Origin of the sequence: Leisingera sp. M527 (assembly GCF_025141525.1) — a bacterium.
Taxonomy (GTDB): Bacteria; Pseudomonadota; Alphaproteobacteria; order Rhodobacterales; family Rhodobacteraceae; genus Leisingera.
Window position 1 is genome coordinate 827,501 of record NZ_CP081037.1, and the last position, 57,362, is coordinate 884,862.

51 protein-coding genes, 1 tRNA gene, 2 rRNA genes and 3 pseudogenes (2 of these 57 running past the window's edge) are annotated in these 57,362 nt (G+C 57.1%); 34 read left to right on the top strand and 23 right to left on the bottom strand.

All coding sequences use genetic code 11. From position 1 onward, the window contains the following. The 3 genes from K3555_RS04200 to K3555_RS04210 all read left to right on the top strand — a co-directional run. Positions 1–1,436, top strand: a 23S ribosomal RNA gene (locus K3555_RS04200); it begins 1,408 nt to the left of the window's first position. Between the two features lie 212 nt (positions 1,437–1,648). Continuing rightward, positions 1,649–1,763, top strand: a 5S ribosomal RNA gene (gene rrf, locus K3555_RS04205). Between the two features lie 46 nt (positions 1,764–1,809). Next, positions 1,810–1,886, top strand: a tRNA-Met gene (locus K3555_RS04210). Here K3555_RS04210 and K3555_RS04215 read toward each other — a convergent pair. The 6 genes and pseudogenes from K3555_RS04215 to K3555_RS04240 all read right to left on the bottom strand — a co-directional run bounded on the left by K3555_RS04215 (position 1,843) and on the right by K3555_RS04240 (position 7,641). After that, the gene (locus K3555_RS04215; protein ID WP_260008482.1) at positions 1,843–2,637 is read right to left on the bottom strand and encodes a zinc ribbon domain-containing protein; all 795 of its coding nucleotides are present in this window, start codon (positions 2,635–2,637) and stop codon (positions 1,843–1,845) included. The two genes, K3555_RS04210 and K3555_RS04215, sit on opposite strands and share 44 nt — an antisense overlap. A gap of 183 nt (positions 2,638–2,820) precedes the next feature. Next, positions 2,821–3,066 (bottom strand): recombinase family protein, encoded by a 246-nt coding sequence (locus tag K3555_RS04220; RefSeq protein ID WP_260007496.1) that lies wholly within the window; start codon positions 3,064–3,066, stop codon positions 2,821–2,823. Positions 3,067–3,112: 46 nt separating this feature from the next. After that, positions 3,113–4,406 (bottom strand): annotated as a pseudogene (locus K3555_RS04225) (IS3 family transposase). A 288-nt stretch (positions 4,407–4,694) separates the two neighbouring features. Next, positions 4,695–5,735: an IS110 family transposase gene (locus K3555_RS04230; RefSeq protein WP_260007497.1), complete on the bottom strand. Its 1,041-nt coding sequence runs from the start codon at positions 5,733–5,735 to the stop codon at positions 4,695–4,697. 246 nt (positions 5,736–5,981) lie between these two features. Next, positions 5,982–7,091, bottom strand: coding sequence for an IS110 family transposase (locus K3555_RS04235; RefSeq protein ID WP_260007498.1), 1,110 nt, complete (start codon positions 7,089–7,091; stop codon positions 5,982–5,984). A gap of 109 nt (positions 7,092–7,200) precedes the next feature. Beyond that, positions 7,201–7,641, bottom strand: coding sequence for a hypothetical protein (locus K3555_RS04240; RefSeq protein ID WP_260007499.1), 441 nt, complete (start codon positions 7,639–7,641; stop codon positions 7,201–7,203). 136 nt (positions 7,642–7,777) lie between these two features. On the opposite strand from K3555_RS04240, the gene K3555_RS04245 reads away from it, so the two are divergent. Then, positions 7,778–8,845 carry an AraC family transcriptional regulator gene (locus K3555_RS04245; protein ID WP_260007500.1) on the top strand — a complete coding sequence of 356 codons (1,068 nt, stop codon included), beginning with the start codon at positions 7,778–7,780 and terminating at the stop codon, positions 8,843–8,845. 78 nt (positions 8,846–8,923) lie between these two features. Here K3555_RS04245 and K3555_RS04250 read toward each other — a convergent pair whose 3' ends face one another. Continuing rightward, on the bottom strand, positions 8,924–9,730 hold the full coding sequence (locus K3555_RS04250; RefSeq protein WP_260007501.1) for an alpha/beta fold hydrolase: 807 nt from the start codon (positions 9,728–9,730) through the stop codon (positions 8,924–8,926). 14 nt (positions 9,731–9,744) lie between these two features. Continuing rightward, the gene (locus K3555_RS04255; protein ID WP_260007502.1) at positions 9,745–11,367 is read right to left on the bottom strand and encodes an FAD-dependent oxidoreductase; all 1,623 of its coding nucleotides are present in this window, start codon (positions 11,365–11,367) and stop codon (positions 9,745–9,747) included. A 475-nt stretch (positions 11,368–11,842) separates the two neighbouring features. Here K3555_RS04255 and K3555_RS04260 point away from each other — a divergent pair, with 475 nt between their 5' ends. The 5 genes from K3555_RS04260 to K3555_RS04280 all read left to right on the top strand — a co-directional run bounded on the left by K3555_RS04260 (position 11,843) and on the right by K3555_RS04280 (position 16,514). Next, positions 11,843–12,709, top strand: coding sequence for a fumarylacetoacetate hydrolase family protein (locus tag K3555_RS04260; protein ID WP_260007503.1), 867 nt, complete (start codon positions 11,843–11,845; stop codon positions 12,707–12,709). Positions 12,710–12,888: 179 nt separating this feature from the next. Continuing rightward, on the top strand, positions 12,889–13,839 hold the full coding sequence (locus K3555_RS04265) for an AraC family transcriptional regulator (RefSeq protein ID WP_260007504.1): 951 nt from the start codon (positions 12,889–12,891) through the stop codon (positions 13,837–13,839). A gap of 115 nt (positions 13,840–13,954) precedes the next feature. Continuing rightward, on the top strand, positions 13,955–14,773 hold the full coding sequence (locus K3555_RS04270) for a luciferase family protein (RefSeq protein WP_260007505.1): 819 nt from the start codon (positions 13,955–13,957) through the stop codon (positions 14,771–14,773). Between the two features lie 4 nt (positions 14,774–14,777). Continuing rightward, a complete protein-coding gene (locus tag K3555_RS04275; protein ID WP_102873770.1) occupies positions 14,778–15,830 on the top strand; it encodes an SMP-30/gluconolactonase/LRE family protein in 1,053 nt (350 codons plus the stop codon). A 111-nt stretch (positions 15,831–15,941) separates the two neighbouring features. After that, on the top strand, positions 15,942–16,514 hold the full coding sequence (locus K3555_RS04280) for a cytochrome b (protein WP_260007506.1): 573 nt from the start codon (positions 15,942–15,944) through the stop codon (positions 16,512–16,514). Between the two features lie 19 nt (positions 16,515–16,533). Here the strand turns inward: K3555_RS04280 and K3555_RS04285 are convergent, their stop codons facing one another. Next, positions 16,534–17,382 carry a LytTR family DNA-binding domain-containing protein gene (locus K3555_RS04285; RefSeq protein ID WP_260007507.1) on the bottom strand — a complete coding sequence of 283 codons (849 nt, stop codon included), beginning with the start codon at positions 17,380–17,382 and terminating at the stop codon, positions 16,534–16,536. Between the two features lie 257 nt (positions 17,383–17,639). Between K3555_RS04285 and K3555_RS04290 the strand changes: the two genes are divergently transcribed. The 10 genes and pseudogenes from K3555_RS04290 (at position 17,640) to K3555_RS24950 (ending at position 28,990) form a co-directional block, all read left to right on the top strand. After that, entirely contained in the window at positions 17,640–18,425 is a 786-nt protein-coding gene (locus tag K3555_RS04290) for a MipA/OmpV family protein (protein WP_260007508.1), read from the top strand. Positions 18,426–18,467: 42 nt separating this feature from the next. After that, positions 18,468–19,688 (top strand): fumarylacetoacetate hydrolase family protein, encoded by a 1,221-nt coding sequence (locus K3555_RS04295; protein WP_260007509.1) that lies wholly within the window; start codon positions 18,468–18,470, stop codon positions 19,686–19,688. 132 nt (positions 19,689–19,820) lie between these two features. Continuing rightward, on the top strand, positions 19,821–20,432 hold the full coding sequence (locus tag K3555_RS04300; protein WP_260007510.1) for a TetR/AcrR family transcriptional regulator: 612 nt from the start codon (positions 19,821–19,823) through the stop codon (positions 20,430–20,432). 105 nt (positions 20,433–20,537) lie between these two features. Beyond that, positions 20,538–21,404, top strand: a complete 867-nt coding sequence (locus K3555_RS04305; RefSeq protein WP_102883841.1) for a bile acid:sodium symporter family protein — start codon at positions 20,538–20,540, stop codon at positions 21,402–21,404. An 81-nt stretch (positions 21,405–21,485) separates the two neighbouring features. Then, positions 21,486–23,561, top strand: a complete 2,076-nt coding sequence (locus K3555_RS04310) for an NADPH-dependent 2,4-dienoyl-CoA reductase (protein WP_260007511.1) — start codon at positions 21,486–21,488, stop codon at positions 23,559–23,561. 34 nt (positions 23,562–23,595) lie between these two features. Further along, positions 23,596–25,113: an NAD(P)/FAD-dependent oxidoreductase gene (locus K3555_RS04315; RefSeq protein WP_260007512.1), complete on the top strand. Its 1,518-nt coding sequence runs from the start codon at positions 23,596–23,598 to the stop codon at positions 25,111–25,113. Between the two features lie 3 nt (positions 25,114–25,116). Next, positions 25,117–26,280: a 2Fe-2S iron-sulfur cluster-binding protein gene (locus K3555_RS04320; protein WP_260007513.1), complete on the top strand. Its 1,164-nt coding sequence runs from the start codon at positions 25,117–25,119 to the stop codon at positions 26,278–26,280. A 31-nt stretch (positions 26,281–26,311) separates the two neighbouring features. Continuing rightward, positions 26,312–28,045: an AMP-binding protein gene (locus K3555_RS04325; protein WP_260007514.1), complete on the top strand. Its 1,734-nt coding sequence runs from the start codon at positions 26,312–26,314 to the stop codon at positions 28,043–28,045. 97 nt (positions 28,046–28,142) lie between these two features. After that, positions 28,143–28,251: pseudogene (locus tag K3555_RS04330) on the top strand (transposase); the annotation flags it as partial. Between the two features lie 565 nt (positions 28,252–28,816). Next, positions 28,817–28,990, top strand: a complete 174-nt coding sequence (locus K3555_RS24950; protein ID WP_409201690.1) for a hypothetical protein — start codon at positions 28,817–28,819, stop codon at positions 28,988–28,990. On the opposite strand, the pseudogene K3555_RS04340 reads toward K3555_RS24950, so the two are convergent. After that, positions 28,941–29,156 (bottom strand): annotated as a pseudogene (locus K3555_RS04340) (transposase domain-containing protein); the annotation flags it as partial. The gene K3555_RS24950 and the pseudogene K3555_RS04340 overlap by 50 nt on opposite strands. Before the next feature lie 303 nt (positions 29,157–29,459). Between K3555_RS04340 and K3555_RS04345 the strand changes: the two are divergent. The 4 genes from K3555_RS04345 (at position 29,460) to tnpC (K3555_RS04360) (ending at position 32,602) form a co-directional block, all read left to right on the top strand. Next, on the top strand, positions 29,460–29,627 hold the full coding sequence (locus K3555_RS04345; RefSeq protein ID WP_260007515.1) for a hypothetical protein: 168 nt from the start codon (positions 29,460–29,462) through the stop codon (positions 29,625–29,627). Between the two features lie 553 nt (positions 29,628–30,180). Next, on the top strand, positions 30,181–30,618 hold the full coding sequence (gene tnpA, locus K3555_RS04350; protein WP_260005214.1) for an IS66-like element accessory protein TnpA: 438 nt from the start codon (positions 30,181–30,183) through the stop codon (positions 30,616–30,618). Beyond that, a complete protein-coding gene (tnpB, locus tag K3555_RS04355; protein ID WP_260005213.1) occupies positions 30,615–30,968 on the top strand; it encodes an IS66 family insertion sequence element accessory protein TnpB in 354 nt (117 codons plus the stop codon). Before tnpA ends, tnpB (K3555_RS04355) begins: the two co-directional genes overlap by 4 nt. A gap of 68 nt (positions 30,969–31,036) precedes the next feature. Next, entirely contained in the window at positions 31,037–32,602 is a 1,566-nt protein-coding gene (gene tnpC, locus K3555_RS04360) for an IS66 family transposase (RefSeq protein ID WP_260005211.1), read from the top strand. Here tnpC (K3555_RS04360) and K3555_RS04365 read toward each other — a convergent pair. Both K3555_RS04365 and K3555_RS04370 read right to left on the bottom strand, forming a co-directional pair. After that, positions 32,585–32,851: a transposase gene (locus tag K3555_RS04365; RefSeq protein ID WP_260007516.1), complete on the bottom strand. Its 267-nt coding sequence runs from the start codon at positions 32,849–32,851 to the stop codon at positions 32,585–32,587. The genes tnpC (K3555_RS04360) and K3555_RS04365 overlap by 18 nt on opposite strands. Positions 32,852–32,944: 93 nt before the next feature. Then, complete coding sequence (locus K3555_RS04370; protein ID WP_102859033.1) at positions 32,945–33,865, bottom strand: LysR substrate-binding domain-containing protein; 921 nt, start codon at positions 33,863–33,865, stop codon at positions 32,945–32,947. Positions 33,866–34,165: 300 nt separating this feature from the next. Here K3555_RS04370 and K3555_RS04375 point away from each other — a divergent pair, with 300 nt between their 5' ends. The 5 genes from K3555_RS04375 to K3555_RS04395 all read left to right on the top strand — a co-directional run bounded on the left by K3555_RS04375 (position 34,166) and on the right by K3555_RS04395 (position 39,637). Then, positions 34,166–35,209, top strand: a complete 1,044-nt coding sequence (locus K3555_RS04375) for an amino acid ABC transporter substrate-binding protein (protein ID WP_260007517.1) — start codon at positions 34,166–34,168, stop codon at positions 35,207–35,209. A gap of 18 nt (positions 35,210–35,227) precedes the next feature. Then, positions 35,228–36,433 (top strand): amino acid ABC transporter permease, encoded by a 1,206-nt coding sequence (locus tag K3555_RS04380; RefSeq protein ID WP_260007518.1) that lies wholly within the window; start codon positions 35,228–35,230, stop codon positions 36,431–36,433. 34 nt (positions 36,434–36,467) lie between these two features. Continuing rightward, the gene (locus tag K3555_RS04385) at positions 36,468–37,808 is read left to right on the top strand and encodes an amino acid ABC transporter permease (RefSeq protein ID WP_260007519.1); all 1,341 of its coding nucleotides are present in this window, start codon (positions 36,468–36,470) and stop codon (positions 37,806–37,808) included. Between the two features lie 85 nt (positions 37,809–37,893). Continuing rightward, positions 37,894–38,613, top strand: a complete 720-nt coding sequence (locus K3555_RS04390; RefSeq protein WP_260008484.1) for an amino acid ABC transporter ATP-binding protein — start codon at positions 37,894–37,896, stop codon at positions 38,611–38,613. 67 nt (positions 38,614–38,680) lie between these two features. Further along, complete coding sequence (locus K3555_RS04395; protein WP_260007520.1) at positions 38,681–39,637, top strand: hypothetical protein; 957 nt, start codon at positions 38,681–38,683, stop codon at positions 39,635–39,637. A 439-nt stretch (positions 39,638–40,076) separates the two neighbouring features. On the opposite strand, the gene K3555_RS04400 is transcribed toward K3555_RS04395, so the two are convergent. Genes K3555_RS04400 through K3555_RS04415 form a run of 4 tightly spaced genes read right to left on the bottom strand, consistent with a single transcriptional unit; the run spans position 40,077 to position 44,785 of the window. Further along, complete coding sequence (locus K3555_RS04400) at positions 40,077–41,507, bottom strand: ABC transporter ATP-binding protein (protein WP_260007521.1); 1,431 nt, start codon at positions 41,505–41,507, stop codon at positions 40,077–40,079. Beyond that, positions 41,500–42,315, bottom strand: coding sequence for an ABC transporter permease (locus K3555_RS04405; protein WP_260007522.1), 816 nt, complete (start codon positions 42,313–42,315; stop codon positions 41,500–41,502). The genes K3555_RS04400 and K3555_RS04405 overlap by 8 nt, the downstream gene beginning before the upstream one ends. Beyond that, on the bottom strand, positions 42,312–43,253 hold the full coding sequence (locus K3555_RS04410) for an ABC transporter permease (protein ID WP_260007524.1): 942 nt from the start codon (positions 43,251–43,253) through the stop codon (positions 42,312–42,314). Before K3555_RS04410 ends, K3555_RS04405 begins: the two co-directional genes overlap by 4 nt. A gap of 8 nt (positions 43,254–43,261) precedes the next feature. After that, positions 43,262–44,785, bottom strand: a complete 1,524-nt coding sequence (locus K3555_RS04415; protein WP_260007525.1) for an ABC transporter substrate-binding protein — start codon at positions 44,783–44,785, stop codon at positions 43,262–43,264. A gap of 531 nt (positions 44,786–45,316) precedes the next feature. Here K3555_RS04415 and K3555_RS04420 point away from each other — a divergent pair. After that, positions 45,317–46,342, top strand: coding sequence for a low specificity L-threonine aldolase (locus K3555_RS04420; RefSeq protein WP_260007526.1), 1,026 nt, complete (start codon positions 45,317–45,319; stop codon positions 46,340–46,342). A 225-nt stretch (positions 46,343–46,567) separates the two neighbouring features. Here K3555_RS04420 and K3555_RS04425 read toward each other — a convergent pair whose 3' ends face one another. Then, a complete protein-coding gene (locus tag K3555_RS04425; protein WP_260008579.1) occupies positions 46,568–46,747 on the bottom strand; it encodes a hypothetical protein in 180 nt (59 codons plus the stop codon). A 421-nt stretch (positions 46,748–47,168) separates the two neighbouring features. Between K3555_RS04425 and K3555_RS04430 the strand changes: the two genes are divergently transcribed. From K3555_RS04430 to K3555_RS04445, 4 genes are all read left to right on the top strand, one after another. After that, a complete protein-coding gene (locus K3555_RS04430) occupies positions 47,169–48,254 on the top strand; it encodes a low specificity L-threonine aldolase (RefSeq protein WP_260007528.1) in 1,086 nt (361 codons plus the stop codon). 57 nt (positions 48,255–48,311) lie between these two features. Beyond that, positions 48,312–49,331, top strand: coding sequence for a low specificity L-threonine aldolase (locus tag K3555_RS04435; protein WP_260007529.1), 1,020 nt, complete (start codon positions 48,312–48,314; stop codon positions 49,329–49,331). Between the two features lie 82 nt (positions 49,332–49,413). Then, positions 49,414–50,220, top strand: a complete 807-nt coding sequence (gene proC, locus K3555_RS04440; RefSeq protein WP_260007531.1) for a pyrroline-5-carboxylate reductase — start codon at positions 49,414–49,416, stop codon at positions 50,218–50,220. 413 nt (positions 50,221–50,633) lie between these two features. Next, positions 50,634–51,929, top strand: a complete 1,296-nt coding sequence (locus K3555_RS04445; protein WP_260007532.1) for a D-serine ammonia-lyase — start codon at positions 50,634–50,636, stop codon at positions 51,927–51,929. Positions 51,930–52,267: 338 nt separating this feature from the next. On the opposite strand, the gene K3555_RS04450 is transcribed toward K3555_RS04445, so the two are convergent. Continuing rightward, entirely contained in the window at positions 52,268–52,717 is a 450-nt protein-coding gene (locus tag K3555_RS04450; RefSeq protein WP_260007533.1) for a MarR family winged helix-turn-helix transcriptional regulator, read from the bottom strand. Between the two features lie 122 nt (positions 52,718–52,839). On the opposite strand from K3555_RS04450, the gene K3555_RS04455 reads away from it, so the two are divergent. Further along, the gene (locus tag K3555_RS04455; RefSeq protein WP_260007534.1) at positions 52,840–53,793 is read left to right on the top strand and encodes a catalase; all 954 of its coding nucleotides are present in this window, start codon (positions 52,840–52,842) and stop codon (positions 53,791–53,793) included. Between the two features lie 389 nt (positions 53,794–54,182). Here the strand turns inward: K3555_RS04455 and K3555_RS04460 are convergent, their stop codons facing one another. From K3555_RS04460 to K3555_RS04480, 5 genes are all read right to left on the bottom strand, one after another. After that, a complete protein-coding gene (locus tag K3555_RS04460; protein WP_259987154.1) occupies positions 54,183–54,479 on the bottom strand; it encodes a hypothetical protein in 297 nt (98 codons plus the stop codon). Further along, positions 54,479–56,116 (bottom strand): IS66 family transposase, encoded by a 1,638-nt coding sequence (tnpC, locus tag K3555_RS04465; protein ID WP_260008485.1) that lies wholly within the window; start codon positions 56,114–56,116, stop codon positions 54,479–54,481. The genes K3555_RS04460 and tnpC (K3555_RS04465) overlap by 1 nt, the downstream gene beginning before the upstream one ends. Before the next feature lie 62 nt (positions 56,117–56,178). Then, positions 56,179–56,526, bottom strand: coding sequence for an IS66 family insertion sequence element accessory protein TnpB (gene tnpB, locus K3555_RS04470; protein WP_260006239.1), 348 nt, complete (start codon positions 56,524–56,526; stop codon positions 56,179–56,181). Next, positions 56,523–56,834 (bottom strand): transposase, encoded by a 312-nt coding sequence (locus K3555_RS04475; protein WP_260006240.1) that lies wholly within the window; start codon positions 56,832–56,834, stop codon positions 56,523–56,525. The genes tnpB (K3555_RS04470) and K3555_RS04475 overlap by 4 nt, the downstream gene beginning before the upstream one ends. 451 nt (positions 56,835–57,285) lie before the next feature. Further along, a protein-coding gene (locus K3555_RS04480) for a MarR family winged helix-turn-helix transcriptional regulator (RefSeq protein WP_260007536.1) crosses the window boundary here: on the bottom strand, positions 57,286–57,362 show its end. Its footprint extends 379 nt past the window's final position; 77 of the gene's 456 nt are visible here — the last part of the coding sequence; the start codon falls outside the window, past its right edge; it ends in the stop codon at positions 57,286–57,288.

Below are 57,362 nucleotides of genomic sequence, written 5' to 3' on the forward strand. Positions count from 1 at the left end.
TAAAGCTAATCTGAGCAGGGTAAGCCGGCCCCTAAGCCGAGGCCGAAAGGCGTAGGCGATGGGAACCACGTTAATATTCGTGGGCCAGGAGGATGTGACGGATTGTGAAGGTAGTTCATCCTTATCGGATTGAATGGGCTGCTGATCAGTCCCTGGAAATAGCCCTCCATCAGACCGTACCCTAAACCGACACAGGTGGACAGGTAGAGAATACCAAGGCGCTTGAGAGAACGATGTTGAAGGAACTCGGCAAAATACCTCCGTAAGTTCGCGAGAAGGAGGCCCGGGTCCTACGCAAGTGGAATCCGGGGGCACAAACCAGGGGGTGGCGACTGTTTATTAAAAACACAGGGCTCTGCGAAGTCGCAAGACGACGTATAGGGTCTGACGCCTGCCCGGTGCCTGAAGGTTAAAAGGAGGGGTGAGAGCTCCGAATTGAAGCCCAGGTAAACGGCGGCCGTAACTATAACGGTCCTAAGGTAGCGAAATTCCTTGTCGGGTAAGTTCCGACCTGCACGAATGGCGTAACGACTTCCCCGCTGTCTCCAACATCGACTCAGCGAAATTGAATTGCCTGTCAAGATGCAGGCTTCCCGCGGTTAGACGGAAAGACCCCGTGCACCTTTACTACAGCTTCGCACTGGTATCAGGATTGTGATGTGCAGGATAGGTGGTAGGCATCGAAACCGTGACGCAAGTCGCGGTGGAGCCTCCCTTGAGATACCACCCTTCGCACTCTTGATATCTAACCGCGGTCCGTTATCCGGATCCGGGACCCTGCGTGGCGGGTAGTTTGACTGGGGCGGTCGCCTCCTAAAGAGTAACGGAGGCGCGCGAAGGTTGGCTCAGAGCGGTCGGAAATCGCTCGTTGAGTGCAATGGCAGAAGCCAGCCTGACTGCGAGACTGACAAGTCGAGCAGAGACGAAAGTCGGCCATAGTGATCCGGTGGTCCCGAGTGGAAGGGCCATCGCTCAACGGATAAAAGGTACGCCGGGGATAACAGGCTGATACTGCCCAAGAGTCCATATCGACGGCAGTGTTTGGCACCTCGATGTCGGCTCATCTCATCCTGGGGCTGGAGCAGGTCCCAAGGGTACGGCTGTTCGCCGTTTAAAGAGGTACGTGAGCTGGGTTTAGAACGTCGTGAGACAGTTCGGTCCCTATCTGCCGTGGGTGTAGGATACTTGAGAGGAGTTGCCCCTAGTACGAGAGGACCGGGGTGAACGAACCACTGGTGGACCTGTTGTTGCGCCAGCAGCAGTGCAGGGTAGCTATGTTCGGACAGGATAACCGCTGAAGGCATCTAAGCGGGAAGCCCCCCTCAAAACAAGGTATCCCTGAGGGCCGTGGAAGACCACCACGCCGATAGGCCGGAGATGTAAGTGCAGCAATGCATTCAGTTGACCGGTACTAATCGCCCGATAGGCTTGATTTGATCCAGTAACAGACAGTGTTACGGAAAAACCAAACAAGCAAACACATCCCATAATACAAACGCTTGGACAACGTTGATTGCAGCCGAACGCATTTGGCAATGTCCCCGTGACATAACTCAGGTGCGGTCTCTCGCGCATTTACTTCGTAAATACGCTGCCGACCGCCACACGAGAAAAATCCAAATGCCTTCGGTATTTGGATTTTTCTCGGTTTGGTGGCTACAGCACAAGTGAAACACCCGGTCCCTTCCCGAACCCGGAAGTTAAGCACTGTCGCGCCGATGGTACTTGGGCTCAAGCCCTGGGAGAGTAGGTCACCGCCAAACCTAGTAAAATCCAAATATCTCTCAATACGGTCTCAAAAAAACCTGACGCGGGATGGAGCAGCCAGGTAGCTCGTCAGGCTCATAACCTGAAGGTCGCAGGTTCAAATCCTGCTCCCGCAACCAATGTTTCCGACCAAGCCTCCGCAAACAGCGGGGGCTTTTCCGATTCAAGGCCCCCCAAAGCCATGATCCCCGCCAATTCCCCAACAAGTTCAAGCTGATGGCCGCCCGGCGCAGCACTGTCGGGAACCATCCGCACCTCCGAAATCAGCGCCCGCAGCGACGCTGTCGCCTCCCGCCGCACCTCTGGCGCATTCAGGGACCCAGCCAGATCTTCGATCAGATCCCGGTACCGCGCCGACAGGCTTGGATGCAGCCGCAGGGCAGGGGGCTCCGGATTGTCCGCGATGACCGCCTCCAGGCGGGCCTTCTCACCCTCCAGCTCAGACATCTTGTCCTTCATTGAGGCAGTGTACATGCCGTCCTCAATAGCGGTCAGGATGTTGGCAATCCGGCTCTCCACCTTCCTGAGGGAGCGTTTGGCCTTCTGCCGGTCCTGGCAGGCCCCCGCGGAGGCTTCGTTGAAGGCCTTGCGGTATTCCTCCGCGAACTGCGCCAGCAGGTCCGGTGCCAGGAGGCGCTGCTTCAGCCCGGAGAGAACCCGCTCTTCCACTTCTGTCCGGCCGATGGTGGCGCGGTTGGTGCAGACCGCAGCGCCCTTGTTGCGGGCACCTGCGCAGCCGTAGCGCGTCTTGTTGATCAGCGTGTAGCTGGCGCCGCAGCAGGCGCAGCGCAAGAGGCTTGATAGCAGATACGTGGGCCGGCGCGCGCGTTCCAGCTTCGGCCGTTCCGTCAGAACACCCGCCGGGTTCATCGCTTGCCGCACCTCCCCCTGGCGCGTCTTCACCGCCTGCCAGAGCTGATCATCCAGAATACGAAGCTGTGGGACTTCTTCGGTCTTCCAGTCTTCGGGCGGGTTGAGTCGGGACAAGCGTTTTCCGTTGTCCGGGTTGGTATCATAGGTCAGCCGGTTCCAGACCAGCCGTCCGATATAGAGTTAGTTGTTCAGGATGCCGGTGCCGCGCTTGATGTTCCCGGAGACCGTTGAGGGGTTCCAGACTCCGGTGCCCTTGCCGCTCTGGGGAGCAGGCACTGCTTCGGCGTTCAGCGCGGCAGCGATTGAGCGCGCGGAAAGCCCGTCTGCGTAATCCCGGAAGATCCGGGTGATGACGGCAGCCTCGTCCGGCTCGATCTCCCGGTCGCCGGTGCTGAGCGTGCCGTCGGGCAGGATCTCACGCTTCACCCGGTAGTGAACCGCACCGGGTTTGCCGGAGGCTGATTTCAGTTAGTTACGCGGCAATATCCTCAGTTTCCAGAGCGGCGTAGAAATTGGCCTCTGCTTCTGCCGGCGGAATGTTCCCGATAGGCTCAAGCAAACGGCGGTTATTAAACCAATCCACCCATTCGAGTGTTGCGTATTCCACCGCCTCGCAGTTGCGCCAAGGGCCCCGGCGGTGGATGACCTCGGCTTTGAATAGGCCGTTGATTGTTTCAGCCAGAGCATTGTCATAGCTGTCCCCGACGCTGCCGACAGAGGGCTCGATACCAGCTTCGCCCAACCTCTCTGTGTATTTGATCGACAGGTATTGGCTGCCGCGGTCAGAGTGGTGAACAAGCCCCATCGCCTTTGTTGGGCGCCGCTCATGAACAGCCTGCTCCAAGGCATCGAGAACAAACCCGGCATGCGCCGAGGTGCTGACGCGCCAGCCGACGATCTTGCGGGCATAGGCATCAATGACGAAGGCAACATAGGCAAACCCTTTCCAGGTGGCGACATAGGTGAAATCGCTGACCCAGAGCATATTTGGAGCAGGCACACGGAATTGCCGGTTCACTTTATCCAGCGGGCATGGGGCCTTCTTGTCGGGCACAGTCGTCTTGTGCGGCTTACCCCGGATGATACCTTGGATACCCATGCTTCTCATCAGCCGGGCGACCGTGCAGGGGGCGACGTCGAAACCTTCCCGTTGCAATTGCCGCCAGACCTTCCGCACACCATAGACCCGCCAGTTCTCTTCGAAAACACGCAGGATCTCGGGCCGCAATGCCTCGTCACGCCGGGCACGGTCCGACAACCGGGCCGGATTAGCCCGCTTCGCCAGGTGCTCGTAATACGTGGAAGGGGCAATCGGCAGGACAGTGCGGATCGGCTCGACCCCATGCTCACCGCGATGCATGTCCCCTCTCGCGCATGCTGGCATGCGCTGCCGGGCAGCGGATGAATGACACCATCACTTCGACCGGCGGTCGAGCTCCGCCATCGCAAAGTTGACCGTAGGAACGCCACTGGTCCGAGTGACAAGGTCAACGCCGATGCCTTGCGGAGAATCTCGTTCGCCTGGCGCAGCTCGCGGTTCTCCCGCTCAAGCGCCTTCGTTTGGGCGATCAAATGATCCCCCGGATCATTTGACCGCTGCGCGAACGACCCGCACTGCCGGCGGCATCAGTTGGAACACCCGCCCGCTTGCCGCTGTCGGCTTCCGCCTTCTTCACCCACTCATTCAGCGTGTGCGCCGAACAGCCGATCTTCGCAGAGACCGGCATGATTGCCTGCCAGCGGGAACTGTGCTGGCCGTTTGCCATTGGGCTCGAACCAATGGCGCCTTCAATGGCTCACTTGTCCAGCACCAGGCGCACCGCACGCTCGCGGACCTCAGGAGAATACTTGTTGGTTGTCTTGCTCATTGTGACTTCATCCTACTCAGGAGTTGAAGCCTCCGGCAAACCCGGTGCGGTTCAGTCGGTGCTGGTCGTCTTCAATGTATGGCTCGGGTTTTGCGGAATACTCCACTTCCCATCGGCCCGCGCGAGATCGACCAACCTCCGCCCCTTCGGGACTTCGCTCCCCGCCAGCCGAGGCGGAAATTCAGGTCAGGCAACGGCCTCCTTTGTCCGAGTGAACTCGGTTTCTTTCTTCCACATTGTCAACATGAGCACGGCGAGTTTCCGCGCGGCTGCCACGGCCGCCTTCGCGAAGCCTCGTCGTCCTGCAAGGCGGACAGCCCAGCTTTTCAGCGTCGAAAATTTCTGCACTCGGGTGATCAGGGTGGTCGCGGCCTCGAACAGCAGGCTCCGCATAACCCCGTCGCCGCATTTCGACACCCGGCCCGACCAGTCCACCTCGCCGGATTGGTGCCGTTTCGGCGTCAGCCCGAGATATGCGCCCACATCCGAGATCTTGCCGAACCGCGCCGGTTCATCGACCAGCGCAATGAAATTCAGCGACACAACCGGGCCGACGCCGGGAATGGTCATCAGACGACGCGCCACGGGATGGGCGCGGGCCTTCGTCTTCACGGCAGTGTCGAGATCGGCAGCGGCCTGGCACAGCGTGGCATGCGTGGCGATGAAGCCATCGGCGATCGCACGCAGCAGCGGATCGGTTTCCCCGGCGGCGGCCAACTGATCGCGGAACGCCTGGCGCTGCCGACCTTGGCCATTCCCGGTCATTCGGATTCCGGAAGTCTTAAGAACGCCGCGGATATGCCCTTCGAGATCCTTGCGGAGACGGATCAGCCGTTCCCGAGCGCCCACCAGGGCACGCAGGCGATCCGCCCCTTCGCTGCGGACATGGACCGGCGTGAACCAGCCGGTGCGCGCGAGTTGGGCCAGCCCTTCCGCATCGCCGGCATCGGATTTGTTGAGTCGGGCCGACAGGCTCTTGTGCGCTTTACGGGCATCGATACAGGTCGCGGGCAATCCCAGTCGGGCCATCCCGCGTTGTAGCCAGATCGAGAGCATCCCGCTCTCATGCACAATCTGTTGCGGTGTCAGCGATCGATTTCGAAACCAGCCCATAACGCCCTCGGGGTCCGCAGGGCAATTGCCGCGCACGATGGTCTTGCCTTCCCCGTCAACGACGCAGATCGAAATCTCTTTCAGCGATACATCCAAACCGGCATAGTGTTTCATGGTCGTTCTCCTCACGGCTACTATCCATGAGGCCAACATACCGGGCCTCGTTCGCCATCGGAGAGCGACCGCCGCAATCACACCATGTATGGTGTTCGAAGGCCGGGTCCAAATCGTTGATGCAGGCACGAGGCTCCTGGCTTCCACCTGGCTTCCACCTGGTTTTCCCGATCCCGTCTCACGACTGTTGCGCCAAACTGCTCTTTGCCCTCTTACGCTCCGGCGCCCTCGCGACCTACCGCTGGCTCATGCCACCGCGGCCGGAGATTGGTAGACGCCGCCGCGGGCCATCCGCTGCCCGGCAGGGCATTGCGCAGCAATGTCCCGAGAGGGGGCCCAGACGATCCGCGCCATCTTGTTCGCCAGCGCCACCCTCACCAGCATCGGTGGCTTGCGTGACAGCCTTCCAGCCAGCCAGGTGCCCGGCCGGGCCGCAGCATGGACGTGACGCTTGATGATGACGCTGTTGGCGTCAATGATCAGCAACCGTCTGAGGGACCGCTCGCCCATCCATTGCCCGGCAGGGCATTGCGGCATGCAATGTCCCGGGAGGGTCGTCGTGGCCCCCAGCCGCTGTTTGCCGCCTGTCGAATGCTGGCGGGGCGTGAGGCCGGGCCATGCCGCAAAATCCCGGGCCTTGCGGAATGTCTCGGGCGGCGGCGCAAGAGTCGCGATGGCCGCAGCGATCAGCGGGCCGATGCCCGGCACCGTCATCAGGCGGCGCGCCACGTCGTTCTCCTTGGCCCGGCGGGCGATCTCGGCATCGAGCTTGACAATCTCTGCCTCCAACTGGGTCAGGGCCGCGATCAGCACCTTGAGTGCGGGGATGGCATCGGCTGGCAAGCCGCTTTCCGGGGCTTCGACGATTGCAATCAGCTTCGACGCGTTGGCCGCCCCCTGTGGCGCGACCTGCCCGAACCCGCTCAAATGCCCTCGCAGTGCATTGATGGCCTGGGTCCGCTGCCAGATCAGAAGATCACGCACGCGGAACACCATCGCCGCACCCTGCGTCTCTTCGCTTTTCACAGGCACAAAGTGCATCGTCGGACGCAGCGCGGCCTCGCAGATCGCCTCGGTATCGGCTGCATCATTTTTCTGACGTTTGACAAAGGGCTTCACGAAGGCGGGTGGGATGAGCCGTGCATCATGACCCAGCTTGCCGATCTCACGACCCCGGAAATGAGCGCCGCCACAGGCTTCCATCGCGACAACACAGGGCTGCAACCCGCTGAAGAAGGCCAGCACCTGATCCCTCCGCAATTTCTTGCGCAGAACAGGCTGCCCCGCTCTATCTGCCCCGTGGACGTGAAACACATTCTTCGCCAGATCGAGCCCGACCGTGATAATCTCTGACATGACCGCTCTCCCTTGTGGATCGTTGCAGACCCACCTTGGCACAGTGATGCCGTCGGGGGGCGGTCACATCATCAACGCCGTCCAGATTCTAAACGTTGTTGTTTTGTGCTTAAATTTGAACGTTACTTGATGAGTCGGTAATAGTCGTCACCCTATTTCGTAGCCCAGAAAAAAGAAAAAGGAGGCCCGAAAGGAATAGTGAAATCTGAGGTACGTGAATCATGTATGCTCCATTTGGTGAAATTGAATCTCCCCAGACGTCACTAATTCCACCGGTCGACCATCCAAATGTCCAGGCGACCCAGAATGGCATTACAACAATGGAACCGAGAGCGGCTACACGGCGACAATCGTAAATATTTTTTGCGTTGAAGGTTAGGTATATTGTCATGCAGGCCAAGGTTAAGCCAAAGGTAACTTCCCGGATGAAGTGGTTCTTTACATAATCGGCGATCAATGGTGTAGAAAGTGATGTCGGGATAAATTGTGAGTATGCGATAAACATGAACGATATCCCGCTAATCACTAGTACTCGTCCGATAAGTGTCATGGTCTTTTCCTCCCTGTTTTTATTTCTGCGCAATGGGTCATCTTCCCGTCCGCAGCCTTCCCGTGTGTTATTATAGCGCTTTAGTCTTGCTTGGTGACGAGGTTGACTTAGCTCCCCGCTATGGTTATTAAAGCTCATGGCAAAAACTGCGAAGATAGACGCGGCAATAGGAACAGGGGAGTTCCTGATATCAGCTGATTACCTTGGATTGCTGGTGGCATTTTCTGCAAAATATGGAGTTTCTCCGGAATCCTTGTTTTCCAATTCTGACATTTCTCTAAGTAAGTATTTGTCAAGACCGCTTTTCGTTCGAAGCGACACATATAACGGTTTGGTTGATGAGCTTGTGGTTGCTTCTTGCGATCCGCTGTTGCCTTGGAAGTATGGCCGGGCAATCAGCGAACTTTCTCACGGTGCTGTCGGTCTTGCGCTTCAGAGCTGTGCCACATTGCAGCAGTTCTTTGATCTCCTGCCGATGTTTTTTGCAACACGCACTGGCTATGCGCAATCGGTTTCGATCGAGATGACAAGAAACCGCTGTGAGGTTGTTGTTCGTTCCTCAAAACCCAATGCCCCAAATCATATTGTGCGCTTCAATACGATCTCCAGTTTGGTCGCGTTTGCCTGGATGAGCCGGCGGTTGACGGGATCCGAAGCGGATTTTCTGGATGAAGAAGTGCGGATTGCCTGGCCAGATCCGGGCAAGGAAATCCCGGCTGACTTGCTCCCGCCAGGCACAAAAATGTGCTTTGATCAGCCGGAGAGTCTGATTTCACTGCCGAAGCCGCGGTTGCATGCGCGGATTGCATCCAGCAGCCCAAGTTTGATGGATGCAGCGTTGCGTCGCTGCGAAGTCGAGATGGAGGTGCCGCCACCCGATACGGGAGTTGTTGAAAAGGTGCATTGGGTGTTCCGCAAAGTGGAGCCGGAACTGCCTACACTTGAGGAGACTGCGCACCGTCTTGGCGTCTCCCCGGCAACGCTGAAGCGTCAGCTTAACAGTCAAGGCACCTCTTTCATCAGTATCAAGAAGAAGGTCCGGTTTGACCGCGTAACCGGGTACCTTTTGCTTGGCAAGCTCTCAATTGACAAGATCGCCGCCCGCACTGGGTTCAGCGACGCTAGTAATCTGTCAAAGGCATTTAGGCAATATTTCGGCGAGACCCCGGGCCAGTTCCGTGAGCGGCATAGGTCGCAGAACTAGAGCGCCGCCGGGAACGCCGCGCGAGACCGCTCCCCGGCCGCCTCGACAACGGCAGAGACGCCGGGAAACGGCGTGTGTTCAGGCCAGAAGAAACCTTTTCATTGCGGCGGTCACATCACTTGGGGCTTCCAGGACGGCATTATGCCCGACTGGCAGCTTGGTGATTGATACATTGGCGGGCATGCGTGAGATAAGATGCTCGGACCGGACCGCGTCCATCGCTGGATCCTGGTCGCCATAGATCACTAAGCAAGGGATGTCGCTTCCGTTGAGGCAATCTGAGAGATCTTCGCGATGTTTCATGACGCTGAACAGAACAGGTTTAAGCGCCTTGTAGTCCAGCAAATGCAGGTAGTTGCGCAGCTTGCTCACCAGCATGCGGTTGCCCTTGGCTGCGGATTTGGACAGCAGGGCATTGGTAAGCGCACTTTCAAAGTTTTTCACTCCAAATCTGGCCAATAGGCGGGGGATGATTGTGAACATGATTTTCTCGGATCGTTTTGGACCGGAGGCACAGGTGTTCATCAGAACCAGACCATCGCATCGATCCGGAAAATGCTTGTAAAAGGATTGGGCGACAAAACCGCCCCAGGATAGCCCAACGATCATGCAGCTAGGCAATGCATGATGATCCAATATCTCGCGCAGGATCACGCTGCAGTCTTTGATCGAGAAGATTTTCTGGGGCGCGTCTGAGCCACCATGGCCGGGCGGATCGATAACTAGAATGTTGTAGTCTGGCAAAAAGGCGTCGAGCACCGGGTCCCACATGGTTCCATCAAAAAACATGCCGGGCCAGAAGGCCAAAGTTCCCTTGGGGTTTGACGACTGACTGATCGCAACAGCCATGCTGCCAAGGCTTGTCTGAATTTGTTCTTTGATCACGTAATTATCTCCGCTTAGTAGGTTGCATTGATGGCCGAGGCGGCTTTCATCGCGTTGTAAATACATAAAGAAAGGAAGGTCCCTTCCAGAGACCGTTTCCCGTTCACGCCGCCGCCGCCGAACCCGCTGGCCTCGCCAACGGCATAAAGCCCGTCAATGGCCGATCCGTCAGAGCGCAACACACGCGAGGATAGATCCGTATTGATGCCACCCAGGCTTTTGCGGGTAATCAGATGCAGCCTGATCGCGACTAGCGGCCCCGCAGCAGGGTCGAGAATAGGCTGGCCCCGGCAGATCCGCAGCCGGTCGCCTTTCCAGTGGCGCAGGCCAACAATGCGGCGTACCTGGTCATCGTTGACCTGATCGTCACTGGCTGTCAGCTGCCGGTCAAATTCGGTTAGCTCTGCTTCCAGCACGGCTTTGTCGATCCGGTTGCTGCCGGTTAGACCGTTCATGCCCGCGACAAGGTCACCCAGGTTATCGGCAGTAATGATGTCCTGGCTGAGGGGTTCGATCTCCTTCAGAAAGTCATCGGGGACCCTCAGCAGGTTGGCCAGAAACGTGAGCTTTCTTTCATCCCGGATGGCAGTGTTAAAAACGGCGCCGGAAATGTTGAGTTCGCGTTTGGCGATCTTCCAGTTCATCACCTGCCAAGTGTAACCGTGTTCCTGTTCGCAAACCCGCTGACATAAATGGCGGGTGTCGAACCCTGAAACCAGCGGCATCGGGCCGATGCGACGTCCGTAGCAATCGGCCCAGAGACCGGATCGCGGCGGGATCAAACTGGCGCCATGTTTGGGATCGGTTCGGTCGGAGTAGGGGTGGTGTATCCCGGCTGCATAATTCCAGAAGGCGTCGAGGTGAGTGACATTTGCTGACAGTTCTTCCGCGGCAACTCGGTGCAGCTTGCCATCGGAGTACTCATGCGACCCGTTGAGGATGTAATCCGGTGCCTTGGGCCAATTGGCGGGCCAGAGACGGCGGACCTCATTTTCGCTGCCTGTCACGCCGCCGCTGGCAATGACAATGTCGCGGCCCTGAAAACGACGCTCAATGCCGTTGCTTTCAGCAATGCAGCCGATAATTTTGCCGCTTTTCTGGATGAACTGCCTTACATCATGGTGAAAGAATAGCGTCAGCTTGTGGCGTTTCTTGTGACGTATTAGCCGCTTGACCAGAAGCCGGGTCAGTTTTTCCGATGACCCCCACATGATGTGATATCTGGGCACTGAATTGCCCGACATGTAGTCGCCCCGTTCCACCCAGCCCGGCGCAGGCAGGAAGCGGATCCCCAGTTCTTTGGTGAGCCACTGATAGACGGTGGTAGAACCTTTATTGATATAGGAAAGCGCCCATTTCTTCTGCCACACGTCCTCGGGGCCAAATTCAGCGGCGTGCAGCCAGTCACGGGTGGCAAGTTCCTTTGTATCCTTAATCCTGTTGCTGCGCTGAATAGGTGTGCCGGTGAACCACATGCCGCCAAAGGCTTCGTAGGCCTGGCCGCCGAATTTGGACGGCTTGTCTCGTTCCAGGATGGCGACGGACCGGCCTTGATCCAGCAATCCTAGGGCCGTAACAATGCCGGCGATCCCTCCGCCAATGATGACGGCATCATACTGTCGCGGATGGGAAGTCATACAATGCGTCTCCGGTACTGTGGCTGACAATTTTTCCGTTACACAGAAATAAGTGATCACAGTAGTTTGGTTCGAGAGTGAAAGGGATCAACTGTATGGTTAAAGGAGCGCAGGCGATCTGCGTGAGATCTTGGTCTGTCCCTGACCTAGGCAGACGGTTGCGGAAGAGGTCAGCTGCTTGGCTTACCAGCGGGACTTTGGATGGTTCTTGAAGCTGCACCTGACATTGTCAGGCTTGACCGGAATTTTTGTATGCAATCAGTGGGCCCGCCAGGTTTGCAAGGCCGGCTTCTTTCCCAGCGCACCCAAACGGCGCCGCTGCCGATAAGCTGAAATCACCAAAGTCCTGATCGCTTTGAAACTTCTTAAACCTCTGACCGGTGCCTAAGTTTCTGGAGCAACCAAAGCGGGCGTGGATCACTCAGTTTGAGCGCCACCGCCAAATGCGGCTTGCTTTCAAATGATTGGACACACCATGCCACTGACCACAGGCCCTCAGGAGGGCACGCTTCAAGACTTCCTTCCCACAACTGGTTTTGCTTATGCTTTCGGTCTTGCCTACGCGGACCACATCCGAGAAACCGGATCTGAGACACCGGAAACACCGATTGTCTTTCTAAAGAACGCCGCACCAAAGCCGGGCCAGGACAGCGTAGCGATTCCGGCGATGGAGACTCTTCTTCGCGCGGTCATCAGCGCTGAACCATCACTCTGCGAACGGGTCGAGGCGCTAAAAGACCAGCTGGTGCCGATGATGGATTTTGAAATCGAACTGGGCGTTCAGCTGCTGGAAGATTGCACCTTGTCAGAGCTGCAAGCAGCCAAGCAACTGCCTATGATCGGCTATTTTCTGGCCAATGATGTGACGTCGCGAACTGTCCAGATGATGGGCGAGCTGACGCGTGACCGATATGTTCTTTGGTCCGCGAGCAAGAGTTATGACGGTTTTTTCCCATGTGGGCGTACGCTTTGGGTGCCTGATGCCGAAGCACGGGATCTGCTGCCTGCTGTCCGGCTGGAATTGAAAGTGAACGGAAAGATACGACAAAGCGAGCCTGTCAGTAGCCTGATCTATACTCCCCGGCAGATTCTGGAGGGGGCGGCAGCGTTTGCGCCGGATCAGAAACTGCGGGCTGGCGACCTCATCGTTACTGGCACACCAGCAGGGGTGACCTTTCAGGTTTCTGCCGAGCAAAAGGCAATTTTTGCCAGCATGCCGCTGGATGTCAGCATTCCTAAGTTTCTCGAATCTGGTCGCAACAACCCTGATTACCTGAAGCCCGGCGACCTGGTCGAGATGGATGCCGAATGGCTGGGGCAGCTGACCTTTACCATGACCTGACACCGCTAATCAGCCCAGAACGGAGACACCGGAATTGAAGTTGCCGGTGTCTTTTCGTGCGGTTATTGTGGCTGGTCATGAAACAGGGTGATGCCATCGGTGAAGGAGACTACGCTCTTCCTTTCAGCTATACTGAATTGCTGGTCTCTTTTGCAGCGGATTCAAGGGTTTCGGCTGAATTGCTGCTTGAAGGCAGCGGGCTTCACCTGCGCGACCTGGTCGCCGCCCCAAGCCACGTGCGCAGCAATAGCTATAGCCGTATGGTGTTGAATTTGCTGTCCCAGGCCCGCGATGATGCGCTGCTGCCCTGGCGGTACGGCCGCGCCATGAGCTTTCAGACACATGGTGCTTTTGGCCTGGCGTTGCGCAGTGCCAGAACCCTCGGCGAAGCCTATGAACAGCTTCCGGAACAATATGGTTCGCGCTCGGGCGGTGCTCAGTTCCTGGAAACCCGTAGTGCAGCCGGTTACTACGACATCGTTGTCCATTCCGGAAATCCTGATACTCCGGATGAAGCCGTGCGTTTCCATGCGATTTCAAGCCTGATCAATCTGGCTTGGCTCGCCCGCGCGATAACAGGTACTCAGGAAGAAAGTTTGCCAGGGCAATTGCATCTGGCTTGGCCCTGTCCGGAAGATGGTGTGCCGCCGGATACGGTGCCTCCCGGCCTGCAATTGGTGTTCTCGCAGGCCGAAACTTTTCTGCGGTATCCGACGGCGCATCTGCGCATCCGCACCCTGGCCGGCGCTGCCGATCTGAAGGCCGCTGCAAGGTCACGCATCGAACATGAGCTCTCGGTGCCGCCTGCGACGCTGAGTACCGTAGGCCAGGTGAAATGGGCGCTTGGCAAACTAGGTCTCTCTAGGGGCGCGGTTGAAAGCGTGTCGGCTCTGCTGCATGTGTCGCCGGCCACACTGAAAAGACGGTTGAAAAGCGAAAACGCCAGCTTTCTTGATATCAAAAACAGCGAGCGTTTCGAAATGGTCAAACGCCGCCTGCGCTCCAGAGATGTCACCCTCAGCGTGATTGCGGAGGAGGCGGGATATGACAATCCCAGCAACCTCTCCAAGGCTTTCAAACAGCATTTCGGCCTCTCCCCCGGTGCCTTTCGCGCTGGTCTTCGCAAATAAATTCGGGTGAGCCGTTTTCACCATTAGTCTGAGGTAAATCCACATTTCGCCTTTAGCTGTGCCGACTAGGCTGAAAAGCCAATCAGCACAGCGGAAGAGAGTTCAGAAGATGTGGGTGCAGCGAATATTTCATGTGGCAAATGCGGTGCTGGTTTGTGCTGCAATCGGGTTTGCCTGGGGGCAGCACCAAAGCTGGTCCGCAACCGGTGGCAGCCTGTTTGGTTGGGTCATGGTTACAGCTGCTGTTGTCTTTGCCCTGCTGGCGGCGCTGGTCTGGGCAATTCGTGACTACCGCGCTTGGATCGCGTTGGGGGAGGGTGGGCTGCCAAGTAACATCTTTGGATGGTTCGCGGTCACAGCTATGCGTCCGATGGCGGGCGATCCCTATGATCAATCAGTATTTGCCGGCAAACTTGGCGGCAGTACCGATCAAACATTTTTAGGCGATTTACCCACTCGTGCAGGTCCGCGCCCAACCGTTGCGCCCCATGCTGTGCCGCATCGTCAGACTGACCAGATCCCCGATCGAGGCGTGATGCAGCAGCTATCGAATATGTTCGATGGCATTGTTGCCCGAAATGATGACCGGTTGCACTACCAACTTAGCCAATATGAGAAACACAATCAGGCGATCTGGCTGCGCGATGTGGAGGGAGGGAACCCCGCCACAGGCCTGGGTGGTGAGATTGGTCATTTCCACCCCAGCGACGGATCGATGCATACGATCCTCAGCCCCAGCGACGCTAAACAGATACTCGACAAGGGGTGGGGCGAGCTGCACTCCATGGCGCGGTTCAAGCGGATCTTTCCGACCGAAACATTCGTCATGCTCTACGCGCCAGCCCAAGCTGAACACGTGCCTGTGATCAGAGACATCATCGAAGCGGCAACACGCTACGCGCTGCCGCGCGGTAACAATTCAATCAAAGGATAACCTTATGAAACGCCTGATCTATTCCACTGCTGCCATCATGCTGCTGCTGGCTGGAGGTGGGGCGGCCACGGTTTCTTCACTTGGCGCGTTTAACTCCGTAACGACCGCTTACAATGGTCAGTGCCGCTCGATTGGTCAGATGGTCGGGGCCGAAGATATCATTGCCGACTACGATGCTGGTGTGGCCTATATTTCATCTTTTGACCGGCGCACCGGGATGGCAGGTCAAGAAGTAACCGGCGCGCTGCACAGGCTTGTGCTGGATGGCAGCGACCAGCTGGTGGAAATGCCGCTGACCGGCCTGGACCCCAGCTTGCCGTTCCTTCCCCATGGGATGGATCTGAAGACCATTGATGGCGTGCAGTATCTCTTCGTGTTGAACCATCGCAGCGCCAGTGATCCGCAAGCGGGGCACGATGTCTATGTCTTCGAAGTTGGCGTAGACGCGCTGACCTTGGCCAAGCATCACACCAGCGATGGCATCAAATCACCCAACGGGATTGGTGCGGTTGATCTTGATACGTTCTATTACTCAAACGATCGTGGGGCCTTTGGTGCTTTTGGGAACATGGTTGAGATGATGTTCGCCCGCAAGATCAGCGATCTGTCGGTCTATGATGAGGGCGAAACTGAAATTCTGGAACCAATGGCATTCGCCAATGGAGTTGCGACAACGCCGGACGGCTCAACTGTTTACGCCACTGCGCTACGCGAAGGTGTGGTTAAGGTGTTTGCCCGGGATCAGGCCAGCAACGTGCTGACTTTGCAGCGTGAAATCCCTGTTGGGCAGGCGCCTGACAACGTGCGCATTGCCGAGGATGGCCAGCTTTGGGTGGCGTCGCATTTGAACCTGATGGCGTTTGACGGTCATATCAAAGATCCAACCGCACTCTCACCATTTCAGGTTTACCGTGTCGAACCGGACACTGGTAAGAGCGAATTGGTTATGGAGAACGACGGTTCCCTGCAGTCCTCGGTAAGCGTTGCTGTGCCTTACGAGGACATGCTGCTGATCGGTTCAGCCTTTCAGCCCGGCGTGAAGATTTGCGCGCAATAGCGGCGCGTACTGATAGCTGCCGACGCCATTGAAGACAGTTTTTCGACAGCTCTGACAGCCCCGTTGGCCCCTGTGCCGGCGGGGCTGCGGCAATCGAATGGAGATCATAAAATGAACCATCCACCAGTTTCAACCACGACCCTCAGAAGCTATGGCCGCATGGATAAGCTGCTGCATTGGGCTGTCGCAATCAATCTGATCGCTATTCTGTTTGCGGCCAACGGCTTGGCCGACCGTCCGGAGGCAGAGAAAGTCGCCGAATACGGCAGCCACGGGCTGGCTGTGACTGTCCTGGCCGGTTTGATGCTGTTTCGCGTGATCTGGCGGCTCATCCATCCGGCGCCGCCGTTGCCTGACAGCGTTGGCCCATGGAGCAGAATAGGAGCACGGATTGTCCATTGGGGTCTGTACGGGCTGGTTATTTTCCAGATCTGCATCGGGTTGTTCCTGGCCTCAACGGTTGAGACCGCCTTTGTACCGGCTTTGATCGGGGTGGACTACAGCAGCTTTGGTCTGGCTCCGGCTTCTCTTTATGGTCTGTTGCACATCCTGCATGCCGTGACTTACTGGTTGATCGTCACTGCCGTAACCGTCCATCTGGCAGCGGCGCTGAAACATGCGCTTGTGGATCGGGACGGTGTGTTCTCGCGAATGATACCCGGTGCCGGAGGCCGCAGCAGTTGAGCGATCTGCTGCGCCGCTTTCACAACTTCCGCCGCAACGCTGCGTAACGGCGGCGGCTCACCGGGATTTCGGTGCCGTCTTCGAGCAGGCAGGTATAGGCGCTGCCTTGGCGTTTGATGGACGTGACATGTTTGAAGCGCACCCAATGCGACCGATGGCATTGCGCCCCAAGAAAGGGCTTCAGCGCTGTAACGCAGTCCGAAAAGGCTAGCTTCAGCGTGATGTTACCCGCAGCAGTAACAATCTTGACGTAATGGCCCTGTGCTTCCGCCCGGATCAGGTCATCACCCAAATGATGGGGAACTTCAGGCACCACGGTTTTCAACGCGGGTTCCGTTGATGGAACCGCGAGCAGCGAGCGCTGGTAGCGGCGTGCAAGATCTGCTGCGCGATAAGCAAAGATACCTGCCAGCGCTGCCAGTCCAAGCGACGGCGTAACAATGTCCAAGAACTCCATCAGCAATTCCCAGCCCAGGCCGAAACCCCGGGTAATGCCGCGTGGTTCACCGCCGAACCAGCTGTCGAGCGCGAATGACACCGGGGTGAGCAGCACCGGTAACAGTAACACTGCAAGCACCAGCGGCCAGGGCATCCGCAGACCGGCCAGTACCCCCAGCACGGTCACACCCGACATCAGCAATGTTGCCACTAACAGGTGCAGGAACCACAACAGAGCGGCCAGCGCCACATGCAGTTCAGCCGTGGCGACCGGTTCAAAGCTGGTAATGATCACGCTGCCAAGGACAGAAAACCAAAGACAATATCCCGCCAATTGCTGCCAGCTTATGTCACGAAGCCCGAACAGGGTCTGAAACACAGTATCAAGCTGGTTTGGCCTGTCTTTGCTGTGGGGTGTTACTTGGGGCATGTCACTTGCCTCCTGAGGGCAGGGATCAAGTCGATTGTCTTCTGTTTAACCCGGCACCGGCAGCATTAAACCATTATTTCACGAGCGGTAGCACATTGACCGTTCATGACAGCACTGCACCCACTTGAGTATTTCTCCGCCGTTTTCATGAACTTGCCATGTGATTTCTGTGTGGGTTGAGACAGATGCACGGCACCGGCCTCGTGAAAACCGACTTTGCAAACGGGCCGGTACTTGATCGCATGAAAGGTGTACAAATGCACAAACTTGTTCCTGCTCCACCAGTTGTCTGCGCGGTTCTGGCCTGCATTCTAACTCTCCCGCAAATGGCCTCTGCCGAAGGCAAGAGCCTAACTGGAGTTATCGGTCTCGGCGCGTCTTACGGGCCTGAATTTCCGGGTTCGGACGAATCCAGCTCATCAGCGTTTCCGATCTTCAACCTGACCTGGCGCGACCGCGTCTTCCTGAACCAGCGTGGTTTAGGGGTCTATGCGCTGCGCAACTACGGCGCGGGTGACCTGTCGCTGGGTTTCGCTGTCGGCTATGACTTTGACGAACGGTTGGCCGAGGATGATGTCCGGCTGACCGGGCTGAGAGATGTTGAGGCCGGCGCCCTGTTCACCGCAATTATCGAGTATGACCTTGGGATTGCGGATCTGGAACTTGATATCAGCCATGGCCTTAGCGATGGGGGCCATGAAGGCACCCGCGCCACGCTGGCCGCCGAGTTTTCCACTGCGGTTTCCCCGCGCCTGAGCCTGTCCGCAAAGCCATTTGTGACCTGGGCGGACAGCTCTTACAATCAGGCGTTTTACGGGGTTTCCGCTGCCGAAGCGGGGCCCTCATCTTTTTCCCGTTATGAGGCAGGATCCGGCCTTGAACGTGCCGGGATACAGCTGCAGGCATCCTACACTTTGTCAGAGCGGACCGGTGTGTTTCTGGGAATTTCCCATGCCGAGTTGGTGGGGGATGCCAAAGACAGCCCCATCGTCTTTGACAGTGGCCAGACCCAAATTTCTTCCGGCATCTTCTTTCGCTTTTAAACAGCGGCCCCGGCGTTTGCCGGGGTTGTCCGCTCACCTTTTATGACCGAGGTAATGATGAAACGTATTGCTGTGACCGCTGGCGCCATCTGCGCAGGCTTTCTCTTTTGGATCTTTGCCCTGAATGACGACCCGGACCGGCTGAACCCCATCTCTTTAGAAGCGGGAACTTTGTCTTCCGGCGTGCTGCCCATCGAACAGGCGATCACCCTTGGGCAGGTGAAAGGAGAGGATGGGCGTGCTGTGCCCGTTTTGATTACTGGCCTGTCCGAGACCACCGTAACAGCTGTAGACCTGACCGGGCATGGTGTCTCTGCAGATTTGGATCTGTTTAAGATCTTGGAAGAGGTCCCAGAGGCCGAGTTGGTTGCGCTATACAGTAAGGCCGTGGGCGAGGCGGGCCGCACTGTGACGCAAGGCTATCCGCTGTCTCAGTTCTTGCCGGCAGCAGGCAAGGGGCATCGCCATATCGGATCGGGCACAAATTTCCCGGAACATGCCGAAGAAACCACCAGCAGCTCTGTGTTCAGCTTTCCCAAGTTCGGCGTAGCCACGCCGCCTGTCACGTCGGTAGCATATGACCCGGAGGTTCTGCTGGACTACGAAGTGGAGATCTGCGCCCGGTTTGATCGCGATATCGCATCGCTGGCGGATTTCGAGGCGGCCCGTAAGGGGTTCTTTCTGTGCGGAGATTTCACCGATCGGTCGACGTTGCTGAAGATGATCGATACAGACAACTTTGATTCCGGATCGGGGTTCAGTGACGCCAAAAGCGGCCCCGGCTATCTCCCAAGCGGTCCGTTCCTTGTTATTCCTGTGGACTGGCGAAGCTTTGTCGCACAAGAGCGTATCGAGACGCGGCTGGACGGCGCGCTGCGCCAGGACGCGCGCGGAGGTCAAATGATCCTCGATTTTGGCCAGTTGGTGGAAAAGGTTCTGGATGATTCCGTTTCTACCCGGTTCCTCTATCAGGGCGATCGATATCAGCTGATTGAAGATGCTGTTGTTTCGACTGGCCAGGTTCTTATGTCAGGCACGCCGGAAGGAGTTATTTTCATGCCGCCTTCTCCGCGTCACATGGCACGGGGTGTCATCCGGCATGTGGTCACAGGTGCCTTCGTCGGCCAGGCTTCCGGTTATGACAGCGTTATTGCCTCGTTCATCCAGGACGAGCTTGCGGCCAAGCGGTTTCTTCAGCCAGGGCAGGTCGTCACCTATGCATCGGCCTCGATGGGGACGATCAGCATAACAGTGCGCCGCTGATCCGCTGACCGCAGGGGCCGGTTGGCCCCTGCAGTATATGCCTGCCTGCGGTGAATTTCTGCAAAAGCTGATGGATTGTTCCCAGCCTTTGCCGGATATTGGCTCTGGACGCCACCGGAGACCGCTTGCGCTATGAAAACTGCCTCAACCGATAACCCGCGCAGTGGCATCACCAAAGCCGCACGTCACCTGCTGGAGCGCGGTGGGATCTCCGCACTGTCGATGCGCTCTATTGCTAAGCATTTGGGGGTGTCTGCGATGATGCCTTACAAGCATTTCCCCAGCAAGGATCACATCCTGATGGAGCTGCGGCTGGAAGCATTTCAGCGGCTCACCACGCATATGCGGCGAGCCCAGGCAGTGGCCCAAACGCCGACCGATGCGCTGGTCGCTGTTTCGCAGGCTTATGTAGGATTCGCTCTCAAGGCGCCCAATGACTACCGGTTGATGTTTGACGCGTGGGAGTTTGAAAACTACGCGCAGATTACCGCCGATTTCGGCGATTCGATCAGCCGTGAAGCGGACAGTTGGCACGTCAACCTCGACGCTGTGACGGCCTTTGCCGAAGCAGAAAATCTAGCGATTGATTGCAATTTTGCGGCTCATTGGCTGTGGTCCTCTCTGCATGGAATGGTACAGCTTCATCTATCGCGCAAGCTTGCTTTTGGTTTGGAAATTCAGCAGCTTGAGCAGATTTTCTCCGAAAAGATCCCAACCTCCATCCGCGCATTCTCCCAAAAGTAACGCAGCGTTCGCAAGTTTGCGCTATTAACTTAAGTCATTTGGTTTACAGTGTAAGCTAAGTGATGGCCGGCGTTGAATACGCTTGCCTAAGGGGAGGAAGGCCACATGGATATCGGAGCTGTTATCACCACAATTGCGATTGCCGGTTTGATCGGCGTCATGATCGCAATGGGCAGCACACTGCAGGTCACGGATTTCCGTCGCGTGCTGACACAGCCGCGTGCTTTATTGCTTGGAGTGGCGGGTCAGATCCTGTTGCTGCCGGCTGTTGCGGCCTCCATTGCAATCATCTTGGACCTGTCGCCCGCGTTGTCTGTGGGGCTGGTTGTGATTTCTGCCTGTCCCGGCGGCGCGCCATCCAACGCAGTCTGCGCTATTTCCAAGGGCGATGTGGCGCTCTCGGTGACATTGACCGCGATTTCCAGCCTTGCCGCCTTCTTGACAGTGCCGCTGTTAGTCGGGGCCGCAATTGATCAGTTTCTTGGGGAAGACACCCGTCTGCAGCTGCCGTTCTGGTCGACTGCAGCCCGCATTTTCCTGACCACCTTTCTGCCGGTGGTAACTGGAATGGCGCTGGCGCGCTGGGTGCCTATGGTTGCTGAGGCGATCCGTCGCCCTCTTTTCATTGGGGGGTTCGGCATCGTTCTGATCACTTCGCTTCTATTCATGTTCAGCATGATTGAGCTGCTGACCTCGATTGAGGCTCTACTGGCTGTGGTCATGCTCAATGTGCTGATGATGTCACTGGCCTTTGCTTTGGGGCGTGGCCTGGGGCTGACCGAACAGGAAACCCGATCGGTAACCGTTGAAGTTGGAATGCAGAATATCTCCATGGCAATTGTGGTGATCATTGGCATCCTGAATGCCCCGGAACTGCTGGCGCCGACGTTCTTCTACCTGCCTATGGCTTATGTCACCGGGCTTGGGTTTGCCTGGTTGGTGCGCCGCTACCGCAGCCCGGTTCTGGCCTGATTTAAACCAGGCCGTGCGGCATATGTGCAATCAGTCGCCGCCGGTTTCCCCGATCCCAATTACTCCAGCGAGGACAACAGAATGAAATACCCGAATATGTTCCGCCCGATTGATCTTGGCACAGTTACATTGCCCAATCGGGTCATCATGGGGTCCATGCACACCGGTCTGGAGGAAATCGATCAGACTGGTGAGAGAATTGCTGAGTTCTATGCCGAACGGGCCCGGGGCGGCTGCGCCTTGATCGTCACCGGCGGGGTTTCCCCCAACTTTGAGGGGAGCACCGGGATCCCGGGGGAGCCTGACAGTTTTGCTCGGCTCGACAGTGAGAAATCGTTGGCAATTCACCGGGTGGTGACCGGCGCGGTGCATCGTGAAGGTGGCCGCATTATTATGCAGATTTTGCACACGGGCCGTTACTCCTATGCCGCTGGATCAGTTGCCCCGACAGCGCTTCAGGCGCCGATTTCACAACATGTTCCGCGAGAAATGACGGACGCGGATATCGAGCGCACGATCGATGATTTTGTAACCTGTGCCTGCCAGGCTAGGGACGCCGGTTATGACGGGGTCGAGATCATGGGCTCCGAAGGCTACCTGATCAATCAGTTCATTGCCGCAAGAACAAACCACCGCACTGACCGTTGGGGCGGTTCCTATGAAAACCGCATCCGCTTTCCAGTGGAAATCGTGCGCCGGATGCGCGAACGGGTCGGCCCCGACGCCATCATCATGTACCGCCTGTCGATGATCGATCTGGTGGACGGGGGCTCCAGCTGGCCTGAGGTGGTCACGTTGGCCAAGGCCATTGAAGCTGCAGGGGCCACCATCTTGAATACCGGGATCGGCTGGCACGAGGCGCGGGTGCCCACCATCGCCCAGGCCACTCCCCGGCAGGCGTTCTCCTGGGTCACAGCCCGTTTGATGGGCGAGGTCTCCATTCCGTTGATTACCTCCAATCGTTTCAACAAACCCGAACAGGTCGAAGACGCATTGGCCCGCGGTGATGCCGATATGGTGTCGATGGCCAGGCCTTTCCTGGCTGACGGGGCCTTTATGGCCAAGGCAAAGGCAGAGCAGGACAACAGCATCAATACCTGCATCGCCTGCAATCAGGCTTGTCTTGATCATATTTTCAGCATGAAGACCTGTTCGTGCCTCGTGAACCCGCGTGCGTGCAATGAAACAGTCTATTCCAGCACCCGGACCGATGCACCGCAGCGGATCGCCGTTGTGGGCGGCGGGCCCGCAGGAATGAGTTTTGCCAGTGAAGCTGCGGAACGCGGTCACCACGTCACGCTGTTTGAAGCTGCAGACAGGATTGGCGGGCAGTTGAATATAGCCCGCAATGTGCCGGGCAAGACAGAATTCGATGAAACTGTGCGATATTTCAGCCAGCGCCTGAAAGCCGCGGGCGTCACCTTGCGGCTGAACACAGCGGTTGCTGCCGAGGATCTGGGTACAGGCTTTGACCGTGTGGTGCTGGCGACCGGGATCAAGCCGCGGCCGTTGGACATTCCGGGGGCGGATCACCCCAAGATGTGCAGCTACATAGATATCCTTACCGGGCGCGTCACCGCCGGCAGGACGGTTGCAGTTATCGGTGCAGGCGGCATCGGTTTTGATACCAGTGAATTTCTGCTGGCGGACCCCGAAAAGGAGCACGCCGACCTGCCTGCGTTCTTTCGCAAGTGGGGAATTGATCCCAGTTGGGGCACCGGTGGCGATGAGGCGCGGGGCGGGTTGCAGAAAGACCGCACGCCTGATGCCCCCTACCGGCTTATCACCATGCTGCAACGCAAGACCACCAGCCTCGGCAGCGGCCTGGGCAAGACCACGGGCTGGATTCACCGTGCGGAAATGAAGCTGGGCAAAGTCGAAATGCTGGGCGGTGTTCAATACCACCGGGTGGATGACGAAGGGCTGCATATCACCGTAGACGGCACCGCGCGCCTGCTCGCAGTGGATACAGTGGTTGTCTGCGCGGGCCAGCTGCCGCAGCGCGACCTTGAACAGGGCCTTCGCGATCGCGGGCTTCCTGTGCATCTGATTGGCGGCGCTGATCTGGCCACTGAACTGGATGCCAAACGCGCCATTCAGCAAGGTCTTTTACTGGCGGAAGAGCTGAGCTGTGCCGGCACGCATGAACTGGCCTAGGCCCGATCAGATACAATCAGGAGAATTATGAGTTATGACGGATTTTGACGCCATCGTTATTGGCGCTGGCAATGCCGGGCTTTCAGCCGCTGCGGGGATGCAGCGCAAAGGCCTGCGCACTCTCCTTCTGGAACGCCACAATATCCCGGGCGGCTGCGGCACGTCTTTTGTACGCGGCGATTTTGAATTTGAGGTGGCGCTGCACCAGCTGAGCGGTCTCGGCACCGAAGCCGACCCCTTTGTGCTGCGCGACACGTTCAGGGATCTGGGCGTGCTCGACAAGGTCGAGTTTGTAGAGGAAGGCGAAGTCTACCGCTTCTGCGTGCCAGGTGAGGTCGATATCACCCTGCCTGCGGATATTCCCGGCCTCATCCATGTGCTAAGCACGCAGTTCCCGCAGGAAGCTGACGCCATCGCGCGGTTTGTTCAGCTGTGCGGCACCCTGTGTCAGGAGTACTACGGCGTTTTTCCACGCGTGAAGGGGGCAGGCGACCCTGGGGCGCTACATAAAAAATGTCCGAATGTGGTGCGGTACGGTGTGCGCAGCTCTCAGGATGTCCTGGATGAATTCTTCTCAGATCCCAGGCTCAAGGCTACGCTGGGGGCATATTGGCCCTATCTTGGCCTGCCGCTGGATGAGCTGCCCTTTGTTGAGCTGGGGCCGATGTTCTTTCTCTATGCACACTATAAACCCTATCACATCCGGGGCGGATCGCAGGCAATGTCCAACGCTTTGCTTCAGTCGTTTCTGGAGGCAGGCGGCGAGGTGCAGTTCAACACTGCTGCGGCAAAGATTCATACGGATCAAGGCCGTGTCACTGGAGTGACAACAGAACATGGGACGCGTTTCAATGCTGCTTCCGTGGTCTCAAACGCCAGTTCCATTCATACCTTCAACGAGCTTCTGGACGTTGAAGCCCTGGAACCGCAGGTGCGCGAAACCTTCCAGCACAGCCGTGTCGGTGTGTCAGGGTTCATCGTATATCTTGGGCTTGATGTCTCTCCGGAAGAGCTGGGCATCACGGCCGCATCGAACTTCATCTGTTCCGATTTGGATGATCGTGCCGTCTTTGATACCGCCAACAATCTGGACGATCCGGCCGGCTGCCTGCTGACTTGCTACAACTACGACGACCCCACGTTTGCGCCCGAAGGGAGATCAGTGATCGGGCTGATGTGCGCGCAATACGGAAAAGTCTGGGAGGACATTCCGCAAGAGGCATATTTTGAAACCAAGTATGAGTTTGCTCAGCGGCTGATCCGATTGGCCGAACAGGTCTATCCGGGCATTCAGGCTCATATTGAGGAGGTTGAGGTTGCCACACCCCTCACCGTAATGCGCTACCTCAACACTCCCGGCGGTGCGATTTACGGCTTTGACCAGAACGCGCTTGAAACTCCGGTGTTCCGCCAGCGCCTCAAAGGTCCGGAGGGCCTGTATCTCGCAGGTGCATGGACCGGCCCGGGCGGTTTCCAGCCCACCTATATGTCCGGCCATGCGGCGGCCAATACTGTGGTGCGCCATCACAGAACCCATCTTGCAGCGGAGTAAAACATGACCTCATCGAACCCTCTCAGTGTTCTAGCCGGTTACGACGCGGCACAGGCCAAACAGGCGGAACTGGCGCAGTCCGGCACCGATTTCACCAAAGACCGGTTTGCAACTGCTAAGCAGATCGCGGCACTTCATCCCAAGCGGTTGAACCTGACAGTCCGCCGGATCATCCGCGAAACCGGAACCGCCGTTACGCTGCGGCTTGTCCGGTCAGATGGTGAAATGCTGCCGCCGTTTCAGGCCGGGCAATACGTCAATCTCTTCGTAACGGTTGATGGAACGCACACCGCACGTCCCTTTGCGATCTCTTCGCCACCGCAGATCCGCACCCACTACGACATCACTGTGCGTGAGGTGCCCGGCGGATTTGTCAGCCCTTATCTGGTACGCGGCCTGACGGAGGGACAGCTGCTTCAGTCCAGCGGCCCGATGGGAACATTCTACCACAACCCGTTGTTCCATGGCGATGATCTGGTGTTCTTGGCTGGCGGCTCTGGCGTGGCTCCGGCTATGAGCATGATCCACAATTTTCTCAGCTCCGCCCACCCGCCGCGGTTTCACCTGATTTATGGCTCCCGCAATACCGGTGATGTCATCTTTCGCGAACAGCTGCATCAACTCGCAGACCGTCACGAAACCCTGACGGTTGACGAGGTTATCTCGGAACCTGACGCGGATTATTCCGGGCATTCCGGCTTTCTGAATGCGGATCTGATTGCCAAACTGGTGGGGCCGCTCGAAGGTAAGACCTTCTACCTTTGCGGGCCGAATGCGATGTATGACTTCTGCCAGCCCGAGCTGACTAAGCTCGGCGTCTCGGAACGTAAGGTACACGTCGAAGCCAATGGTCCGCCGCCCGTTCCGAACCTGCTTGGCGGCTGGCCTGCCGATGTGACGCTCGACCAAGAGGTTACGGTGACGGTGCGTGGGCGCGGATCCTTTAGAACCCGCGCGGGTGAGCCGCTGCTTAACGCGCTGGAGCGCAACGGGTTTCAGGTGGAAAACGCCTGCCGCTCCGGAGAGTGCAGCCTCTGCCGGATCAAGATCCTTTCCGGTGAAGTTTTCAACCCGCCGCAGTCGCGCCTGCGCAGCTCGGACCGCGCCTTTGGCTGGACGCATGCCTGCGTGGCCTATCCGGCGGGCGATATCGAAATCCTGATTTAACGGCAATAACAACACCCGGGGGAGAGAGACCATGCAACAGCCAGAAGCTACAGTGGAAAACACGCAGAAAATTGATGGTAACAACAGGTTCTGGGCGGAACACTATGCCCCGGACATTCGCGGCTATGATCACCAAACCCGGCGTTACCAGCGTGTATCTGACATTCTTGACACAGCGGTACGCAGCACGCCGGAACGGGTCGGCTTTTCGCTGGTTCTTCCCAGCGGCCATTGCCTGGACAAAACCTATGCTGAGATCGGGCGCGCGTCCGACGCCATCGCCTGCTACCTGCGCGAGGATCTTGGCCTCTTTCCGGGTGATGTGGTCGCGATCCAGTTGCCCAACTCGATCCACTACCCGGTCATCTTGTTTGGAGCCATGAAGGCCGGCCTGAAAGTCACGAACCTCAACCCGCTTTATACGCCGCGCGAGATCGTGCATCAGCTGCAGGATTCCGGGGCAAAGGTGCTGTTTGGCTTCAATCTGTTTGCCGACCGGCTTCAAACCGCGCTGAAGGACACGGCCGTTGAACAGGTTGTGATTGCTGCACTTTGGGAGTTTTTCCCGCAGGCCGCCTCTGATGCTCTCCGCCATACAATCACGGATGTTGCCAAACTTGTTCCGGAGTATTCCTTTGACCATGTGCCGTTCGAAGACGCATTGGCACAGGGGATGGCTCATGGCGAGATCCGTTATGATCTGTCACAGATTGACCCCGGATCAGCGGCCTTTCTGCAATATACCGGTGGAACCACAGGTGTAAGCAAGGGTGCCGAACTGACCCACGACAATGTCACCCATGTTCTGGAGATGCTGAACGCCTGTGTGCATGGCGCAATGCAGAAAACGGACCATGGGCAGATGTCCATCCTGACGGTGATCCCTTACTATCATATTTTCGCTTTGATCGTGAATCTCATGCACTTCACCGCTGCTTCGGGCCGCAATGTGCTGATTCCCAACCCCAATCCGATTGCCAATCTGAAACCGGCCTTCGACAACTATGAAATTGATTGGCTAACCGGGGTCGATACATTGTTCAACGGGCTGATGGCTCAGGATTGGTTCCAGCAGACTCCGCCGCAGATCGGATTGGCCATTGGCGGCGGCACCTCGTTGCGGCCGGATACTGCCCGCCGCTGGAGCGAGCAAATCGGCCCGATTGTCGAAGGCTACGGCATGACGGAAACCACTTGCATGATCGCGCTCAGCCCTCTGGACGGCAGCGACAAACCCGGCACTGCCGGACGGCCGGTGCCGGGGCTGGATATCAAAATCACCCGTTCAGACGGCGCGCCGGTTGGGATCGGCGAGGCTGGCGAGCTGCATGTCCGCGGTCCCAATATCGCGACTGCATACTTGAACCGCCCTGACGCATCCGCCGAGACCTTTGCCGATGGCTGGATGGCGACTGGCGATATTGTCACAATGGATGCTGAAGGTCATCTCGCCATTGTCGACCGCAAAAAGGATATGATTCTGGTCAGCGGTTTCAATGTTTACCCGAACGAGCTGGAGGCGGTGATACAATCCATGCCAGGTGTGGCTGAAGTTGCCGTTGTCGGTGAAGCGCATCCTACCCGCGGTGAAAGCCCTGCCGCTTTTGTGAAGCGGGCCGACCCCGCCGTCACAGAAGAAATGGTCATCGAGTACTGCCGCGCCAATCTCACCGCCTATAAGGTGCCGACCCAAGTCCATTTCCTCGAGGAACTGCCCAAAAGTTCGGTTGGCAAAATATTGCGAAAGGAATTGCGGAGTTGCTGATTCAGGCCCTTTTGTCCTGGCAGGCTGACTGGGCAATTGAATAGCCCCTCGTTTCTTAGACGCCTTGCTTGGTGATTTTGGAAGCAAGAAGACAGTGATGTCAGGGATTAGATTTACAGATGAGTTCAAGCGTGATGCGGTCGCACAGGTAGTGGACCGCGGATATTCAGTTGCTGAGGTGTCGGAGCGTCTTGGGATCGGCACCAAGTCACGTTGATACGTGGAAAGCCCAGTTTTCCCAGCCGCGCAAACAGATCAAGGAGAACACAGAACAGGCCTCAGAGATCAAACGCTTGAAGAAGGAACTGTCCCGCGTTTCTGGGGAGCGCGATATCTAAAAAACGGTTCCGGGCCACCGCTCGCCTGTGCGCGCTATAAACAGCTCGTGCTATACTTTGCCCGAAGGGCAGTTGCCGATGGCTTATTGGAGGGTCTGACCCCGTTAAAAAACGTGGCACATGGGCTGATGCGCACTTGAGAGTGGTGACGCCGCCTTTGCGGCGATCCCGGTTAGGAAGATGACGAACTTGCATGGCCCACGTCCTTCGGTTTGAACGGAGGAGATGTCATGACAAAGCCCAAGACCAGCGACCACCCGGATCTTAAGAAGGTCAACTCCAATGCGGCGGCGGTTGATATCGGCTCGACCATGCACATGGCAGCTGTAAACCCTGACACTGATACCATGTCGGTGCGCGCCTTCGGGACGTTCACCCAGACCTGGACGACCTTGCCGCATGGTTCCGGTCGTGCGGTGTTACCACCGTGGCGATGGAGTCGACCGGCGTTTACTGGATACCGGCCTTTGAGATCCTGGAGGCGCACGGCTTCGAGGTCATCCTTGTGAATGCCCGCTATGCCAAGAACGTAAGCGGCGTCTCCACCTCACCCTGGATCAGCTTGACAGCTGGAAGTTCCAGGGGAGGAGTTCATCGAGCCGGTTAGCGGGGTGACCTGCAGCGATGGCTTCGAGGGTGGCCTTGAGGTAGGCGAAGGGCTCGGCGCCGTTGATCTTTGCCGTGGCGATGAGCGAAGCGATGCGGCCCCAGGCGCGGCCGCCTTCATCATGGCCGGCGAATAGCGCGTTCTTTCTTGTGAGGGCCAGTTCCCGTTCATTCTGCCCATGTCGGGCAGACTTGTCGCGTTCATTATCGATGGCATGCCTATTTCGGATCAGATGTAACGGTTTTTCGCGCCCTGCGGCGGGGTGACGGCCAGTATGTTGCGCTGGAACGCGATCCCGGGGTCGCGGTCATGTCGCCGGCCTGGGTCCTAGACGCTTCGGCGTGTTCAGTGATGACACTTGGGTCACCGATGGTCTCGACCGTTGCTTTGGTTGATCTGCATGCAGTTCTCAGATCTCTGGGGTTCCGGCGAGAATTTGTCGATGAAGGATCGGCAATGAAGGCCGAGCATGATCCCGAAGCATCGAATAGAACAGGCACAGTTGCCCCTGCCATTTCAACCGAACCCAATAGCGAGACTTTCGGAGGAGGACTGGACAACCGCTCTGACGGTGCTGGCGCAATTGCTGCTGGCGGCCGCCGGGGCCAATCCGGAGGAGGTGGAAGATGAGCGTTGAACATGGCGCTTCGCTGCCGCCCGCCCTTCTGCAGCGCCGGGCCGTTGTTTATGTCCGGCAATCGACCCAAACCCAGGTCATGGTCAATCTGGAGAGTCAGCGCCGGCAATACGATTTGGTTGAGACAGCGCGTGGGTATCCGCCACAGCCCGGGCCTTGGCTTCATCCGGCCAACGCCGGTGACCCGACGCGTAGATTTCCACGCCCAACGATTTGAGAAACGAATTTGTAGCGCACATTGCGAAACGCACTCCCCACTGTGAGATGTGCAAGATCTCGCAGCACGGGATAGGCGCTACAACGTGGGGCCGGGACAGCGATTACCCAAGAACGTTCCGGGCCGCAAAACCGATATCAGCGACGCCGGATGGCTGCGGCAGCTACATTCCTATGGTCTGCTGCGTGGTAGCTTCCGACCCGAGGCCGATATCGCCACTCCCCGATATCGCCACTGCCCGATCTTGGCGGTAAGCGCTTCGTCGATCCCCTCCTGCCGCGCTGACGCTGGCTGTGCGAGTCCTGCTGTCGAAGTGAGACAGGATAGGACGGCAAAATGGACGTCTCTTTAGACGGCTCAACGGATGGCTACGCGGGCAGGATGGAAGTTTTTGAAGGACGGTCGGGCCGGCGTTTCCGAAGCGAGGCTGAGCGGGCGCGGATCGCTGTGGAAAGCATGGTGCCCGGAACAAAGGTTGCTGATGTTGCGCGGCGGCACGCGGTGACCCGCTGGCAGGTCTATGATTGGCGCAAGAAGCTGATGGCCGGCGCGCTGGCTCTGCCCGCAGAGACGGCTGCCGAACCGATGTTCGCGGCGCTTGTTGTGGAGCCGAAGCCGGCGCGACCTGAGCCCAGCCCGAAACGGCGCGGCGGCGCGGCTAAGTCCAGCAGGATCGAGATGGTGGTGGACGGCGTGACCCTGCGGGTGCCGCCGGACATCGGCGAAGCGCATTTGACCCGGATGATCCGCGCGATCCGGGCGGCAACACAATGATCTCGCCGGCTGGTGGGCTGCGCATCTACGTAGCCACGCGCCCGACGGATTTCCGGAAGGGCATAGACGGCCTGGCGCTGCTGGTTCAGGAGACGATGGGACTCGACCCGTTCAGCGGCGCGGCTTTCGTATTCCGCGCCAAACGGGCCGACCGCATCAAGGTCCTGGTCTGGGACCAGACCGGTATCGTGCTGGTCCACAAGCGCCTGGAAGGCGCGAAGTTCGTCTGGCCCAAGGCACAGGACGGTGTGATGAAGATGTCTCCCGCGCAGTTCTCGGCTCTGTTCGAGGGGCTCGACTGGCGGCTTGTCCGCCCCGAGCGCGTGCGGCGGCCGGAACTGGCAGGATAGCTGCGGCTGAGTGACTCAGCCTTGTTTTGACGGTGGTGGCAATCTCGCCCATGTGCTTGATCGCAGCCATGACCGACACCGCCCTGGCCGAAGAAAACGCCCGTCTGAAGGCCCGCCTCGCCGAGACCGAGGCGGCGCTGGCGGATGCGGTTGAGGCCCAGAAACGGCTGGAGAGCATTGTCAGCGAGCTGCGCCGGGAGACGTTCGGGCGGAAATCCGAAAAGCTCGATCCGGAGCAGTTCAATCTGCCGCTTGAAGATGTGGAACTGGCACAGGGCGTGCTGGAAGCGGCGCAGGAGAAGGCGCGGCGCGCGCTGAAGGGGCAAGGCGTTGCCGAGAGCGGCCCGCCGAACCGCAACCGCGGGCATCTCCCAAAGCATCTGCCCCGCGTGGAGCGGATCATCGAGCCACAGAGCACGTTGTGCCCCTGCGGATGCGGCGAGATGGCCAGGATCGGCGAGGATGTTTCCGAACGGCTGGACGTTGTGCCCGCCCAGCTCCGCGTGCTGGTCACACGGCGCCCCAAATATGCCTGCCGCCGCTGTTCCGGCGCGGTGGTCCAGGCGCATGCGCCGGAACATGTCGTGCCCGGCGGCCTGCCCACCGAAGCGCTGATCGCACAGGTCATGGTGGCCAAGTTCGGCGACCACCTTCCATTTTACCGCCAAGCGGAAATCTACACTCGGCAAGGGATCACGCTGGACCGGGCGACGCTTGGCAATTGGGTGGGGCGCGCCTGTTTCCACCTGCGCCCCATTGCAGATCACCTGAAGGAGCGGCTGAAGGGCGCGGACCGGGTATTCATGGATGAAACCCGCGCGCCGGTACTCGATCCTGGGCGGCGAAAAACGAAGACCGGCTATTTTTGGGCCATCGTTGCCGATGACCGGGGCCATGGCGGTGCCGACCCGCCCGTGGTGATGTTCCACTACGCGCCCGGCCGGGGCGCCGTGCATGCGCTCCGTTTCCTCGAGGGCTATCGCGGGCAATTCGTGCAATGCGACGGCTATGAAGCCTATGATAAGCTCACCAAGGTCGACCGGGCCGAGGGCCCATGGATGCTCGTCCATTGCTGGACGCATGTGCGCCGGCGCTTTGTGAAGCGGCTCGAAAAGGGCGGCTCACCGATTGCAGAGGAAGCTCTGCGCCAGATTGCCGAGCTCTATGCCGTCGAGAAATCCGTGCGCGGCCTGCCTGCTGAAGCCCGGCTTGCCGCCCGGCGCGCACTCTCCGCGCCGGTCATCGCGGCCTTCAGGCCCTGGCTCGAGGCGCAGCTGTCGCGCATTCCGCGTTCGTCCAAGCTTGCCGAGGACATCCGCTACACCCTGACGCGTTGGCCCGGACTGACGCGGTTCCTGGAAGATGGCCGTCTGGAACTGGACACCAACCCGGTCGAGAACCAGATCAGGAAAATTGCTCTAACACGGAAAAATGCGCTCTTCGCCGGGCATGAGGTTGGTGCTGAAAACTGGGCATTGCTCGCCAGCCTGATCGCGAACTGCAAAATGTGCGACGTCGATCCGGTCAGCTACCTCTCCGACACGCTGCGCGCGTTGCTCGACGGTCATCCCAAAAGCCGCATCGACGACCTTATGCCCTGGAACTTCTCTCTCTCGTCAAGCCGCGCCGTGTAGGGGGGCGCCGAAGCGCTTACTCTTGGCGTGCAGGTCTTTGACTTGTTCTTCATCGACTTCAGGTGCCTTCCGACTGTCGCGCTCTAACACGCCAGACGCGCCTTCATGCAGAGCCCGCTTCCATTGATGGACCATCGTGGGATGCACCCCAAATCGGCTTGCCAGTTCGCTGACCGTTTTTTCGCCTTTCAGCGCTTGTAACGCCACCTTGGCCTTGAAATCTGGATGGTGTTGCTTCCGTTTCGACAAATCTGATCTCCTTCGTGTTGAAGATCAGCAGACAGAAAATTGCAGCTTACGTGAGTGTCCGGATTACGGAGGGTAGCTCACTCCGGGCCGGTTTCACGGGGCAGGGCCACTTTGAATGTATTTGTCTCTACAGTTGAACAGATGGCTCAAAAATGAATCGACTATCGTTGATGTCGGTCTATGAAGCGGTCGCCACAGTTTGACAGTAAACTTGCCTGCACCTGTCATCGGGCGCACGCCAATCTGGTGATCCTTGGGAAAGCTCTTCGCAGTAAAAACGCTCACAACAGCAACGCCCACCCCCTTCGCAACCATCGAAGCAACAGTTGTAGACATTGGTGTTTCAACACGCACAAATGGGTCTATACCAATCTCTGCAAAGGCATCATCCATTCTCTTCCTGTGAGCGTCGTGAGGCGGAAAGACAATCAAAGGCTCGTCTGCAAGGTCCTTCAGGGACAGCGTTTCGATGTTCTCGAACCGGTGTCCCTTCGGGAAAATACAGACCAAATCCGGCTCTGCAAAAATCTCAGTGGCAACTCCTGGAGGGTCGCTGCTGTATTCGGCCAAAGCGAGATCAAATCGTTGCGCAGACATCATTTCCGCAATGATATTTGACCGTCTGGTTTCGACAGAAACGCTTACTTCCGGGAACTCTTCGCAGAAGAGGGCCACCGCGTCCGAAATGAATCCATATGATAAAACGGGCGCACAAACGATGCCCACGTGCCCTTTTTGTTTGAGGCGCAGCGCGGTCGCAGTCTGTTGGATTCGCTCCAACCCAACATAAGAGCTCTCCACTTCCTCATAGAGAACTTGACCTTCCTGCGTTAGGTGAAGGCGACCCTTAACGCGATCAAAAAGGCGCACCTTGGTAATTTCCTCCAGCCGCAGGATCGACCGGCTGATTGAGGATTGGCTGGTGTTCATTATCTCTGCAGCGGCGGTTGCGGTGCCGACTGTTACGACCGCTCTGAATGCTTCAATCATTCTGTCGTTGATACGTATCGACATTGCCAGAGAGCTTTCAAGTTAGGGACGTCCGGAAGGTCCACGATCCGCTCAGGACCCAACGTGGAGCTCGCTTCATATCAATAATGCATAGACTTGATAGCAGCAAGCATTGGTTTGGATGGTGAACGGGCGGTAACCTTTTCTACACCATCGGCTGCCAAGGCCAGCAGAACTTCACTGAGGGCTGTCTCGAGCAAACACCAGACCAGGAAAATGCTCAGACCATTCAGTGAATTTAGTGAGCTGAGCTTCGAGCTGTCATTTGGGTAATGAACATGAATTCTTCCAACGGAGGGGAAAATGAAGAACCTGTTTTCAATGCTATCCTGCACAGCAATGGCGGCTGGGGGACTTAGCATTGCGGCTCCTGCAGCTGCGCAATCCACCCTTGAAACCGTAAAGGCCCGAGGTCATCTCAACTGCCAGGTTGGGCCGCCGCGTGCGGGGTTTTATCAACTGCTCGAAAGTGGCGACTGGGAAGGCAGCGATGTAGCGGTCTGCCGCGCAATGGCCGCTGCGATCTTCGGAGACCCGAACAAAGTTGAGTTCCAGTCCGTTTCAGCATCCGTGCGCTTCACATCTCTTGCCAATGGCGAATCTGATGTGCTTTCCCGGACGGCCACCTGGACTGTTGGTCGTGACGCAGCCCTGGGCATCGATTTTACCGCACCGGTGTTCCACGATGGCCAAGGTTTTCTTGTGCGCAAAGACAGTGGTATCAAGAGTGCCTTTGATCTGACAGGTGCCACGGTTTGCGTGATTACCGGGCACACTTCGGAAGCGACCCTTCAGGATTTCAGCCGAGCCAATAATCTGGATATTCAGGCTGTTGCGTTCGACGATTCCGCTATCGTCAACGAAACCTACCTAAATGGCGGGTGTGATGCGATCACCACCGACAAGGGGGTTCTTGCCTCAGAAGCCCGTGGTTTCCCGGATCCGTCCGAACATGTCGTATTGCCGGAAATCCTGAGCAAAGAGCCACTGACACCTGCGGTTCGCAATGGTGACAACCAGTGGGGCGACATCGTTCAGTGGACCGTATTTGCGTTGATCAATGCCGAAGAACTGGGCATCACCCAGGCGAATGTCGAAGAGATTGCAGCCAATCCGCCTAACCCGCTTGTTGCCCGTTTCCTGGGCGCCGAAGGCGAGCTGAACACCGGCCTTGGTCTTCCAAAGGACTGGGTTGTGCATGCGATCAAAGCTGTTGGCAACTACGGTGAGATCTACGAACACTACTTGGGTGATGGTCGTCCCGAGGCGCTGGGTATTCCCCGTGCAGGTTCTGCTAATGCGCTTTGGACCGAAGGCGGTCTGATGTTCTCACCCCCTTTCCGTTGATCTGAAAGGAACCCAACAATGGCAACCACTTCACATAGCCGCACCGTGCCTGTTAAACCTCCCAGAAAAGAGCGTTTTACCGCTGCAGGTATCAAGAGCATCTTCTATCAATGCGCTGTCGTCGGAGTGGTTGCATTGATGGGATGGTATCTCTACGACAACGTATCGAGGAATCTGCAAAACCTGGGGCTTGCCTCTGGGTTCGGGTTTCTCGACATCGAAGCACCGTTCGATATTTCCTGGTCGGTGGTGCCGTATGAGCCCGGGGACAGCTACGCCCGGGTGTATGTAATAGGGATCACAAATACACTGATTGTCGCCGCGATGGCGATTGCGGCCTCTACCGGACTTGGCTTCCTGATCGGCATTGCGCGTCTGTCAAGAAACTGGCTGATCTCGCGTCTGGCGTCAGTTTATGTCGAGGTTGTACGCAATACACCTGCACTCATTCAGGTTCTATTCTGGTTCCTCGCGGTCTTCTCGATCCTGCCTAGGCCAAAAGACGGGGTTGATGTGGCCGGATTGGGGATTTTGCAAGTTAACAACCGCGGCATCTACTTTCCGCGCGCACTGCCGCAGGATGGGTTTAATGTCACATTACTTGCGATTGCGATTGCTGTTGTTGCGGCGATCGTGTTGGGAATATGGGCGCGGAGGCGCCGCATTCTGACTGGGCAACGGTTTCCAGTGGCTCTCGTTATGCCTGCAATACTGGTGCTGTTTCCCGCGACGGTCTTTGTGCTGACCGGGGCACCACTGAATTGGGAAATCCCGGTCTTGAAGGGCTTCAACCTGACTGGCGGGATCTCCTTTCCCCCAGCTATGTGCGCGGTGGTTCTGTCGCTGTCGATCTATCACGCCGCCTATATCGGCGAAGCCGTGCGGGCCGGGATCATGTCGGTCAGCCCGGGGCAGGGAGAAGCGGCTTTTTCGCTTGGGATCAAGTCAAGTTGGTCGATGCGGATGATAGTTCTTCCGCAGGCGCTGCGCGCGATTGTTCCGCAACTTATCAGCAACTGGATGAATGCCGTCAAGAACACGTCGCTTGCCGTGGCAATCGGCTTTCCCGACCTTGTAGCCCTGTTCTTGCAAACCTCGCTGAACCAGGTGGGATATGCAGTCGAAATCGTTGCCATGGTGATGATCTTCTACTGTTCGGTCAGCATCACGATCTCGCTCCTGCTCAACTACTACAACAAACGCGTTCAGCTGAAGGAGCGGTAAGATGTCAGATACCCCTAAATCCACAGCGTCGCCCGTGTCCGCAGACGCGATCATTTTCCAACCGAAACCTGCCAAGGCACCGCCCTCGGAAACGGTTGGTCCCATCCATTGGATGCGGGAAAACCTGTTTTATTCCTGGCTGAGCACAGCGATCACATTGATCGGCCTGTACTTAATCTACACAACCGTGACCGGCCTGTATCACTGGGGCGTGGCCGATGCCGTTTGGGAGGCGTCAAGCCGCCGCGAATGTCTTGATCAAAGCCCGCATGGAGCCTGCTGGGCCGGCATCTCAGCCTGGTACAACAGTATCATCTACGGCCGTTATCCTGACGAAGAGCAATGGCGGATTAACCTCTCCTTTGGTTTGCTGATCTTTTGGATGCTGCCGATCTGGCTGGAGAAAGTACAGGCACGCGCGTGGTTTGGCATCTCTGCCGTGCTGATCTTCCCGTTCCTTGCTGGCTATTTGTTTGCGGGAGGCGCGCGCGGCTGGTTCATGCAATTCGCATTGCTCGGCGCGATTGCCACATTGATCTGCAACTGGCTGCATGCGGTACTTTGTGTGCTGACCGGAAATGGGTTGCCCAAAACCGCTGTGGCCCTGTTGGGAATGACCAACAAACCAGATCGTCTGCATAAATATGCCCTGGCGACAGTGGTTGTTGTGATCTTCGCTATTGTCTACGCATTTTTTGGATCGTGGGAGCCTGTGCAGGTCAAAACCAATCTCTGGGGCGGTCTGTTCCTGACATTCGTGATTGCTGGGATCGGGATCACCGTGTCGCTGCCGATGGGCATCCTTCTGGCACTGGCGCGGCGTTCGGAATTGCCTGCGGTCAAGGTTTTGGCAGTCAGTTTCATTGAGCTTGTGCGCTCTGTCCCATTGATCACCGTCCTGTTCATGGCTGTGACTATGGTGCCCTTGTTTCTGCCGCAGGGTGTTGAGTTGAACAAGCTGGTACAGGCCATCGTCGGTGTCTGTCTGTTCTTCTCAGCTTATATGGCTGAGACCGTGAGGGGCGGGTTGCAGGTTGTTGCCGTCGGCCAAACCGAAGCGGCCAAGTCGCTCGGGCTTGGGTACTGGAGAACCATGTACCTGGTTGTGCTGCCGCAGGCACTCAAGGCGATGATCCCGAATATCGTCAGCAACTTCATCGCGCTTTTCAAGGATACGACGCTGGTCTCAATCATTGGCCTTTATGACATGTTGCTGATGCTCAAGGCGATTGGCCGGAACTCATCTTGGATCGGACTGCATCACGAGCCGCTGATCTTTGGCGCAGCCATCTACTTTATCATCTGCTTTGCGATGTCAAAATACAGTCAACACTTAGAAAACGTTGTCGGTGGCGGCGCATCAAACAAGCGTTGATCCGGGAAAGTAAGGAATGAATATGACCCAGCCACTTCAAGCCAATCCGATCAACAGCGAAGCGACTGCAAAAGCTGTCATCGAAATGAAGAATGTAAACAAATGGTATGGCGAATTCCATGCCTTGAAGGACATCAATCTGACAGTAGCCCAAGGGGAACGTATTGTCATTTGCGGCCCTTCGGGCTCAGCCAAGTCGACGCTGATCCGGTGCATAAACCGGCTGGAGCAATACCAGCAGGGTGAGATCTACGTGCATGGCAAGCTGGTTGAAGGGCATGCAAAAAGCGTTGATCCTTCTGTCAGCGATGTTGGAATGGTGTTTCAGCAGTTCAACCTGTTTCCCCATCTGACCGTTCTGGAAAACTGCATCTTGGCGCCGATGTGGGTCAAGAAGATGCCCCGGCGCGAGGCGGAAGAGATTGCCATGAATTACCTCGGCCGGGTGCATATTCCCGACCAAGCCGGAAAATATCCGAAGCAGCTTTCTGGTGGACAGCAGCAACGGGTCGCCATTGCCCGTTCGCTTTGCATGAACCCCAATATCCTGCTGTTTGATGAACCGACCTCGGCGCTTGACCCTGAGATGATTTCGGAGGTGCTGGAAGTGATGACAGAACTGGCAGAATCGGGGATCACGATGATCTGTGTGACACATGAGATGGGGTTTGCCCGCCAGGTTGCGGACCGCGTCGTGTTCATGGATGCAGGTGAGATAATTGAAGAGCAGCCGCCGGAATCCTTCTTTGACAACCCCCGAACAGATCGTACTCAGCTGTTCCTGAGTCAGATCCTCGGCCACTGAAAGTTGCCCTCCTGAGCAGGTGGCTGTCAGGGGCGAACCTTGCCAGCCGCTGCGGAAATCAAAGCAAATGAATCTGCGTGAACTGCGGTATCTTTCCAAGTCGGACGTTCAGTCTCTGGGGCTTTCATACTCCGAGATTGCTGATGCGATCGCCAAAATTCTGCGCAGGAAACAGAACAATGCAGCATGGAACAATCCGAATTCAACCATCAGCCCATATGAAGGGACGCGGTCGATTTCGTTCCATGCGGCTGCGTTAGATCCCGCATTTTCGGTTCACAAAACCTTGGGCCTGTCCCGTGACAACAGCGCACGTAACCTTCCGCATCTCGGGGGGCTGATAAACGTCCATGACGTGCATACCGGGCATCCGGTTGCCATTTTGGAATGTGAAGAAATTACCGGGCTTCGCACGGCGTCGCTCTCCCTGCTGGCCTCGCGGTATCTTACACCCCGCCGCAAAGCCCAGACCATTGGCTTTGTCGGGGCTGGGCGGCAGGCTTCATTCCATCTGGAGGCTTTTCTGTCTGAATTCGACCTTAGAAAGGCAATCCTGTTTGGCCGCGAAGGCGGCAGTTGCTGCCGCCTGGCCGATGAGTGCCGCTCGAAAGGCTTGACGGCATTGGTGACGCCGGACTGGCAAGAGGTGTTGCGAAGCGCTGATATTGTCGTGACCTCCGTTCCGGACGGACCCGGTTTTAAGCCATTTTTGGACGCGTCGATCCTGTCCGAGGCATCGTTTGTGGCTGCCGTTGATGCCGGTCGGTCGTGGACTCCCAGCGGTCTTGGCTCTTTTGATGAGCTAGTGGTCGATGATGTCCCGTTACACAATATGAAACCCTACGTGACCGGGGTGAAGCCAGACGGAGATCTGACCAGATTGGTCTGCGGCACACCGGGTTCAAGAGGATCACAAAGATCCGGGTTTTTCTTTACTGGAATTGCAATAGCCGACCTAGCAGCGGTTGAATTGGCACTGCAAAAAGCTGAGGTCATGAAGGTGGGCACGGTTCTGCAGCGGTGATGAAAGTCCACTGTGCCCGAAGGCTTGAAAACTCAGGTGCCGTCACATTTGCCCGGGCATCTTGCGCTGCTGAACGGATGATCTAACTCCACTTTTGTGGAGCTATTCGCAACCGTCCGGTCTGAAAGCGGTATGATCCCGGTTCCGTCAAATACGAAAGTCTGGATTGCCGTCGGCATCACGGACAACCGTCGCGCCCTCAACCATCGTCTGGGCAACCATCTGACGCTTGAAATCGCGAGGATAGTTCTCCTGGCCTCTCTTCCTGCCCATAGAATAGTGTCCACTATTTTTTCGGACGTAACCGAGGCTGGGTACAATCTGGGCTACCGTTTAAGCGCGATTGATCGCCAGTTTGCGGGCGCTTCACTATAATGCCCCGCAAAGTCGGCCGACACACGTATAGGACTGCGGCCCAGCAGTGCCGCGCAGCCATCTGTCAGAACGTGCTTACTTTCTGCTCCAGCAGCCCCGATTTTGTAAACTCAAAGAACCGGTCCGCCCGCTTTTGCAGAACCGTTTTGTCGTGTGAGATAAGCAGCACAGCAGCTAATGTCTGGGCCGCATAATCGGCAATAATATCAATAGCCAGGCGCTGAATTGACATATCCAGGCGTGATGACGGCTCATCGCAGACCAGGAACCTCGGCTGCGCCAGCAGAACCCGGACAATCAGCAACCGCTGCAATTCTCCACCGCTGAGCTGGTCAGGGCGCCGCAGCAGCACGGACGGATCCAGGTTCAGCTTGGCCATCAGCGCCGATTTGGAATAAAATCCCGTCCCCGAGGCCGGTGTCAGCTTGTCAAATACATCTCCCAGGATAATGTTCGGCGGAAATGCATTTACCGGATTCTGAAACAGTTTCTGAAACTTGGTGCGCTCAGCACGGATCAATTTTCGGTCCGCCGTTTCACCAAACCAACGGACCGAACCAGAGGATGGCTTGAGCAGCCCTAGGCATATATCCGCCAAAGTGGACTTACCTACTCCGCTCGGCCCCAACAGCCCAACAACCTCCCCCTCACGGATATCAAGCGTTGCGCCGTTGACGACCGGGGCGCCCTTGGCAAACTCAAAGGTCACATCCTGAATACTTAGAACCGGAGCTGCATTGTTTTCCGTTCTGATACATTTCTTGGGCCACATCCGCGGTTCACTTTTGATCATGGCCTGCGCAGCCTGGCTACCCGACCCGTTCAAAATCTGCGCAGCATTCCCCTGCTCGGCAATTTTACCCCGCTCAAAAATAACCAGATCGTCTGCCAGATCGCGCGCTACATTCAAATCATGCGTAATAATCACCAGCCCACGGCCGGTTTGCTTAAGCAGCTTAAACAGCTCGATGGTGCGCAGCTTGCTGGTTTGATCCAGACCTTTGGTAGGTTCATCCGCAATGACAAAACTGGCGCGTGCGGCCAGCGCCATCGCAATCATGACACGTTGTTGCATCCCCCCGGACAGCTGCCCGGGAAATTTCAAACCGTCCGCTGGTTTCAGGCCAACCTGTGCAATCAGATCCTCTGTTGAGGCCCAGGGACATCGCGGGTCACGCCGCCAGCTCAGGATTTGCGCCAACTGCTTTCTCACGGGCATCGTGGGATCAAGCGCCGTCGCAGGCTCCTGAGGTAACACAAAAACATGATCGCGCCACAGCGGCTCAGCCGCAGGCTGGTGATCCAGCAGAATGTCACCGCTCACCTTCAGGTCTGGCACCGGTAGCCCGGACAAAGCGGCTGCAAACAGGGATTTACCAGACCCGGATCGACCTATGACACAGCATGTCCGCCCCTGTGTAAACTGCATTTGCGGCACATCCAGAGACAGCTGACCAGCTGACAGCGTCATATTGCGGACTTCAAGACTATGCATCGGAGCTTCTTGGTTTGGGCGCAGGCGTGGATTGCGACACGATCAACAGCGCCAGCACAACCCAGACAATTGCCGCCACTGGCGCCGCTAGCTGGACCGGTGAAATCTGCCAGTAGATCCGCAGATCATTAATCATCATGCCCCATTCGGCCTGTGGTGGGGCAATACCAACCCCCAGGAAACCGATGGTGGCAATCGACAACACGATCTGGCCAACAGAAACAGCCCCAAGCGACAGCAAATATGACGTCATGACCGGCAGAACCTGAAAGCGAAAGATCCGCCAGCCGCTCGCTCCGGCGAGCCGCGATGCCAGCACATGGTCACTGTTCATCAGCTGATTGCCAACAGCATATGACAGACGGAAATACTCGGGCCATTTAACCAACCACAGTAAGAAGATGATCACAGCTGCGCCCCCGCCCAGAACATCCGCCAGCAGAATGATGACCAGTAAGCCAGGTAAAGCATAAACCGCATCCGAAAAGAGCGTCAAAGCAGCGGCGATGGCGCCGCCGAACCACATTGCCACCCCCGCAAGCGCACAGCCCGTCACCAGGCTAAGCGCAATCACCGCAACGGCGATACCCGCTGAATAGCGCGCGCCATGCAACACGCGCGCCAGTACATCACGGCCAAGCTGGTCGGTGCCCAGCGGGTATTCCGCAGCAGGCGGAGACAACGCCGCCAGAAGGTTTTGCGCATTGGGGTCTGCCGTATAAAGTACCGGCCCCAGGCTAGCCGTCAGAATGAATAGAAGCGATAGAAAGACACCCAACCGCCAAGCGCCGCAAGCCCGCACCATCATTGGGCCACCCTTTGCCGGTAGATCCGCCAGGTCAGGATCTCAGCCAGTGCTGTGCTAAAAAGATAAAACACGATCAGAGAGAGAACCAGCCCCTGCATCAGAGGCACATCCAGCGCCTTGACCGCATTGATCAATGCCCATCCTAATCCGTGATAGTTAAACACCATCTCAATCACGATCACGTCGTAAATCAGGAACATAAACACGACCGGCAGGTAATTCAGCATAGGGCGTATCGTATTCTTCAGACCATGGCGCCAGAACAGCTGGCGTTCGGGAACCCCCCGCATCAACGCATGCTGCATATAGGGCTGTTGACGTACGTCTATCACCGCAGCCCGCACCACCCGGCTGAGTGGGCCGGAAACTGAGAGCGCGATAGTAAGTATCAACACCCAAAGCCGTGACCAGCCGGATGTTCCGCTGAGCGTCGCCAATCCCAATTCAACCACGAAAATCTGTACTATGACAATCGCAACCAGAAACGCCGGGATTGTCGAAACCCCAGCACTGATTGCCGACAGCACCACATCCAGCTTGCTCCCCGGATTTCGGGCACAAAAGAAACCAATGGGCACAGCCAGCCCCACACCCGCAATGAACCCCCAGAACACCGTCCGCAGGGAATTCACCCCGTGGTGCACAATGTCATGCATAACATCCCGGCCGCTGACCAGGGATGTGCCAAAATCCAGCATCAAGGTACTGACCAGCCATTCCCCGTATTGAACGATCACCGGCCGGTCCAGACCGTAGGATGCGCTGACCACATCGGCCAGAGCCTGATCAGGTTCAGCGCCGGCAAATCTGGCCGCTGCGATTTGCAGGGCCAGATTTTCCGGAAGAAGATGCACGGCCCAGAACGAACACGATGCAACAAGCAGCGTGATTGCCAAGACAAGCAGAGCCTTCTTTGCCAAGAGCGGGGCAAGGGTCATTCAGGTCCTCATTTCGCCCAAATCAGGCGGTTCAGGCCAAAGTCACGCTCATAGACATCAAACTCGAAGTTTGAGATCGTATCAGAGACAGCATAGACGTCGTCGTACCATGTGACCGTGACCATTGGCTGTTCGTCGTGGATCATTTCAACCATATCCTGCCGCAGGGTTTTCAGCTCGGAGGGGGCGATGGTTTTCTGGTAGGTTTCAACCAGGCCATCAAACTTGTCGTTGTTCCAGTTCATGGAGCCCCAGAAGCCACCGCTTTGGTAGAAATTCTCGGCCAGCGCGCCAATCGGATCGGGCACATAAACAAAGCTGTCCGATACGATACCTGCCTCCAGCGTTCCATCAGTGTGACCTTCGGAGATGATGGTCCAGTCGCCCTGTTTGATCGACATATCAATGCCGACCTCTTTCAGCATGCCCTGAATAGCCACACCGATAACCGGCAGCTCAGGGCGCGAGTCATAGGTGCGCAGTTCAATCTCAAACCGCTCACCATCACGGGTCAGAATGCCGTCTTCGCCCTTCTCAAATCCTGCATCGGCCAACAGCGCTGCAGCTTTGGCAGGATCATAGGCAAAAGGTGCCAGGGACTTGTCGTGCCAGGCTGGCAGGCTGGCCGGAAACAGCTGTGATGCTGCAGTGTCCGGATTGCCGACAATAGATGTGGCGATCCCCTTGCGATCAATCGCATAACTAATGGCCTGACGCACGGCCACCTCATCCAGAGGTTTATGAGCCCCGTTCAGTTTGAGTGCGCGAACACGGGGGATGGCTTGGATGTCCACATTCACATTGTTTGCACCTGCCAGCATCCGCTTTGCGGTGACAGGCAGGCTGAACGCAAATTCGACTTCTCCGGCCTGCACCATCGCCTGACGTGCCTGTGCGTCGGGAACAAACAGGTATTCGACCTTGGAAATTGCAGGCCGAACATCCCAATAGCTGGTATTGGCCGCCAGTTTCAGCGTCGCCGGATCCGAGGCATCCGTTATCATATAAGGGCCGGTTCCCGCCAGGCTGCTCGCTCGCTCATCGGTCAGATTTGCGGCAGAAATGATGGCCGTATTCCAATCCGCCAAGATCGCCGGCAAGATCGAATATGGACGCTCCAGCGTAATGACCACCTCATCCTGTTCAAAGGTGATCTCTTTTACGGGGGCAGTTCGAAGCGAGCTTTCTTCCTTGAAGGCTTTCAGGTTGGCTGCGACGGTTTCTGCCGTCAGCGGACTGCCATCATGAAAGGAAACCCCCGACCGAATCTTGAAACGCCATTGGTCCAAAGTCTCGTTTACGACCCAACTTTCGGCCAGCAATCCGACGATCTCGCCTTCTTTTGTCGGTTTGGTTAGCGTCTCAACCACACCAGACCGCGATAGCGCTGTTCCAGAAGAGGGCTTCAAGGCACCAATTTTCCATGGCGAGGCAATCCGGATCGTATCATCTGCTGGATTAGCTGCCACTGGAGCGACCGCGGTCAATAAAACCGCACAGCTTGCAGTCGCAGCAAAAATAACATGTTTCATGGTGAAAATTCCTTACTGCCACGCCGGCCACTTGGAGTATTTTGAAGTGGCTAGCGACGAGTTCCCTTGAGGGTAGTGCCCGCAAGGTGCATGAGTTCATCAAGCGCTTTTGCCACCTGTTTTTCGATATGCTGGCAGGACCAAGAGTGATCGAGGCTGGCATGCGGGCATTACCTGACAGTTTCAGTAATGTAAATACATGGGACGCGTAACGTTCTGCATCTGCTGCTCTCTATACCTTCATTGCCACTTGCATCGAAATGGGCAGCACGATCTCCGCATGCTGCGACGCTCAGGGTCTGCCAGCGTTCCCATCGAGCTCTGCTTAACCGATGTAAAGACCTGTGGCGGGATCAACCAGCAAGCCGAGGCTATATCACCAGCGCATGGAAGCCTGCTTCAACTACATTGGAAGGGACAGATTTCATGTATTAGATGTTCATCAACTCCAAAAACTCAGAGCGGTGGTCAACCAGTAACTCTGAACAGTGGAGGACGCCTTACGAACGCACAACCCATACAGGGTTAGACATGACGAATTTCTATACTGAAGCTTACGCAGAGCCGACGAAGGAAATGCGGGAAGCAGGAACTTATGCGCCGGTTGGGAACTCCCTAATCGGCGAAGACCCCAGCACCAAAGCCCTTCTTGAACGTGCTGCTGATTTTTTGGGCAAGGAAGCAGCTCTGTTCATGTCTTCGGGCACGATGTGCAATGAGGTGGCCGTGCGGGCACACACCAGGCCCGGTCAGGAAGTCATCTGCGAAAAATCCTGCCATATCATTAACTTTGAATGCGGTGGACCTGCCGCAATAAGCGGTGCCATGATCCACTCGATTGAAGGGGACCGGGGTATGTTCACCGCCGATCAGCTGTCCGAGGCTATCCGCAGTGGCAACCCCTATTTACCCCAGACCGGCCTGGTTACAGTGGAACAAACCGCCAATATGGCAGGTGGCGCAATCTGGCCGCTCGAACAGCTGCGCGAAGTAGCCAACACAGCCAAACAGGCCAACATTCCAACACACATGGATGGTGCTCGACTGATTAACGCGGTCGTTGCCTCCGGCCATCCAGCTTCGGAAATGACCAAGGGCTATGACAGCGTCTATATGGATTTCTGCAAGGCGCTCAATTGCCCAGTTGGTGCCGTATTGGCCGGCTCTAAAGAGTTCATTCAGGAAGCGTGGCGTATTCGCCAGATGATCGGTGGGGGAATCCGCCGCACCGGTATGCTGGCAGCCATGGCGAACTATGCCTTGGATCACCATGTTGATAGAATCAACGAAGATCACCAACTGGCCCAATACATCGGGGAACGAGTGGGGAACATTAAAGGTGTAGCCTCTGTTGAGCCTGTTGAAACGAACATCGTGATCATCGACTTCGATCCCGCAGGGCCTGCTGCGCCTGAAATCGTTGCAAAACTGAAAGAGAACAATGTTCTGGTTGGTGCCTTCGGCAAATACCGGATCCGTGTTGTCACATTCATGGGCCGAACCCTGAAGGACGGCGAAATCCTGTGTTCAGAATTGGATAAAGTCCTGAACGGATAAGCCGCCAGTCGCCACCGTCCTATTCATACCGGGTGGTCGCGACCTAGGGCAGAAGCATACTCGCGTAGATCAGAGCCGATCCTTCGGAACCTGTCTCTTTGCATATCTTCCCCCCAAACACTACGGCAAGACTCTCCTGTGAGCTACTCCCCCGATCGTTGGACAGTTTCCGCGTAAATTAAGCTACTCTCTGCCCCTGCTGACCGAGCTGGGTTACGTCTTTTCTCAGCCAATTGACCACGGCTGGCGGTCTGCCGCCAAGGGCGGAATGTGGGTGCTTTCGATTGCAGAATTCCACCCATTTTCCAACGCCTGCCCTTGTACGCCAAACTGGCTTGCCAGCTCAGCGACCGTTCGCTTGCCCTTCAAAGCCTTAAGCGCAACCTTGGCCTTGAATTCAGGCAAATGGTTCTTCCGTTTCGACGTCTCTGATCTCCTCTTCGTCGAAGATCAGCAAACAGCAAATCGTAGCTTACGTCAGTGTCCAGATTTCAGGGAGCAGCTCGCAACCGAACCGACCGATGCCGCCATAGGGCAGGTATATTGTGCCTGGCTGTTCGCTTCGCTAAGCGACGCGGTTAACCCATACCAAAACTGCATGGTAGATCAATTACACGGCATTGGTATGAATTGTTCTGTCCATGTAAACTCTACTCAACATGCTGTAATTGAATAATAAAAGAAAACACCAATGTTGTGTATCGCCGTAGTGGAAGCCGTCAGAAGTGACCGCCTCCAGTCCGTGCGCAAATGCGGAAAGTGACTGCCGCCACGACGTTTTCCGAAGCCGTTCTTCTACAGCCAATATTGGATAGGAGCTAAATGGATGGCAGGAGAAGCTACGGGTCGCCAATGGGCACCATTGCCGACAAGTGCAGATGATGTCGTTGCCGACTTTTACAGTGACATGAAGTCGATCCCGACCAAAGGGATGCTGGACGCATTGCTCAATGCTCGTGTTGGCGACGTTCAGAAGGGTGAGGACCCGACAACAACGAAACTGTGTCAGCGCGTGGCTGAAATGCTGGGCAAAGAGGCGGCGATTTTGCTGCCTACGGGGACAATGTGCAATGAGATTTCCATTCGCATTCATTGTGCTTCAGGCTCTGAGCTGATTGCTGAAAGATCCTCTCATATCATCAATTTTGAGGCGGGTGGCCCTGCGGCTCTCAGCGGCGTGATGATGCATTCGATCGATGGCGAATTTGGGCGTTTCACTGCTGAGCAAGTGCGTGCCGCCTATCGGCCGATTTCGCGTTATGCGCCGGAAACCTCGTTGGTAGCAGTCGAACAAACAACAAATCTCGGCGGTGGCGGAATCTGGGGCCTGGAAGAGCTCGGAGAGATTGCGGAAACCTCAAAATCGCTGGGATTGGCGACACATATGGATGGTGCGCGGTTGTTGAACGCCTGTGTGGAAACCGGGGTCTCCGCCAAGCAATATGCGACTGGCTATGACTCTGTCTGGATCGACCTTACCAAGGGGTTGGGCGGTTTTGCCGGTGCGGTTCTGGCCGGGACGGACGACTTTATCAACCACGCCTGGCGCTATGCGCAGCAATGGGGCGGCGGGTTGCGCCAATCAGGTTACATCGCTGCGACCGGGCTTTATGCGCTGGATAACAATCTTGAACAACTGGCCCGTGACAATGCACTGGCCAAAACCATTGGTGCGCAGATCGCGACCTTGCCGCATATCTCAGAGGTTTTGCCGGTTGAGACCAACATCGTGATCTTCAATCTGGATGAAAGCGGACCGGATGCGGCAACGGTCGTGTCCAAGTTGCGGGATCAGGGCGTCCGCCTTGGTGTCTTTGGCGAACGGACGGTTCGGATCGTTACTCATATCGGCGTAGGGCCTGAGGGCGGAGACCTGTTGATCAAACGCCTGCGCGCCCTCCTGGAAGAATAGTTTTAACATTGGCAGCGGTGTGTCCGCCTCTGCAACCGATCATGAAAGATACATGACATGCGCGACTTTTTCTCAGACACCAAGACGATTCCGACACGAGCCATGCGAGAGGCCATCCTTGACGCTCCCGTAGGCGACGAACAAAAAGACGAAGACCCGACAACCCGTGCCCTTTGCGAACGTGTTGCCGCGCTCTTGGGTAAAGAAGCCGCTATTTTGCTGCCGACTGGTACCTTGTGCAATGAGATTGCGGTCAATGTGCATACCAACCCGGGCGACGAGGTGATCTGCGAGGAAAGCTGCCATTTGATTAACTTCGAAACTGGCGGCCCGGCGGCGATCAGCGGCGTGATGATCCGCACCATTGCTGGAGAAAACGGTATCTTTGAACCTGCTCAGCTGCGGGCGGCAATCAGGCCTGCATCCCGCTATGCGCCGAAGTCGGCGTTGCTGTGTGTTGAACAGACCGCCAATATGGGCGGCGGCACGATCTGGCCGCTGGAAAAGCTCAATGCGGTCGCTGAGATCGCGCATAGCGCCGGATTGGCCACGCATATGGACGGCGCACGGCTCCTGAACGCAAGCGCCGCAACCGGAATTTCTCCCGCAGACTATGCCGCTGGATTCGATACGGTGTGGATCGATTTTTCCAAGGCTCTTGGCACCCCGATGGGGGGCGTTCTTGCAGGTTCGGCTGAGTTCATCCAAGAGGCATGGCGCGCCAAGCAGCAGATGGGCGGGGCCATGCGGCAATCAGGTATTCTTGCGGCGATGTGTCTTTATGGGCTGGATCACCACGTTGACCGGCTTTCTGAGGATCACCGCCTGGCCAAATATCTGGCCGATCAGATCCGCGCGCTGCCGCAGGTCGCGCATATGCAACCTGTCGAGACCAATATCATCATTTTTGATCTTGATGACAGCGCGCCACTGGCCGCCGATATCGTCGCGGATATGAAGGCCGACGGCGTTCTGATTGGGGCATTCGGTCCCCGCAGAATTAGGATCGTCACTCATCTGGATGTTGATATGCAGGCTGGCGAAGACTTGTTGGTGGCCTTGAAAAAGCAGCTGTAAAGCGCGCCTTTCACGGTCGAAGGTACCTCCCCTGAGGCAATGGCAAGCAGATCTGTCGAGCAGGTCAATTTAGGAGAAAAAAATGAACCCGACCACACTGTTCATAGGCGCAGGAAACATGGGGAGCGCGATCATCAAAGGATATCTGTCTGCTGGTGGCAAGGCGGGAGACATATCCATCGTTGATCCGTTTGTTCAAGACAGCACGAAACAGGTACTGGCAGGTGCTCATTTCTATTCTGACTTTGAGAGCCTGGATCCAGCGCTGCGCTTTGATATGGTTGTGCTTGCGACCAAGCCGCAAGTGTTCCTCTCGGTAAGCCAGGACATCGAAAGAGTGATCGCAGCGAACGGGACGATTGTTTCGATCATGGCCGGGATCGGCAGCGAGACGATTTCAACGGCTGTTGGAGGAAATCTTTCAGTTGTGCGCTGCATGCCCAATATGGCGGCATCCAAGGGATATTCGGCGAATGTCGCCTTTACCAAGGACGAGGCGAAGAAGCAGGGTTTCGAACGCTTGTTTGGCGGGTCCGGGACCGTGCGTTGGGTCGGCAATGAGGATCAGATCCATTTCACAACTGCTGTTTCAGGAAGCGGCCCGGCCTATTTCTTCGCTTTTGTCGAAGCACTGGCCGCTTCGGGAGCAAATGCTGGGCTTGATTCCCGGTTGGCGATGGACCTGGCAATTGATACGCTTATCGGGGCAAGTGAATTGCTGAAGTCCGATCGCGACCCGGAAACACTTCGCAAAAACGTTACGTCCAAAGGTGGCACAACTGCTGCTGCGCTAGAGGCGTTCGCGCACAATAACAATCTCCAGGCAGTTGTTGATGACGCAACCTCGGCTGCAATTTTGCGATCAAGAGAACTTGGAAATCCGGCTTGATCCTGCTTCAAAATAGAGCAGTAGGCTCAATCAGGGGGTGAGAGAACAATAGCAGTTGTTATTGGTCCGAAGCTGCGTTCCGAAAGCTCTCATGGTGGTGGCCATTGCAAGTCGTGGCCGCGCGCCAAATCAGATGCGGGGCTTCCATAACCAACGTAAGCGCCGATCCGCCCTACATTGTAGAGCCTTCCCCATGCTGCGGGATCATTCCCATCTCATGGTGGGGAGTGCATTGATTTTCGGGTCATTTCCGTCAGGTTGAAGCGGCTTTGATGATGTGACCAGCCCCTGATGGCGCCAATGTGTCAATGTGGTGCTTTATGTGCCGTAAATTCTTAGCCCTCGGGACGTTTTTCTGGATTCCGGCCGCCGTTAAGCCAAGCATGTTACACGCAATCTATGAGGACAGGAACATGGATGAAACCCTTCTGCAGCGACTGCAGGCGGTGGAGCCGCTGATGTGGATCAACCCGGAACTCGGCCCCACTACTGCAGCACAAGTGCCGGTGCGGCCGGACCAAGTGACGGAAGCTGAAGCCAACTGGCGTGCGCTGGCACCGCTGTTGCAGCAGTGTTTTGCGGAGCTGGAGGACAGCGGCGGGATGATTGCCTCGGATCTCATCGAAGTGGCGGATTTGGCCATGGCAATGGGGCAGGGCGCAGGGCGGTTCTTTGTAAAGGGTGACCACGCATTGCCGGTGGCGGGCTCGGTCAAGGCGCGCGGCGGCGTTTACGAGGTGTTCCTGCATGGGCTTTCGCTGGCGCGGCAGTTGGGGCTGATTGGGCCGGATGCCCCGCATGCGGCGCTGGCGGGCGGCAAAGTGCGGGATCGTTTTGGCAGCTGCACTGTGGCGGTCGGTTCAACCGGCAATCTCGGCCTCAGTGTCGGTATTGCCGCGCGGGCGCTGGGTTTTCGCGCGGTTGTTCATATGTCGGCGGATGCCAAGCCCTGGAAAGTCGAGCGCCTGCGCCGCCATGGGGTTGAGGTGGTGCAGCATCAGGCCGATTACGGTACTGCCGTGGCGTCTGCCCGGCAGCAGGCAGAGGCGGACCCGTCAATTTACTTTGTCGATGATGAGCGCTCGGAACTGCTGTTCTTCGGCTATTCAGCGGCAGCGGCCGAGCTGAGCGGCCAACTGGTAGAACGAAACATCCCCGTAGACGCTGAGAACCCGCTGTTCCTGTATTTGCCGTGCGGCATAGGTGGTGCTCCGGGCGGGGTGGCATATGGGCTGAAACAGGTGTTTGGCGATCATGCTCACTGCTTTTTCGTTGAGCCTGCCCAATCGCCTTGCGCGCTGGTGCAATTGGCGTCCGGCCTGAAGCAGGCAGTCAATGTCTATGACGTGGGTCTGACTAACAAGACCGAGGCCGATGGCATGGCGGTGGCTGAGGTGAGCCAGTTTGTGGCACAGGTCATGCAACCCTTGCTGAGCGGGGTGTATACTGTCGCGGATGACGATCTGTTCCGTTGGCTGGCGATGGCGCAAGATCATGCAGGACTGCAGTTGGAGCCTTCAGCGGCAGCCTGTCTGGGCGGGCCGCAGATGCTGCTCTCAACTGCCGAAGGCCAAGGTTATCTGGCGCAGCACAGGCTTGTGGCAAAAACGGATCAAGCCACCCATGTCATGTGGGCCACGGGAGGCAGCCTGGTGCCCGATGAGGAATACCAGAGCTTTCTGCAGAAAGGCCGCGCTTTGCGGGACTGAGGGTTGCCCGGGTGGCGCCAAACAGCCGCCCCGGAGTAGCGTGCCCTGAGCTGCGGTCAGCAGAGTGCGGGCGGATCTTTGCGGTACATGAAGGAGTGCTGGCCGACGCCAAGGCTCTGTCGGCACATCAGGGCTCCCCTCGAAGCCATCGCTGCAGGTCATTCTGCCAGCCGACTCGACGAATTCCTCCCCTGGAATTTCCAGCCGTCAAGTTGAAAGCCCGGTGTCCGCTAAACGCCACTTATTATCCAACAGTCCGATACTCTGGGACCAGGTCGAACCGATGCAGCTAGGCGAGGCTTGGTTAGCTGGGTATGGGAGGTCACTGAAGCTTAGAATTACTTCCGGGCGTTGGAAATTTTTGCGCAGATGCGAATGATCTCATCCGCCTCCGCCTGTGTCAGCCCGATCCGGGCAAATACATCGGAGGAAACGCTGCAGCTTTTTGTCCAAATGCTACGCCCTGTGTCCGTCAGGGAGACGACCTTTTGGCGCTCGTTGCCCACCTGTACCTCGCGTGACAGCAGGCCTTTCGCTTCCAACCTGCGAAGCAGAGGTGTCATCGTGGCCTTGGACACCTCCAGTTTGCTGGCCAGAGTTGAGATGGACACCCGGTCCTCCTCAGCCAAAGACATGAGTACCAAGTATTGAGTATAAGTGAGCCCCTGAGCTTTCAGAAGTGTTTGATAATGCTGCTCAACGGTATGCGATGCTGCATAGATTGCGAAACAAAGCTGGTTGTCCAACCTGACATCTGGCTTTTCATCGGTCTTCAGCGGTTCTTGCAAAACTCTGTGCTTTCGTTGTGGGACTGAGCACCCGTTAGATACCATCATTCTTTCCGCTTGCAAATAGTTAGTTAGCAAAATATTAGTGAGCAAATGAAAACAGCTCACAGGAGTACCTAGCTATGCGCACCGGATTATTTGCCCTCTGTCTTTCGCTGACTTCACTGCCCGCCTTCGCCGAAGGTGAGTTTGATACTGAGGGCGGATTTGCTGCCTTTGAACAACTCTTTGGCGTGACAGAGGGAAAGCGCCGCAACCACACCAAAGGTTTCTGCATCGAGGGTGAGCTTGTGCCTGTTGACAGCGCGATCAAGGCTTATTCCAACAGCTCGCTCTTCACCGGCACATCGTCTGTGATCGCGCGCGTATCCCATAAGGGCGGCAAACCTAATCCGGCTGACGACAAATATGGGTTGCTGGGCATGGCGATGGAGATAACGACGGCCGATGATGATTTGCACGTGATCGCGATGAACACTGAACATTTCTTTCCTGTTGCGACCAGTGAAGCGTTCATTGAACTGCTGCGGGCCAAGGCCGCAGGGCCAGAGGCGACCAAGGCTTTCGCCGCTGACCACCCTGCACTTAAAGCCTACAAAGCATATCATGGCGCCTTGGACAAAACCCTGAGGCCCTACGAGGGCACAACTTTCAACGGTGTGAATTCCTTCTATCTTGTCGATGCGGCAGGCGCGCAGACGGGTATCCGTTTTTCATTTCGCCCTTCTGGTGAAGAAGGGATCGTGACGGATACGCATCCCGGCTTCTTCTTGGAAAACATGCAATCGAACATAGCCAACGGTGGCGTGTCCTGGGAGATGGTGGTGACTCTGGCCAATCCAGGAGATGTTATCGCAGACCCCTCGGTGCAATGGACAGGGGAGCACACCGAGATTGTCGCAGCCCGGTTTACGGCCAAAGCGGCGATGTCAGAAAGCGATGGCCAGTGTGATGACCTCAACTTCGACCCCATGGTTCTGAGCGAAGGCTTTGCGCCGTCGGAAGACCCAATGCTGCTGGTGCGCTCCATGATCTATGCTCATGGTGTTGGGCAGCGTCTCTCCGAAAAGGACTGAGTTCTCCGTTCGCGGAAATTGAGTTGGTAAGGACCTGGACACATTGGCGATCATGTATCCGAAGCGGAAACTCCTACCGGGAGACCGTTCCTAAGCTTTCAATTTTCGGCATCACAAATCTGACCCCGTCACGGGCCTTGGCAAGGGCAAGTGACGGGGCGGTGCCTAGCGGCTATGCCTTGGGAATTACCCGGTGTCTTAGCGAGCCAGCACCGTACTTCTTCGTGGTCACATCGGTTGAACGCAAGCAAGAGTGGTGTTTGTGGGGCTGCCTTGGGTTGCACCTTGCAGGGCTTACCCCAATGGCGCATGGCGGCGGCATGCTGAGCGGAAATGCGAGCCATCAGCGAAGGGTACGGTTGTTGGAGCACATGGTAAGCGCCCGATTTCTACCGCAGCGGCTGGTTCTTGACCCGAGCGATAATGTCCGGTTCCCCGACGAAGTCATCGAGGAAGCTGTGCCATGTCTCAACGGACACACGTGCTGACGCCAGCATGTCGCGCAATTCGTGGATGCCCTCGTCGGTCAGTGCCGTAATGTAGTCGTCGCGTCCGATGTGGACGCTAACTATGTTGCCGTAGGAGAGGTTGTCGTCGTTGCTAACAATAACCTCGAGAAGTCCGGGATCTTCTCTCAGCAGGTCGGCGGCATGGGCGATGGAGCAGACGTAGGTCGTGGCTGCCATTACGCAGCCTCGTTGCGTGTTTGATCTGCCGGCTTCCAATTCCAAGGAAGCAATTCGGCCAGCCGGTTGACCATGTGATCGTGGATGCGGTCCAAGACATCTGCAAGGTAGGCCTGAGGATCGAGGCCGTTCATCTTTGCCGTCTCGATGACGGTCATCGCGCGGGCGAGCGTGTTACCGCCGGTATCCGAACCCGCGAATAGCCAGTTTCGCCTGCCGGCGCCAATGGGTCTCAGCGCGCGCTCGGCGGGATTGTTGTCGATAGCCACGCGCCCGTCCTCCAGGAACAGCGTGAACGAGGGCCAGCGGCTCAGCCCGTAGCGGAACGCCTTGGCCAGATCACTCTTGCCGGGAATGCGCGTGAGCTGCTTTTCGGCCCAGTCCCGGAACGCATCGGCCTTGGGCTTGCTTTCCTTTTGGCGCACGGCCAGCCGCAACTCGGCAGGCTTGCCGCTGATTTCCCGTTCGATGTCGTACAGCGCTCCGATACGGTCGAGCGCCTCACGCGCGATTTCGGATTTCGTTGCTGTCCAGACATCGTGGAAGTCGCGCCGAAGATGCGCCCAGCACGCGGTCTCCCGGAACTGGCTCTTGCCGTCCAGGTCCGCGGCATAGAGCTTAGCATACCCCTTGTAGCCATCAGCCTGGAGAATGCCGCTGGTCTCGCCAAGATGGGCAAGCACATGCTCTTCCTTCCAGTCCGGGGCAAAGTGATAGACCGCTCCGGGCGGAGCCGTGCCCGCCCATGGGCGCTGATCGCGGACATAGGCCCAGATCCGGCCTTTTTTGACGCCCTTTCCAAGCCCCTTGTCGCGCCGACCTCGGTCGAGAACCCGGATGGGCGTGTCATCTGCGTGCAGAAGATCGCTGGCCATGATCTCGGCCTCGATCTTCTCAATCTTCTCGATCAGCGGCGCCAGCGTCCTCATCGCGCCGCCGCACCAGTCGACCAGGGTCGTGTCCGGGATGTCCGCGCCCATGCGGGCGAAGATCTCATTCTGGCGATACAACGGCACGTGGTCGTCGAATTTCGAGGTCAGCACATAAGCCAGAAGGTTCGGGCCCGCCATGCTGCGGGGAATGGGACGGCTGGGCGCGGGGTTCTGAACGATCTTTTCGCAGCGCCGACAGGATTTTTTGATGCGCGCGATCTCGATGACCTTCAGCTGGGCTGCGATCATGTCGACCAACTCGCTGACATCCTCCCCGATCACCCGCAGATCGCCTCCGCAATCCGGGCAACTGTCGCCGGGATCAAGCTCGCGGCGCTCGCGCGGCGTGTCCTTCGACACCTTCGGACGGCGGCGCTTCGGGTCCCGCGGCGCGGCTGGTTCCGGGGTCTGGCTGTCCGTCTCCGGCTCCTCACCGCCATCCGACAGCAGTTCATCCGCCTCGGCGAGTGCAACCCGCAAGTCTTCCAGCGCCAGTTCCAGTTGTTCGATCTCGCGTTCGATCTTTTCCGAACTGGAGCCGAATTTCTGCTTCTGCAATCTGACGATCCGGACACGCAACGCCTGAACCAGCAGATCATGGGCCCGCAAACTGGCAGATATCTTCTGGTTTTCCGCCTGCAACGCGGCGATCATTGCCTTCAGAACGGCGGGGTCGTTGGGGAGAGGCATGGCTTCTGCGGACATGGCCGTGGATACCATACCTCCAGTCCAGACACCATAAAAACAAGAGATTCCAGAGGGATAAATCAGCCTGTCCGGGCTGGTGGCGCGCCCCAATCCGGCCTGCGCCAGTCGATCCCCTCCCAGAGCATGGCCAACTGATCGGCGGTCAGGCGCACGCTGCCATCCGTCGCCGCGGGCAATGGGAAACGCCCTTTCTCGAGGACTTTGTAATAAAGGCAAAAGCCCTGGCCATCCCAATACAAAAGTTTCACCCTGTCGCCGAGGCGCCCCCGGAATGCGAACACGGCACCGTTTGACGGCCTCTGCCGCAAGACATCCTGCGCGATGGCGGACAGGCCCGCGATACCCATGCGCATATCAGTGTGACCGCAAGCCAGGTAAACGCGAACGCCGGTGCCTGGGCCGATCATGCCGCCTCCACCGCTTGGATCAAACGGGTCAGCACCGCCGGGTCCAAATGGGCATCGACCCGCAAGCTGCGGCCATTGCGTAAAACCACCTCGATCAGCGCCGAGTTCGCTTCAGAGGTGCAAGGTTCCAGCGGACCGGGCGGCAGCGCCGGAATATCAACCGGCAAAAACAGCGCGGTGTCGTCAGGCCCCAGAAGCCCCTTCCTCCTCAGCTCGTATCGCCAGGCATAAATCTGCTGCCGTCTGATCTCGTGGCGCTGTGCGACCTGCGACACGGTCGCGCCGTTCACCCCCAACCGAAAGCACAATCGCCAACTTCTCGTCGTCACTCCATCGGCGCCGACGTTCCAAGCCCAGAATTTCGCCCCGCACAGCTGTCTCCATCCCTGTAGGAGACGTCATTAAAGACGTCTTTATGGACGTCTCTTAGCAATCTCCGGGACACACGAGCAGGCGGTTCAAATCGGGCGGTTACAGCACATGATGTTCCAGACCGCTTTCATCGCGGCGCGTAGCAACTCGGTTTCTAAGCTATTTTTCACTGATAGAAGCTGGGCTTTCCCATCCGAAAATGGGGCGGGCCACCCGGGCATCGCCAACCTTGTAAGCATATTGAAGGAAACAATGGCTGCGCTGCATCTCGCGCTCTTTGGCTGTCATTGAAGCCGGCACCGTCCGAAACAGATGCTGCTGGGGGGGAGGTCTTACATTCAATTTATTTAAGAATGAAATATACTCGTGCGGAAACTGTTCCAGCGCCTAAGAGGCAGTGCGGTCTTTCGGTGTGTTCTTCAGGTTATCGGTAAGGCGGGAAAGGCCGTCCGTGATCTGCTTCA

What these genes read in the sequence shown, in the direction of transcription:
- K3555_RS04380 (WP_260007518.1), top strand. Translation starts at nt 35,228, where the DNA reads ATGGCAACCACTTCACATAGCCGCACCGTGCCTGTTAAACCTCCCAGA.
- K3555_RS04410 (WP_260007524.1), bottom strand. Translation starts at nt 43,253, where the DNA reads ATGACCCTTGCCCCGCTCTTGGCAAAGAAGGCTCTGCTTGTCTTGGCA.
- K3555_RS04400 (WP_260007521.1), bottom strand. Translation starts at nt 41,507, where the DNA reads ATGCATAGTCTTGAAGTCCGCAATATGACGCTGTCAGCTGGTCAGCTG.
- K3555_RS04280 (WP_260007506.1), top strand. Translation starts at nt 15,942, where the DNA reads ATGAACCATCCACCAGTTTCAACCACGACCCTCAGAAGCTATGGCCGC.
- K3555_RS04345 (WP_260007515.1), top strand. Translation starts at nt 29,460, where the DNA reads ATGATCCCGAAGCATCGAATAGAACAGGCACAGTTGCCCCTGCCATTT.
- tnpB (WP_260005213.1), top strand. Translation starts at nt 30,615, where the DNA reads ATGATCTCGCCGGCTGGTGGGCTGCGCATCTACGTAGCCACGCGCCCG.
- K3555_RS04295 (WP_260007509.1), top strand. Translation starts at nt 18,468, where the DNA reads ATGACCGAGGTAATGATGAAACGTATTGCTGTGACCGCTGGCGCCATC.
- K3555_RS04320 (WP_260007513.1), top strand. Translation starts at nt 25,117, where the DNA reads ATGACCTCATCGAACCCTCTCAGTGTTCTAGCCGGTTACGACGCGGCA.
- K3555_RS04305 (WP_102883841.1), top strand. Translation starts at nt 20,538, where the DNA reads ATGGATATCGGAGCTGTTATCACCACAATTGCGATTGCCGGTTTGATC.
- K3555_RS04325 (WP_260007514.1), top strand. Translation starts at nt 26,312, where the DNA reads ATGCAACAGCCAGAAGCTACAGTGGAAAACACGCAGAAAATTGATGGT.
- K3555_RS04435 (WP_260007529.1), top strand. Translation starts at nt 48,312, where the DNA reads ATGCGCGACTTTTTCTCAGACACCAAGACGATTCCGACACGAGCCATG.
- K3555_RS04420 (WP_260007526.1), top strand. Translation starts at nt 45,317, where the DNA reads ATGACGAATTTCTATACTGAAGCTTACGCAGAGCCGACGAAGGAAATG.
- K3555_RS04445 (WP_260007532.1), top strand. Translation starts at nt 50,634, where the DNA reads ATGGATGAAACCCTTCTGCAGCGACTGCAGGCGGTGGAGCCGCTGATG.
- K3555_RS04230 (WP_260007497.1), bottom strand. Translation starts at nt 5,735, where the DNA reads ATGAAACACTATGCCGGTTTGGATGTATCGCTGAAAGAGATTTCGATC.
- K3555_RS04460 (WP_259987154.1), bottom strand. Translation starts at nt 54,479, where the DNA reads ATGGCAGCCACGACCTACGTCTGCTCCATCGCCCATGCCGCCGACCTG.
- K3555_RS04285 (WP_260007507.1), bottom strand. Translation starts at nt 17,382, where the DNA reads ATGCCCCAAGTAACACCCCACAGCAAAGACAGGCCAAACCAGCTTGAT.
- K3555_RS04315 (WP_260007512.1), top strand. Translation starts at nt 23,596, where the DNA reads ATGACGGATTTTGACGCCATCGTTATTGGCGCTGGCAATGCCGGGCTT.
- K3555_RS04375 (WP_260007517.1), top strand. Translation starts at nt 34,166, where the DNA reads ATGAAGAACCTGTTTTCAATGCTATCCTGCACAGCAATGGCGGCTGGG.
- tnpC (WP_260008485.1), bottom strand. Translation starts at nt 56,116, where the DNA reads ATGTCCGCAGAAGCCATGCCTCTCCCCAACGACCCCGCCGTTCTGAAG.
- K3555_RS04430 (WP_260007528.1), top strand. Translation starts at nt 47,169, where the DNA reads ATGGCAGGAGAAGCTACGGGTCGCCAATGGGCACCATTGCCGACAAGT.
- K3555_RS04300 (WP_260007510.1), top strand. Translation starts at nt 19,821, where the DNA reads ATGAAAACTGCCTCAACCGATAACCCGCGCAGTGGCATCACCAAAGCC.
- K3555_RS04240 (WP_260007499.1), bottom strand. Translation starts at nt 7,641, where the DNA reads ATGACACTTATCGGACGAGTACTAGTGATTAGCGGGATATCGTTCATG.
- K3555_RS04395 (WP_260007520.1), top strand. Translation starts at nt 38,681, where the DNA reads ATGAATCTGCGTGAACTGCGGTATCTTTCCAAGTCGGACGTTCAGTCT.
- K3555_RS04215 (WP_260008482.1), bottom strand. Translation starts at nt 2,637, where the DNA reads ATGAACCCGGCGGGTGTTCTGACGGAACGGCCGAAGCTGGAACGCGCG.
- K3555_RS04455 (WP_260007534.1), top strand. Translation starts at nt 52,840, where the DNA reads ATGCGCACCGGATTATTTGCCCTCTGTCTTTCGCTGACTTCACTGCCC.
- K3555_RS04290 (WP_260007508.1), top strand. Translation starts at nt 17,640, where the DNA reads ATGCACAAACTTGTTCCTGCTCCACCAGTTGTCTGCGCGGTTCTGGCC.
- K3555_RS04415 (WP_260007525.1), bottom strand. Translation starts at nt 44,785, where the DNA reads ATGAAACATGTTATTTTTGCTGCGACTGCAAGCTGTGCGGTTTTATTG.
- K3555_RS24950 (WP_409201690.1), top strand. Translation starts at nt 28,817, where the DNA reads ATGGAGTCGACCGGCGTTTACTGGATACCGGCCTTTGAGATCCTGGAG.
- K3555_RS04245 (WP_260007500.1), top strand. Translation starts at nt 7,778, where the DNA reads ATGGCAAAAACTGCGAAGATAGACGCGGCAATAGGAACAGGGGAGTTC.
- tnpB (WP_260006239.1), bottom strand. Translation starts at nt 56,526, where the DNA reads ATGATCGGCCCAGGCACCGGCGTTCGCGTTTACCTGGCTTGCGGTCAC.
- K3555_RS04390 (WP_260008484.1), top strand. Translation starts at nt 37,894, where the DNA reads ATGAAGAATGTAAACAAATGGTATGGCGAATTCCATGCCTTGAAGGAC.
- K3555_RS04310 (WP_260007511.1), top strand. Translation starts at nt 21,486, where the DNA reads ATGAAATACCCGAATATGTTCCGCCCGATTGATCTTGGCACAGTTACA.
- K3555_RS04260 (WP_260007503.1), top strand. Translation starts at nt 11,843, where the DNA reads ATGCCACTGACCACAGGCCCTCAGGAGGGCACGCTTCAAGACTTCCTT.
- tnpC (WP_260005211.1), top strand. Translation starts at nt 31,037, where the DNA reads ATGACCGACACCGCCCTGGCCGAAGAAAACGCCCGTCTGAAGGCCCGC.
- K3555_RS04275 (WP_102873770.1), top strand. Translation starts at nt 14,778, where the DNA reads ATGAAACGCCTGATCTATTCCACTGCTGCCATCATGCTGCTGCTGGCT.
- tnpA (WP_260005214.1), top strand. Translation starts at nt 30,181, where the DNA reads ATGGACGTCTCTTTAGACGGCTCAACGGATGGCTACGCGGGCAGGATG.
- K3555_RS04405 (WP_260007522.1), bottom strand. Translation starts at nt 42,315, where the DNA reads ATGATGGTGCGGGCTTGCGGCGCTTGGCGGTTGGGTGTCTTTCTATCG.
- K3555_RS04255 (WP_260007502.1), bottom strand. Translation starts at nt 11,367, where the DNA reads ATGACTTCCCATCCGCGACAGTATGATGCCGTCATCATTGGCGGAGGG.
- K3555_RS04235 (WP_260007498.1), bottom strand. Translation starts at nt 7,091, where the DNA reads ATGTCAGAGATTATCACGGTCGGGCTCGATCTGGCGAAGAATGTGTTT.
- K3555_RS04370 (WP_102859033.1), bottom strand. Translation starts at nt 33,865, where the DNA reads ATGTCGATACGTATCAACGACAGAATGATTGAAGCATTCAGAGCGGTC.
- proC (WP_260007531.1), top strand. Translation starts at nt 49,414, where the DNA reads ATGAACCCGACCACACTGTTCATAGGCGCAGGAAACATGGGGAGCGCG.